The sequence below is a fragment of the Vibrio sinus genome (assembly GCF_023634645.1).
Taxonomy (GTDB): Bacteria; Pseudomonadota; Gammaproteobacteria; order Enterobacterales; family Vibrionaceae; genus Vibrio; species Vibrio sinus.
In genome coordinates, this window is record NZ_JAMKMR010000001.1 from 519,042 (window position 1) to 563,611 (window position 44,570).

Annotated in this window: 42 protein-coding genes and 1 pseudogene (1 of these 43 only partly in view); 19 read left to right on the forward strand and 24 right to left on the reverse strand. The window is 41.7% G+C overall.

Translation table 11 applies throughout. The features are described from left to right. From M9194_RS02260 to M9194_RS02275, 4 genes are all read right to left on the reverse strand, one after another. Positions 1–702, reverse strand: the 5' portion of a protein-coding gene (locus tag M9194_RS02260; RefSeq protein WP_250610713.1) for an ABC transporter ATP-binding protein. The gene continues 318 nt to the left of window position 1, outside the view; the window shows 702 of its 1,020 coding nt (coding positions 1–702); it begins with the start codon at positions 700–702; its stop codon lies beyond the left edge, outside the window. Continuing rightward, the gene (locus M9194_RS02265) at positions 699–1,487 is read right to left on the reverse strand and encodes an ABC transporter permease (RefSeq protein ID WP_250610714.1); all 789 of its coding nucleotides are present in this window, start codon (positions 1,485–1,487) and stop codon (positions 699–701) included. Before M9194_RS02265 ends, M9194_RS02260 begins: the two co-directional genes overlap by 4 nt. Beyond that, a complete protein-coding gene (locus M9194_RS02270) occupies positions 1,474–2,310 on the reverse strand; it encodes an ABC transporter permease (protein WP_250610715.1) in 837 nt (278 codons plus the stop codon). The genes M9194_RS02265 and M9194_RS02270 overlap by 14 nt, the downstream gene beginning before the upstream one ends. A gap of 77 nt (positions 2,311–2,387) precedes the next feature. Continuing rightward, on the reverse strand, positions 2,388–3,524 hold the full coding sequence (locus M9194_RS02275; protein WP_250610717.1) for an ABC transporter substrate-binding protein: 1,137 nt from the start codon (positions 3,522–3,524) through the stop codon (positions 2,388–2,390). A 323-nt stretch (positions 3,525–3,847) separates the two neighbouring features. On the opposite strand from M9194_RS02275, the gene M9194_RS02280 reads away from it, so the two are divergent. The 5 genes from M9194_RS02280 to M9194_RS02300 all read left to right on the forward strand — a co-directional run bounded on the left by M9194_RS02280 (position 3,848) and on the right by M9194_RS02300 (position 7,657). Continuing rightward, positions 3,848–4,507: an HAD family hydrolase gene (locus M9194_RS02280; RefSeq protein WP_250610719.1), complete on the forward strand. Its 660-nt coding sequence runs from the start codon at positions 3,848–3,850 to the stop codon at positions 4,505–4,507. Between the two features lie 103 nt (positions 4,508–4,610). After that, positions 4,611–5,417, forward strand: a complete 807-nt coding sequence (locus M9194_RS02285) for an alkaline phosphatase family protein (RefSeq protein WP_250610720.1) — start codon at positions 4,611–4,613, stop codon at positions 5,415–5,417. A gap of 150 nt (positions 5,418–5,567) precedes the next feature. Further along, the gene (locus M9194_RS02290; RefSeq protein ID WP_250610721.1) at positions 5,568–6,125 is read left to right on the forward strand and encodes an HD domain-containing protein; all 558 of its coding nucleotides are present in this window, start codon (positions 5,568–5,570) and stop codon (positions 6,123–6,125) included. Beyond that, entirely contained in the window at positions 6,122–6,985 is an 864-nt protein-coding gene (locus M9194_RS02295; protein WP_250610722.1) for a phytanoyl-CoA dioxygenase family protein, read from the forward strand. The genes M9194_RS02290 and M9194_RS02295 overlap by 4 nt, the downstream gene beginning before the upstream one ends. A gap of 279 nt (positions 6,986–7,264) precedes the next feature. Next, entirely contained in the window at positions 7,265–7,657 is a 393-nt protein-coding gene (locus tag M9194_RS02300; protein ID WP_250610723.1) for a hypothetical protein, read from the forward strand. Positions 7,658–7,734: 77 nt separating this feature from the next. Here M9194_RS02300 and M9194_RS02305 read toward each other — a convergent pair whose 3' ends face one another. Then, positions 7,735–8,349 (reverse strand): fumarylacetoacetate hydrolase family protein, encoded by a 615-nt coding sequence (locus M9194_RS02305; protein WP_250610724.1) that lies wholly within the window; start codon positions 8,347–8,349, stop codon positions 7,735–7,737. A 439-nt stretch (positions 8,350–8,788) separates the two neighbouring features. Between M9194_RS02305 and M9194_RS02310 the strand changes: the two genes are divergently transcribed. The 4 genes from M9194_RS02310 (at position 8,789) to M9194_RS02325 (ending at position 12,670) form a co-directional block, all read left to right on the forward strand. Further along, a complete protein-coding gene (locus M9194_RS02310; protein ID WP_250610726.1) occupies positions 8,789–9,682 on the forward strand; it encodes a DMT family transporter in 894 nt (297 codons plus the stop codon). A 43-nt stretch (positions 9,683–9,725) separates the two neighbouring features. Beyond that, positions 9,726–10,349 carry a glutaredoxin domain-containing protein gene (locus M9194_RS02315; protein WP_250610728.1) on the forward strand — a complete coding sequence of 208 codons (624 nt, stop codon included), beginning with the start codon at positions 9,726–9,728 and terminating at the stop codon, positions 10,347–10,349. Positions 10,350–10,608: 259 nt separating this feature from the next. After that, positions 10,609–11,280, forward strand: coding sequence for a response regulator transcription factor (locus M9194_RS02320; protein WP_250610730.1), 672 nt, complete (start codon positions 10,609–10,611; stop codon positions 11,278–11,280). After that, the gene (locus M9194_RS02325; protein WP_250610732.1) at positions 11,264–12,670 is read left to right on the forward strand and encodes a sensor histidine kinase; all 1,407 of its coding nucleotides are present in this window, start codon (positions 11,264–11,266) and stop codon (positions 12,668–12,670) included. The genes M9194_RS02320 and M9194_RS02325 overlap by 17 nt, the downstream gene beginning before the upstream one ends. 84 nt (positions 12,671–12,754) lie before the next feature. Here the strand turns inward: M9194_RS02325 and M9194_RS02330 are convergent, their stop codons facing one another. Continuing rightward, the gene (locus M9194_RS02330) at positions 12,755–12,934 is read right to left on the reverse strand and encodes a hypothetical protein (protein WP_250610734.1); all 180 of its coding nucleotides are present in this window, start codon (positions 12,932–12,934) and stop codon (positions 12,755–12,757) included. Positions 12,935–13,144: 210 nt separating this feature from the next. Here M9194_RS02330 and M9194_RS02335 point away from each other — a divergent pair, with 210 nt between their 5' ends. Beyond that, positions 13,145–13,537: a hypothetical protein gene (locus tag M9194_RS02335; RefSeq protein WP_250610737.1), complete on the forward strand. Its 393-nt coding sequence runs from the start codon at positions 13,145–13,147 to the stop codon at positions 13,535–13,537. 431 nt (positions 13,538–13,968) lie between these two features. Then, a complete protein-coding gene (locus tag M9194_RS02340; RefSeq protein ID WP_250610738.1) occupies positions 13,969–14,940 on the forward strand; it encodes a hypothetical protein in 972 nt (323 codons plus the stop codon). Between the two features lie 172 nt (positions 14,941–15,112). Here the strand turns inward: M9194_RS02340 and M9194_RS02345 are convergent, their stop codons facing one another. Both M9194_RS02345 and M9194_RS02350 read right to left on the reverse strand, forming a co-directional pair. Continuing rightward, positions 15,113–17,239 (reverse strand): hypothetical protein, encoded by a 2,127-nt coding sequence (locus tag M9194_RS02345; RefSeq protein ID WP_250610739.1) that lies wholly within the window; start codon positions 17,237–17,239, stop codon positions 15,113–15,115. A gap of 380 nt (positions 17,240–17,619) precedes the next feature. After that, positions 17,620–17,742 (reverse strand): annotated as a pseudogene (locus M9194_RS02350) (recombinase family protein); the annotation flags it as partial. 117 nt (positions 17,743–17,859) lie between these two features. On the opposite strand from M9194_RS02350, the gene M9194_RS21800 reads away from it, so the two are divergent. The 3 genes from M9194_RS21800 to M9194_RS21805 all read left to right on the forward strand — a co-directional run bounded on the left by M9194_RS21800 (position 17,860) and on the right by M9194_RS21805 (position 19,493). After that, the gene (locus M9194_RS21800) at positions 17,860–18,015 is read left to right on the forward strand and encodes an ATP-binding protein (RefSeq protein WP_431769389.1); all 156 of its coding nucleotides are present in this window, start codon (positions 17,860–17,862) and stop codon (positions 18,013–18,015) included. Positions 18,016–18,121: 106 nt separating this feature from the next. Further along, positions 18,122–19,093, forward strand: coding sequence for an alpha/beta hydrolase (locus tag M9194_RS02355; RefSeq protein ID WP_250610740.1), 972 nt, complete (start codon positions 18,122–18,124; stop codon positions 19,091–19,093). Positions 19,094–19,289: 196 nt separating this feature from the next. Beyond that, positions 19,290–19,493 (forward strand): transposase, encoded by a 204-nt coding sequence (locus M9194_RS21805; RefSeq protein WP_431769384.1) that lies wholly within the window; start codon positions 19,290–19,292, stop codon positions 19,491–19,493. Between the two features lie 122 nt (positions 19,494–19,615). Here the strand turns inward: M9194_RS21805 and tssB are convergent, their stop codons facing one another. Continuing rightward, positions 19,616–20,134, reverse strand: a complete 519-nt coding sequence (gene tssB / locus M9194_RS02360; protein ID WP_250610741.1) for a type VI secretion system contractile sheath small subunit — start codon at positions 20,132–20,134, stop codon at positions 19,616–19,618. A gap of 653 nt (positions 20,135–20,787) precedes the next feature. Between tssB and M9194_RS02365 the strand changes: the two genes are divergently transcribed. Next, a complete protein-coding gene (locus M9194_RS02365; protein WP_250610742.1) occupies positions 20,788–22,113 on the forward strand; it encodes a hypothetical protein in 1,326 nt (441 codons plus the stop codon). 489 nt (positions 22,114–22,602) lie between these two features. Here the strand turns inward: M9194_RS02365 and M9194_RS02370 are convergent, their stop codons facing one another. From M9194_RS02370 to M9194_RS02380, 3 genes are all read right to left on the reverse strand, one after another. Then, positions 22,603–22,953, reverse strand: coding sequence for a hypothetical protein (locus tag M9194_RS02370; RefSeq protein ID WP_250610744.1), 351 nt, complete (start codon positions 22,951–22,953; stop codon positions 22,603–22,605). Positions 22,954–23,043: 90 nt separating this feature from the next. Then, entirely contained in the window at positions 23,044–23,772 is a 729-nt protein-coding gene (locus M9194_RS02375) for a substrate-binding periplasmic protein (protein WP_250610745.1), read from the reverse strand. Between the two features lie 140 nt (positions 23,773–23,912). Then, positions 23,913–25,133: a multidrug effflux MFS transporter gene (locus M9194_RS02380; protein ID WP_250610746.1), complete on the reverse strand. Its 1,221-nt coding sequence runs from the start codon at positions 25,131–25,133 to the stop codon at positions 23,913–23,915. A gap of 114 nt (positions 25,134–25,247) precedes the next feature. Between M9194_RS02380 and M9194_RS02385 the strand changes: the two genes are divergently transcribed. Both M9194_RS02385 and M9194_RS02390 read left to right on the forward strand, forming a co-directional pair. After that, positions 25,248–26,135: a LysR family transcriptional regulator gene (locus M9194_RS02385; protein ID WP_250610747.1), complete on the forward strand. Its 888-nt coding sequence runs from the start codon at positions 25,248–25,250 to the stop codon at positions 26,133–26,135. 189 nt (positions 26,136–26,324) lie between these two features. Beyond that, entirely contained in the window at positions 26,325–28,172 is a 1,848-nt protein-coding gene (locus M9194_RS02390; RefSeq protein ID WP_250610748.1) for a putative bifunctional diguanylate cyclase/phosphodiesterase, read from the forward strand. Positions 28,173–28,197: 25 nt separating this feature from the next. Here M9194_RS02390 and shyA read toward each other — a convergent pair whose 3' ends face one another. The 8 genes from shyA to M9194_RS02430 form a co-directional block, all read right to left on the reverse strand. Further along, entirely contained in the window at positions 28,198–29,502 is a 1,305-nt protein-coding gene (gene shyA, locus M9194_RS02395) for a peptidoglycan DD-endopeptidase ShyA (protein ID WP_348772024.1), read from the reverse strand. 322 nt (positions 29,503–29,824) lie between these two features. After that, positions 29,825–30,124 (reverse strand): isoamylase early set domain-containing protein, encoded by a 300-nt coding sequence (locus M9194_RS02400; protein WP_250610749.1) that lies wholly within the window; start codon positions 30,122–30,124, stop codon positions 29,825–29,827. Positions 30,125–30,269: 145 nt separating this feature from the next. Next, the gene (locus tag M9194_RS02405) at positions 30,270–30,893 is read right to left on the reverse strand and encodes a hypothetical protein (protein WP_250610750.1); all 624 of its coding nucleotides are present in this window, start codon (positions 30,891–30,893) and stop codon (positions 30,270–30,272) included. 192 nt (positions 30,894–31,085) lie between these two features. Then, on the reverse strand, positions 31,086–32,831 hold the full coding sequence (locus M9194_RS02410) for an alpha-keto acid decarboxylase family protein (protein ID WP_250610751.1): 1,746 nt from the start codon (positions 32,829–32,831) through the stop codon (positions 31,086–31,088). 84 nt (positions 32,832–32,915) lie between these two features. Beyond that, complete coding sequence (locus tag M9194_RS02415; protein ID WP_250610752.1) at positions 32,916–33,980, reverse strand: MaoC/PaaZ C-terminal domain-containing protein; 1,065 nt, start codon at positions 33,978–33,980, stop codon at positions 32,916–32,918. 10 nt (positions 33,981–33,990) lie between these two features. After that, positions 33,991–35,355: an acetyl-CoA hydrolase/transferase family protein gene (locus tag M9194_RS02420; protein ID WP_250610753.1), complete on the reverse strand. Its 1,365-nt coding sequence runs from the start codon at positions 35,353–35,355 to the stop codon at positions 33,991–33,993. A gap of 6 nt (positions 35,356–35,361) precedes the next feature. Beyond that, positions 35,362–36,228, reverse strand: a complete 867-nt coding sequence (locus tag M9194_RS02425; protein WP_250610754.1) for an HpcH/HpaI aldolase/citrate lyase family protein — start codon at positions 36,226–36,228, stop codon at positions 35,362–35,364. A gap of 239 nt (positions 36,229–36,467) precedes the next feature. After that, positions 36,468–37,106, reverse strand: coding sequence for an outer membrane protein (locus M9194_RS02430; RefSeq protein ID WP_250610755.1), 639 nt, complete (start codon positions 37,104–37,106; stop codon positions 36,468–36,470). Positions 37,107–37,477: 371 nt separating this feature from the next. On the opposite strand from M9194_RS02430, the gene M9194_RS02435 reads away from it, so the two are divergent. Both M9194_RS02435 and M9194_RS02440 read left to right on the forward strand, forming a co-directional pair. Beyond that, on the forward strand, positions 37,478–38,383 hold the full coding sequence (locus tag M9194_RS02435; RefSeq protein ID WP_250610756.1) for a LysR family transcriptional regulator: 906 nt from the start codon (positions 37,478–37,480) through the stop codon (positions 38,381–38,383). A gap of 310 nt (positions 38,384–38,693) precedes the next feature. After that, positions 38,694–40,064, forward strand: coding sequence for a YjiH family protein (locus tag M9194_RS02440; RefSeq protein ID WP_250610757.1), 1,371 nt, complete (start codon positions 38,694–38,696; stop codon positions 40,062–40,064). 91 nt (positions 40,065–40,155) lie between these two features. Here M9194_RS02440 and M9194_RS02445 read toward each other — a convergent pair whose 3' ends face one another. The 4 genes from M9194_RS02445 to M9194_RS02460 all read right to left on the reverse strand — a co-directional run. After that, positions 40,156–41,526, reverse strand: a complete 1,371-nt coding sequence (locus M9194_RS02445; protein ID WP_250610758.1) for an NAD-dependent succinate-semialdehyde dehydrogenase — start codon at positions 41,524–41,526, stop codon at positions 40,156–40,158. A 63-nt stretch (positions 41,527–41,589) separates the two neighbouring features. After that, entirely contained in the window at positions 41,590–43,233 is a 1,644-nt protein-coding gene (locus tag M9194_RS02450; RefSeq protein ID WP_250610759.1) for an acetolactate synthase large subunit, read from the reverse strand. 220 nt (positions 43,234–43,453) lie between these two features. After that, the gene (locus M9194_RS02455) at positions 43,454–43,660 is read right to left on the reverse strand and encodes a hypothetical protein (protein ID WP_250610760.1); all 207 of its coding nucleotides are present in this window, start codon (positions 43,658–43,660) and stop codon (positions 43,454–43,456) included. Between the two features lie 152 nt (positions 43,661–43,812). Next, positions 43,813–44,570, reverse strand: a 758-nt coding sequence (locus M9194_RS02460; protein WP_250610762.1) for an AraC family transcriptional regulator, incomplete at its 5' end; no start/stop codon positions are given.

Below are 44,570 nucleotides of genomic sequence, written 5' to 3' on the forward strand. Positions count from 1 at the left end.
GATAAACTGAGCGATAGAGGTGCTAGCAGGTGCTGTGTAGATAGATTCGGCATTTCCGGATTGTATAATCTGCCCTTTTTCCATCAGCAAAATACGATCAGAAAGGGCCAATGCTTCTTCTTGATCATGGGTAACCAAAATAGTGGTAATATTCAGCTCTTTCTGAATCTCCAGCATTTGATCACGTAACTGACGACGAATTTTGGCATCAAGTGCCGAAAACGGCTCATCAAGCAATAGCAGTTTAGGGTGAACAACCAGTGTCCTCGCCAAGGCAACTCGCTGCTTTTGCCCTCCAGACAAGGAATGCGGATACGCGGACTCTTTTCCTTTTAATTCAACCAACTCAATAACTTGTTTCACTCGGCTTTGAATTTCATCTTTGCTTTTGCCATTCACTTTTAAACCGTAAGCGATATTTTGCCAAACCGTCATATTTGGAAAGAGCGCGTAAGATTGAAACATCATACCTATCTTGCGATCTTTTGGCGCAACCGTCGTCATATCTTGGCCTGCTAAAATCATCTGACCTCGGTCTAATGGCGTTAGCCCAGAAAGGCTGCGCAGCAACGTCGACTTACCACAACCACTTGCGCCGAGCAAACTAACAAACTCACCTTGGTTAATATCAAAGGAAATATCACGAAATACCGGATTCCCAGAAAATGATTTTGCTAAATTTTTAACTTGTAGATAGCTCATGATTTTTTCCTATTTGTTAGCAAGGTGGCAAAGAGTGTGATGAGTAAAGTGAAAGCAAAATAAGAAATCACGATAGCGCTTTGATAATGACCACTGGTACCCATTTTTTCGTTATAAATGAAGACCTGTAACGTTTCATAAGCACTACCTACCAGCATCTGAGCATAAACAAACTCACCAATTAAAATTGAAAACGAGAGAAACACTGAGATGAACAGCCCCTTTTTCAACATCGGCACCACGATTTCAAAAAACGCTCGAAACGTGCTGCTGCCCAACAGGTGCGCCGCATCCAACAACTCGTGAACATTAATCCCATGCAAGTTATTGATAATACTTCGGTATATGTAAGGCAAGGCAATGGTGACATAGATCAAAATGAGCATCCATGGTGATCCGACCAAAGTAAATGGGCCATTCGAATACAGGTTCAATAAGCCGATACTCGCCACCACAGGCGGCAAAGCAAAAGGAAGTAGTACAAGAATTTCCATGTACTTTTCAAATTTTGGGAAATAATAGTGAACAACGAAAATGGCTGGGGTCACAAACAATACGCTGAACACTATCGAAGCGATGCAGATCCAAATTGAATGTTCAAAAGCCGTGATAAACAACGGATTTGACCAAAGCACTTTATACCAATGTAAGGTAAAGCCACTAGGTAAAATGGTGGATGCCCATTCATTGACAAAGGAATAGACGGTAATTCCCAGTAACGGCAACAGAAGGAACAACATAACAATCGCGATGATCAAATAATGCTTCAATTTACTGCTTTTCATCAAACGACCCTTTTAACAAAAAATGATTAGCAATCGAGATCACCACCAACACCAAAATTAAGATCAAAGCCATCGCACTCGCCATATCTGGTTGCAAGAATATACTTCCACTAATCATGTCCGCGATTCGAATGGTTAATAAATTAAACTCACCCGAGGTCAGCGCGTATGCGGTCGCATAAGCGCCCATTGCATTTGCAAACAAGATAATAAATGTGCCAAGAATCGGTCTGGATAGCATGGGTAACAAAATCTTGCTGTTGTAATCGAACCCGCTTCCACCGAGCAAAGATGAGGCTTCTTTCCATTCACTTTGTATGTTGTCCATGCTCGGATAGATGAGTAACAAGCCTAAAGGAATCTGGAAGTAGCTATAAATCACGACAATGCCATCCAGTGAGAAGATATTGAAATTGGTGACACCGAAGTGTTTTAAAATGAGGGTAAATACACCACTTAGGCCGAATACAACGATAAAAGCAAAGGCGAGCGGCACGCCACAGAAGTTGCTGGTCAAATTCGAAAAAGACAAAGTTACGTCGCGTACTCGCCCACCCACCTGATGGACAGAATAGGCGCACAATGTCCCTAATATAATACCAATCAAGCTTGACCAAAATGACACTATCAAACTATTGGTGATGGCTTGATAGTAAAGTTTGTTCGTGAAAATCGTAATAAAATTGTGTAGCGAAAAACTGTCATTGTCCAAAAAGCCATGTATCACTACCCAAATCAACGGAGCAACCTGAAAGAGCAGAAATATTAGGATAAGTGGAACAAGACAAGTCAGCGCTTTTAAAGGGACGCGTTTATTGATCATAATTCGGTTAACTGCGAGTAAAAAGAATATTAACCGGGGTACATGCCCCGGTTAATCGTTAACACCGTATGTAAGACTTAGCTTAGATAAGGCATGACATATTGTTGCCAATTGGCAGGAATAGACTTAACTGTCTTAGTCCATGCCGAATAGTTTTTGATATGGAAGGTATTTTTATATTCTGACGCTGGTAGTAGTTTCTTCTTGATTGCTTCAGGTAACTTGACATCGCTACGAATTGGACGCGCGTTACCTTTAGCAAAGTTAATTTGCCCTTGATCACTGAGCATATATTCACGAGACAGTTTTGCCGCAGCTAACTGCTTACCGTTAATATTTAGCGCAGTAGAGTAGCCATTGGTGACCGCTCCATCACTTGGGATCAGCACTTCGAAGTTACTGTTATTTTTAAGTAACGCGTGCATGTTTAGCGCATTAAAGTCCCACATAATGGCAACACCGATACCACCTTTAGCAACGTTGGCCAACGTTGGTGTTTCTAAAGTAAGGCGGTGGTTTTTCGCTAATTTTTCAAAATAGGTGTATCCCGGTTTTAGGTTGTCTTCATTGCCACCCATAGCATGGGCCGCAGACAACAACGCCGCGTTAGCTTGACCCGCACTACCAACTCGACCGATAGAGATCTTGTAGTGTCCATTGACTAGATCATGCCAACTTGTAGGGACAGTCTTCACTAGGGATTTATCAACGAGAAAAGCGATAGTACCTGTATACGAGAGCATACAGGCACCGTCTGGCGTCTTCGCCCACTCAGGAATTGAGTTCCATGTTGTTGGCTTAAACTTGGCTAGTAAGCCCTTCTTATCCGCAATCTTACAATAACTAAAGCCCACATCACCGATGTCTGCGTTGGCGTGTTTACCTTGGGCGATAAAGGTCGCAATTTCTTGACCTGAGGTCATGTTGTTATCAGTGTGTTTGATGTGATACTTATTCTCAATATCTTTCCATGTCTCAGAATAATTCGCCCAATTATTAGGCATTCCGACACTGTGAATTTGACCTTGCTTCTTCGCTTCTTTTGCCAACTCTTTTAGCACAGAAGGCGTCGCAGTGACGGCACTTTGTGCTTTGGAAAACGCAGAAGATTGAGTGTTTGATGAGGAGGGTGATTTACTTTGGCTACAACCAGCTAGCGCAACCAATGCAATCGCACTAATAGCAATGGTTGACGCGATGGATTTCTTGTTCATAAACCTAATCTTTCATTAGTAATAATATGGCGATGGAGCCTAATTATTATTCTTGAAATATTTCAAATTAATTAAGATTACATTTCACAGCCATTAATAATTAAGGAGAAATACCAAATTTCATTGATTTTCAAAATGTTAAATCACATCCCATTTATTTACCGAACCTGTGATAATAAAAATAATCGAAGTTTTCATGACTGCATTCTCAATAAACTTCCATTTTATTTGGATTATTGTTAATTAATAGAATGATGAGTCTATAAACCGGTTATCACTTCTGTTAGGGTTAATTGGAGTATTTTAATTAGTGAGAAATCAACATGTCTAAACCTTTATACGTATTCGACATGGACGAAACGTTAATTAGCACCGACTGTGCGTCCTTATGGCACGAATTTTTAGTGGCAAAAGGTATAGCGATACGTCCAGATTTTATAGAAGAAGATAAGCGATTGATGACGCTGTACGCACAAGGAAGAATGGACATGGGCGACTATTTAAAGTTTGCCATTTCTCCCATTGCTAATATCCCTGTCGAAGAGGTGAAATCACTAGTCTCGGAGTGTGTGGAACAATACATATTACCGAAACAATACCCTCAATCCATTACCCTCATCGAGCAGCTTGCCCGCGATGGAATCGATATGGTCATTATCTCCGCGAGCGTTACCTTTCTCGTGGAGGCCGTTGGCAAACGCATCGGCATTCCCAATGCGCTAGGCATCGATTTGGTTGAAAACCAAGGCTGTTTCACCACCGAGATATCAGGCATACCAAGTTATCGCGAAGGTAAAGTCACTCGATTACAACAATGGCTAGCATCACAAACAACCGAGTACTCTGTGATTCATTTCTATACCGATTCAATCAATGACCAACCTTTGTGTGAGTTTGCAGACTTCGCGTACCTAGTCAATCCATGCCCTCGATTAAGAGCAATCGCAGACCAACCAAACTGGACCATTTTAAGCTGGGGTTGAAACCGACATTTCCGCGCAACGTCAAAATCCATATTTCACAACGGTGTTGGTCACTGGGTAGGTCCAACTTAATGAAAATATTTGAATCAAGAGAAATATCACTATGAGCAAGAAGGTCATTCTTGTGGTTTTGGATGGTCTGAACTTTCATGTCGCCCAAAACTGTATGGGCTACTTGAACGGATTAATCGAACTACAAAAAGCCAAACTTTATCAAGTGACAAGTGAGCTGCCTTCCATGTCACGACCACTATACGAATGCATCTTAACTGGCGTTCGCCCCGTCGAAAGCGGCATCGTCAACAACGATATTGCCCGGCTCTCTCACCATGAATCCATTTTTAGCCTCGCAAAAGCGCAAGGTAAAGTCACTGCCGCTGCGGCGTATCATTGGATCAGTGAGCTCTATAATCGCGCCCCATTTAATGCCAAACGCGATAGATTTACCAGCGATGAAACACTCAATATCCAACATGGCTGCTTCTATCACTGGGATCATTATCCAGATGAAGCCCTGTTCCTTGACGCCGAACACTTACGATGCAGCCACGAGCCAGATATCTTACTTATCCATCCGATGAATATTGACGACACTGGCCACAAACATGGCTTAGATTCACGCCAATATCGTAACAGTGCGCGCATGGCAGATATCATCCTTTCAAACTACCTTGAGACGTGGTTAGCTGATGGATACCAAATTATTGTTACGAGCGATCATGGTATGAACAATGATCTTTCTCATGGTGGGATTTTGCCAGAAGAGCGACAAGTGCCTTTCTTTGTCATTGGGGATGCTTTTACTCATCAAGATTGCGAAATACGTCAGACAGATATTTGTGGTATTGTCTGCCAACTGCTCAACTTAGATCACAACAAACCTTACATACCGGAGCTACTAGCCCTGTAAAACACCTGCTAGGCGTAGACTCATTTGCGTCTAGCTTAGTTAGCCTCATTCCTACTGTCATAAAAAGTTCAACCACTCGTCAACCTACTCTAATGTGGATTCCAGTATCCTGCGCATTCATATTGAAATACGCAAATCAGGTTGGCGGACATGACTACCGAATTATTGAATACTCTCACCAATCTTTATGACGAACTGGGGCACATGCGATATGGCGAAGATGTGTCTCAATCTCAGCATGCCATGCAATGCGCCGAGTTAGCAATAAAAGATGGCGCAAGCGAAGCGCTCATCATCGCCGCTTTACTTCACGATATTGGCCATCTACTGGAACAAACAAGTATTGCCTACGGAAACTACCGGCACGACAAACTGGGCGCTGAATACCTTAGCCATTGGCTCCCCCCAGAAGTAACAGAGCCAATCCGCTTGCATGCTCAAGCAAAACGATACCTATGCGCCACAGTGCCAAATTATTACGAAACACTGTCAGCGGCCTCCAAAGATTCCCTTGCTAATCAAGGTGGTGTGATGTCTAACTTGGAGTGTCTGTCCTTTGAAAAAGAAACCTATTTTAAGCAGGCTGTGCAGTTAAGGCGATGGGACGACGAAGGTAAGGACATCACGCTCAGCCACGAAAATTTCAGTGGATATTTGCAACACCTACAGAATGTAGTTCCAACCAATCAAAGAGATAACATTGTATGAGTAATAGTGAAGTGTTCAATTTATACGGTTACAAAGTCCTTGCTAAAGCGCTATCGCCTAGCGAAATCTCACAGCTTGATACCACGGACAGACAGCTCACCGCACAAGCCAAAGACATTTTACAACAAGTACAACGCAGCGGCTCTTCACTGGCTCAGTTTTATAAAACGTCACCAAAACAACTCATTGTGGTGCCAGAGAGAGACGATCCGACAAAAGTATGCCGAATAGAATATTTAACCGAAAGCCACGAATTCATTAAGCGCACATTGGTTCCTAAACTTGCCAAACTCATACAAGATGAAATTGGTCAGCCTGTAGCGTTATTTAAAGACAAGTGCAATGCCAAAAATCCTGGAGGCGGAGCATTTAGGCCACACCAAGATGTCGTCGCCTATCGTCATTTCGAGCCTAACTATCACGTCACTGCCGCCATATTTCTCGACGAAGCTACACAGGAAAATGGATGCCTGAATTTTGCAACCAATTACAAGCAGTTGGATAAGGCGTTATTTGAGTCAACCGAGCTTATCAACCAACAATATCTGCCTGTCTTCCCTCGTTATCAAGGAGGAGCCCTGCATGGAGATATTCAAGAAGAAGTTTGTAAACATTTAGATTGGCAGATGCTTGAAGCCAAGCCTGGTGACGTAGTCTTATTTGACTCTTACGTCCCACACTATTCCGAAGCAAACCGCTCACAACACTCAAGAAGAGCCATGTTTTTCACCTTTAACCTTGCCGGGCAAGGCCAGTACTACCTAGATTACTACCGGATGAAATATGAGCAATACGATAATCCCGTCTTTCACATTTCAACACCTTCGGAACATTTAGCATCTGAAGACGCTGGGCAATAGATTCCTTAATTTTATGCTTGCATCCCTCAAGTGCCCTATCGCACTTGAGGGTATAGGCTGGCTAATATTTAGTCAAACAACTAATTAAACCCCCAATTTAATATAATCCTTTCCGGAATTTAACCACAAGCTGATATTCGGTTAACTAGATGAACAAGGTTATTCATGTCTCGTTCACTCTAAAAAGAATAATATACGAATCAAAGGAAACATTAATTACAAACGTAATTTTAACACTGAATCCTAGGTTAATTATTAAGCTTATTTGGAGCGTATATTATGAAAAAATCAATTCTATCTCTCTTAGCCATTTCTGCTTTAGCTTCAGCCAGTGTTTTTGCCGCGACAAGCACGCCAACAAACGCTACAGCTGTAAATACCGTTTCTTCTACAGCAATAACCCAGAGTACAGGTGACGTCCAATTCAAGGTTACGCCAATGAGTAATTTGACTAATGTAACTGTATCGGAAAATGGCCATGCTCTTAGTAATTATCCAGTTCAGCTAAAAGGGGCAACGACAACGGAAACGTTTACTACAGATAAATCCGGCACGTTTTATATTCCTGCTGTAACACATGCAAATAAAAGTTATACATTGCTAGTAAAAAATCAAAATGGTCAAGTATTCAAGAAAACGGTATTTATTTCTGACCCTGCCTCAAACAACTAACGACGAATAAAAGTCTAGAACACGCAGAATAAAGGGGCTCGCCCCTTTATTCAAATTTAGCTCTGGTGACGTTCACGTTATTGGGCATGCCACTCAACTTCAACTAACGTTTCTTCTCCGCATTTAAGGCGACATACAAACACATCGCCTTGATGGACCTCACCCACACCTTCTGGTGTTCCAGTCATCACAATATCCCCATCACATAATGTGGTGTATGATCGAAGCTCATCTAAGATAACACTTGGCGGATACATCATCTGTTTAACATGACCGCACTGAACCCTAACACTATTAATGTACAACTCAATCTGAAGATCAGACATATCGATACCTTGTAAGGACACAAAGCGACTGAATACGGCGGAATTGTCGAAACTTTTTGCCCGCTCCCAAGGAAGCCCTTTTGCTTTTAGACTTGATTGCAACTCTCTTTTGGTTAAATCCAATCCAACGCCGACCCCATGGTAGTCACCATCTTGCACAAGAAAGCAAATCTCAGCTTCATAATGCAAAGGTTCATGATGAGAGGCGTAAAGCTGATGAGCGATGCTACTAGCAGGCTTGTTAAACACCACCATTTCATCAGGAACAGAGTTGTTTAGCTCTTGAATATGATCCAAATAATTTCTGCCAACGCAGACCACTTTAGTTGGAACAATCACTCTTTCACCCATTGTTACTGAATACATGTCACCTACCTTCGCCGCTTCATTTTTTCTCTTCAATTTTTGCTATTGTAGCCGAAATTATCATCACTATTCGAATTGTTATCAGTACGCGCTACTGTGTTGCCCTAAATTAGTGATAACTCACTAAATTGGGGCAACTTTTTGTTCCGAGCTGTTACTCAATGCCCATTTAATTAGGTATGTCGTTTTGGCACGTTGATTGCTCTGCTCTAAGTTGCGAATACTACGCACGTATTTGCACTTACATCTTGTTGTTCTGTACCTAAGCTCCCTCGTGGTGCTTTTAGCGTCGAAGACCTTGAAACGTCATTGCTTAGGTATTGGGATTGTTGTGACTTTCATGTCCTTTGCCTCCAATTTATTGGAGGCATTTTCTTTTTCCATTTCACTCACTATGCCATTATGCTAAACCAAACCATGACCGCTACTACAAAAATCAATGGAACATTCTCCTATTAAAGGGGCAATATGGATGCTCACTGCGGGCCTTTCCTTTGCCTTAGTCAACAGCTTGGTACAAGTTGCAAGCATCCACTATGGATTAACCTCAACCACTGTTGGGCTGATCCAGTACTTTATTGCCCTCTGCGCCATTTTGCCTTACTTGAATTCGTTAGGCATTCGAGAATCATTAAAAACTAACTTTCTCGGCATGCATATCTTTCGTGTGTTTTTGTCTGTTATTGGCATTCAACTTTGGCTGTGGGCACTCGCCTACCCTGTTCCCATTTGGCAAGGCATCGCCCTTCTCATGACCTCTCCTTTATTTGCAACCATAGGCTCAGGCTTGCTGTTGAAAGAAAACGTCGGTGTGGCGCGCTGGGGAGCAACACTGTTTGGCTTTATCGGAGCCATGATCATATTAGAGCCTTGGTCTGACGCTTTTAGCTGGGCATCCATGCTCCCCATTGGAGCCGCTTTCTTTTGGGCCTGTTACTCCCTAATGGTTAAGAAGCTGTCTGCAACCGACTCTCCCTCAACGATTGTCGTCTATTTGCTGCTACTGATTACCCCTTTTAACCTGCTACTTGCCTTTCCCGAGTGGACAACACCGAAAGGGGCCACCATCTGGATCATATTAGTAATCGCAGGGGTTATGACGGCGTTGGCACAGTGGGCCATTGTCAAAGCATACTCGGTGGCGGATGCATCGTTCGTGCAACCTTTCGATCATGCCAAATTACCGCTAAACGTTCTGGCAGGATGGCTGGTCTTTCATTGGGTGCCGCCAGGTAGATTGTGGCTAGGTGCAGCCATTATCATTGCATCGGTTGCATTTATTACCCATTGGGAAGCAAAAAAACAAAAATCAATGAAAGAAACAACTGAGTGACAAGTTCTACTAATACAGAGCAGACATTCAGGAGCAAACGCACATGACCACACCAATTAAAGTTACCTTATACCGCTGGGCAGGAAGCTGGGGGCCATTTAAAGTGAACATCCCCTGCGGTGAGTGCACACTAACTAAAGATATCTTATCGGACACGTTTGCCAATGAGCTGTCTGACGTGCCTATCGATTTGGAAGTGAAAGACTGGCTTTCTAATTGGTGGGAACCTTTAAAGGTTGGCGCTTGGCATGCGCCCATTATTATGGTGGAAGGAAAAGTCATCAGCCAAGGCGAAGCGCTGAACCGTGGTGTATTGGTTCAATCTGTCATTCAAGAGTGGACCAAACGAGATACCTTAAAAGGCAATATTGTTTACGGTAAAGCCACATGCCCATTCTGTGTCAAAGCCAAGAACTTGTTAGACGAAGCGGGTATCGACTACCAGTATTTTGATGTCGTCAAAGACAGCTCAGCGTTATATCGAATGATCCCTGAAGTTAAAGCCCATATTGGTCTAAAAACACCCGTTACCGTACCGCAAATTTGGTTAGACGGACAATACATCGGTGGTTCTGATAACCTCGAAGCCTGGTTAAAAGAAAAAGGCGTCACTGTGATTCCTGATAATGTTGTGGACATTGAATCGAATCAGAGCTCTGCAGGTTAGACCCAAATATCCATTTGAGCCAGACTGAGATATTCTGGCTCAAGATTTACCCTTACTACTCTCGGTGTAGAGTGAGTTTCACTCCTCTTTGCTCAAATTAGCACATGCTCAATTTTTAGTATGTAATACATTAAAACCGATAAGAAAACACGAAAATCACCATAGAGAATCTAACAAACTGGCTGCAATCGCACTAAACTTTACCGCAAATCGCCAACATTAAGTTCTTTGGGTAAAAAGCTGTGAGGGAGCACTGCAAATGAAGCTACTTTTAGTGGAAGACGACTTAGAGATTGCTGGGTTCATTACTAAAGGTTTTTTCGAGCAAGGTCATTCTATTTTTCATGAAACTGAAGCAAAAACAGGGCTTATTCGTGCCGCAAGTGAGCATTTCGATGTCATCATATTCGATCGCATGCTACCGGGTATGGATGGTATTGATGCTGTACGCGTGCTGCGGCAAAGCCAAGTGTATTCTCCTGTACTCATCCTCACCGCTAAAGACAGCATAGGAGATAGAGTAGCTGGCCTTGAAGCCGGTGCCGACGATTACATGGTCAAACCATTCGCTTTTGAAGAGCTCAATGCCAGAGTTAAGGCTTTAGCTCGCCGCCAGCCATTTAGCGAAAACTCAACCCAGTTAACAGCAGGTCCACTTACATTGGACAAACTTAGCCGAAAAGTAACGCACTCTGGTATCGAGTTAGAGTTGCTGCCTCGTGAATATCAAATACTTGAGTTGTTACTTTCCAATCAAGGGGAGCTCGTTACTAAAACTATGTTGCTTGAACAAGTATGGGGGTTTCAATTTGACCCTAATACCAGCCTCGTTCAAACTCATGTCAGCAGACTGAGAAACAAAGTAGACAAAGCTTTCAACACCGAGCTAATTAAAACTGTACGCGGGGCAGGCTATGTCCTCTCTTTCTGAGTTGAGCTCTGGTACGATTTGGCGATCCTCTACATTTAAATATACATTGATCTCCTCTGCACTTTTTTTCGTCTCAGCTTTAATCTTGCTGGGTATCGTTGGAGGGGCATTTCTTTATAAAACCAATCAAGCTGACAAACAGGAGCAAAGTGAAGCATTTATTTGGATAGCCGAAGAGATTGATAAGAAAGGAATTAGCTGGCTTAATGAAGAATTTAGCCTTGAAGCAAGTGATCTGAACGACCTATCATTCTGGAATAGTCGAATTCAGAATAATCAGTACGCCATATATCTTGATGTCAATAATCAAAGGTACGGATACTTACCTCTTGCTAAAGCCACGTCAGGTTGGAGCTGGCAACATATAGACATCAGCCAAACTGACGAACATGGTGAGATTCATATTGAACACCTCAACATCAGGGTTCTTCGTCGGAGCTTTGATAGTGGTGGAACACTGGTCATCGCGGCAAATGAAAGCTATGACTATCAGTCCACGCGCAGTGCTATTTTAAGTGGGCTAGTATGGGTGTGTCTGACCGCACTACCACTGTCTGTGTTAATCGCATACCAGCTAAGTCACAAAGTGTACCAAAGGCTAGATTTGCTTTCGGATAGCCTAGAATCTATTGGGGCATTAGACCTTGGAGAACGTTTGCCCACATCAGATAAAGCCGATGAATTTGACCGTCTATCGATGCACATTAATCAAATGTTGGCTAGAATCGAACACCTCAATACCAATATTGAAGACGTCACTATAGGTATTGCGCATGATTTAAAAACCCCACTAACTAGGTTAGCCAATCAGCTGCAGTTAATAGAAATGGATCCCAACAACTCAGGCGAGCACGCAGAAAAAGCACAACATCAAGTCGCTGCTATGCTAACCACATTCAATAGTCTTTTGCGCCTCAGTGAAATTGAGTCAGGCAAGAGAAAAGCTCACTTTACTCCAGTAGATTTGTCCGGGCTGATTGATAATCTCGTTGAAAGCTACAAGCCCGTTTTTGAAGATCATAAGCTGCAACTCTCAAGCGCAATTGTACCCGGAATCTCAGTTGCCGGAGATACCGAGCTACTCAATCAAATGGTCATCAACGTATTTGAAAACAATATAAAGTACACAAAAATCAATGGGCGGGTATGGGTGCACCTTCAACCTTCTGAGTCAGGGGTGATGCTGCAACTAGGAGATGACGGCCCCGGTATTGATGCAGAGCACAAGGAACGCATTTTCGAACGCTTCTATACAGCCGATGCAAGTAGAAGCGAATCCAGTAATGGTTTGGGGCTTAGTCTGGTTCAGAGCATTGCCCACTTACACAATGCCACGATCAATCTACTGCCGGAACAGAAAGGCGCAGTTTTTAACATTCATTTCAAATGATAAACCATACAAAATTGTAATATTTGTCATAGGATCATGTAAACATCTCTAAGGTTTTCTCTACATATACTCCTTTTAATACTTTTAAAAAGGCAAGGAAAACCAAGTGAAATTACAAAGAACAAACACAATTTCAGACATTTTATCAATGAAGCTTTTTTCAGTACTACTGGGGGTAATGACCGGGTAGCTGCGATAACCACCAACTTTTAATGTTGGTACATACTCGGCGCGGTTCATATTCCCAGGTACGGGTTGTGTCATGGAAGACTAGCTGTTACTGATTTAACGTATTGGTAAATAATATCCCTCTAAAACCTGAAAGTACTGTGCAGGGTGTTCAATGGTCAAACTTTGCAACGCACACAACGTTTTAGAGATGGCAATTAAAGCTTACTATTATACGTAAGACATAGTCGTCTACTAGGATGATAGTTGAATGTATCTTTTCATTAATGCAAAGGAAGTTAAAAAATGAGAATCACTTTAGTTATATCAGTACTTGCTCTGGCAGGGTGCTCGACTATGTTTAATAGTGGCAGCCAAACGATACTAGCAAAAACCTCAAATGATGCCAAACCTAAAGTTGACATTACAACCCCTAGTGGGACGTATCAAACTACCCTACCAACAACCATAGTAGCGGTTCCTTCTACAAATACTGAAGTATCAATCACTGTTGTAGATCCTTGTTATGACCATGCAACCGTGGTGGTCAAAAAGTCTGTGACGCCTTCATATTGGGTAAACATTTTAAATGGATGGGGGTTTCTTATTGATGCAGCAACCGGAGATATGTGGAAGTATGACAATAACGTGATGGTACCTCTTAAGAAAAAGCAGGGTAATGAAGGGCTTTGCAGTTGAATGAGCACAAGTTCGCTTATGCAGCTCAGCTAATAAATAGAGCTGCATAAACTGGGTGCAATGGAACGAATGATATGAACGCCTTCTCACACCCATAAAGTATTAATAAAATTAATCCATCTTCATATAAAGTAAATCTTACTAGATTGACTGGAATTATCATCAGATCTAACAATTAAAATATGAGTAGCCATCCATTAGGATGGTGGCTAATTCATATTCATCCGTTAACTTTATTTAAAAACTCGCAGATAGGGTTAATTTAAGATAAGTATCACATTGATTTTATTTGTAAGTTTTACTGTGATTTATGTTAAATTTAATAACTTATTTCAAAGGTATAATCCCTTGTAAGATAGACTGGTATCTTGATTTGGTAGCTACCTTATTATAATAAAGCCATATCTTTATCATGGATTAAAATATATATTATGGAAATAATACTAAACCTAAACAATCATTTCTCGGCGACAAAGAATTTAATTAACTGTAAGTTAGGTGGTATTTTTAGAGAAACGACAAACACTAGACAATTAAGAATGTTAACAAATCTAGAAGAAACAAACTCTTTTAGACATGGAGTGTTATATATAGATTTATTGATACAATTGTCTGATAGTAAAAAAATATTTCACAAGAATAAAAATAAAATACTAAGATGCAAAAATAGCACAATTTATTTTAAAAATAATCATGTACCTTTATTTAGTGATTATAAAAAAATAATCAGGATGACCAAAGAATACTTAGCCGCAAGAGTTTTTCTAAAAATTATAGCGAAGTCTAATGTTGTAGAGTGTCACACAGGTGAAAGTAGGTGGCTTGATCGATACGAAGGTATGATGCAAGAAGAGTGTAACGGGGCGGTTAATGGAGACTTGATGCTTTACTTTTTCGATCACTACCCCAAGAAAAAATTAGAGGAGTTAAAGAAAAGAATAATTAGTTATCAAAAAAGACAAAGATATTTATCATTAAAAAGAAAATCACTATATTCATTTGATAAATCGGATTATCTAAGTAAACTAGAATACTTAGTCAATTATTACCAATCTTTTAATACTATCTTGAGCGGTATAGATGTTAACAAAGCGAAGGGTTGTGAAGGATATTTAAGGAGAATGTTAATTGATCTAAATTCTGAGTATATATCTTCAAGGGAAACATCTAAAAATATAGCGTATCTACTTAAAAAATACAATAACGAAAAAACAGATAAAATAGAAATAATATTTAAACAGTCATGTAAAGACGTAACATATTTAAAAGACGTAGAGTCCTATATTAAAGAATTAATTAAAACATATAACGCTTACAATCGTAATCCAACATACAGAGTGAGTTATGAAGATAACGAAGAACTAGACAGTATTATAAGGTTTGGTGACAAAACAAGGCTATAAGAGTGCATTATACTTTATAATAACTATATGGGGTTTTGGTCATTGAACCCCAAATACTGAAGTATCAATCACTATTGTAGCTCCCTGTTATGACCATGCAACCGTTGCGGCTGAATGAGCACAAATTCACTTATGCAGCTCAGTTAAAAAATAAAGCTGCATAAGCTCTACGTTAGATTGCCTTCTGTTTCCCTGGTATGTAATTTTTTCTCGAGGTCTTAACCTGGCGAGGCTGTAACAGTTGTATCGACATAAAGGCTCTCATTAACTCGTTTAAGCAGGCTATTGGACTACGATCAAGAATTTTCTCTTCACCCGTATATTCCTTAAGGGCAGTCAACCTCAAACAGTTACTCACTTCTGTATGTTTAGATTCTCGATGAACCCTCAATCGCTCAATAATTTCTAATGCGATCGCTTCTTTAAGATGTTGTATACAAAACATACTGTCACACAAATTATCATAGGCTTTATGGACCGTTCTTTTCTTCTCAGACCCTTTAATGGGCGTTGTAGTCACCTCGGCAGCAGGTTTTAATGATAAGAAACCTAGTGAGCTCTCGCGAAAGAATTTTTGATTTTGAAAGGCTGTCAAGTCAGTCAACATCACCAGAGTTTCTCGAGGCATGTCCTTTACATCTAATAATACTCGATTTGAACCCAAAGAGCCTGACTTTATGCGAAATGATGTGTTTTTACCATGTTTTGGCTCGCATGATGAAAAAACAAAATCATCATTTGCAACCAAATCAATATCAAAGGCTGGTGTATTCTCCGTATTAAACCGAACACCTGCATCTTCCAGTGCAACGCGCGATAGTAAGGTGATAAAGTGGGCGTCTCCTTGTGACAAAGTCGTTAAGTTGGCATTGGTACAATGCACACCTTGATATTCTTGATCCAAGACATAGCGATGAAAGTAAATTTCTTCTCGACTAAACGGTTGCAAGCGCTGCTTCATTCTTACGATATTACATGCCGAGAGTTTTTGTATCGCCTCAAAGGGGTCTTGATTCATTTTATAAACGCGAAATCCAAACTCATTACGAGGAAATTGATTCCATTTATCTTTACTCAACAAATGGCGGTAAGTTTGAAAATACTTTCCCTTATACAATTTACGGTATGCTCGCTCTGCATCCCTACTAGCGGAGGCGATTTTAAATCCATGAAGTTCCAAGAACTGGTCCATATTATTTAAATAGTTGTACATGTTTGCATCCGATATATTTTCCTTCCTGACCCTATAATCTATTGTATCGGGCACTTCATTTGAGCTTAGTGGTTGGTCAGGAAGCAGCTCTGTTGTATGTATATCACGATGAAAAAATGATTGATACTTCCGTGTGCTTCCTGACTGATAATAGACATGCAGACTCTTTCGAAGGTCATCTTTATGATGGGTGAGTAGCTTTCCAGATTGGTAGTGATTATGCTGATATATTAATTCATCAATTATACTTTTGGTTTTATCTATAAATTTTAAATCCGCTCTATTTTTCTCCCTTGAAACTGTATAAAAACCCTCCCCTTTTTTATACCAGTAATCAAGTAAAATATCCATTCTTTTGTTGACTTGTTTTACTGAAATATACTCATTTCTTAATTCTGTTATTATTGTTTCTATATGATATTTCACCATATCTTCCTTAAGAAAATACGGCTCTTTATCATTGGATAATACCAGGATTGAGAACAATAATGACTCACAACTATCTTGAAGAAATTTCAATTTATTTAAGTACTCTGACCTCAAATTGCAGGTGCTAACTACAGGGTTTTTTCCTTTTTTTAAAATGACATTCTTTTCCTTTATGAACTCTAGCTTACTTTTAGAAAATACAGAAAAAAAGTCAACAAGGACTTTCCCGCTGATCTTTTCTTTCCATCTTTCATATGAAGACTTTATTCTTTCTGATTGACTTTTATTGATATAACTGTATATATCAAATACACGAGAGCGTTTTATTACGTCTTTTAAAAACCTTGCTGCCAAGTATTGTTGATGCAATTCAATCACGATTTTACTATTTGACTTTTTAAAACACAGAGTATCATCAATGCAGTAAATATAAGACTCACTATGTTTTCTATACGTTGAAATACTATTAGACAATGCAATCAGAAGATCTATTGCTGCTTCACTATCTACATTTTCTCCATTGACAAAAAAATATTCAACGGGATTAAATGAACTTCTTTTTATATGTCTTTCTATACCTGATGTTATAGTTTCCTCAACTAAAAGCCTAGAACCAATTAAGTATCCATTTAATTTTTTTACGACCACATCTTCCATGTTAAACCCCCTTAGAATTTTTAGTAAAATCAGATAACAACTTATTTTACTAAAAATATTAGGATTAAATAATCCAGTTAAATTAACACTATATAAAGTAAATCTTACTTATTTAAATTAAGATAACGATAAAACTATCATTTAATTTTGATTAGAAAGAACTCAAAGACAGAGTTACACAAAAAACTTTCAAATAAACATCATTTCTATTGTATTTGTAAGATTTACTATACTATATGTTATATTTAATAAATTACGTTAAGTAATTAATTCATTTAATATATCCTTTCTTTATTCAATGGACTATTTGTTATAATCCAGAAAAATAAGTCAAAACTTTTTATATTGGTTAAACATTATGGACATATTACTAAACCTAAACGACCACTTCGCTTTTCTTGATAAATGAGTTCACAACCATAAGCATTCAGCTTGGACAGTTGTACATCCAAACTTTGACCCGTCGAACTGACCCGAGCGTAACCAACATTAGATTTGGACATAATGCTATCAATTATTGTAAGAAGTTTTGATTTTATAGTTCTGATAGTATTTTTGATAGGTTATATATAGGCCCATCAAAAAGTATATGTTTTGATAACCAAAAGAACAAAGAGTGCATTTTCGAACGCTTCGATACAGCCGATGCAAGTAGGAGCGAATCCAGTTATGGTTTGGGGGTTAGTCTGGTTCAGAGCATTGCCCACTTACACAATGCCACGATAAGTCTACTGCCAGAGCAGAAAGGCGCAGTCTTTAACATTCATTTCAAATGATAAACCATACAAAATTGTAATATTTGTAATAGGATCATGTAAACATCTCCAAGGTTTTCTCTACATATACTCCTTTTAATACTTTAAAAAGGGCAAGGAAAACCAAATGAAAATACAAAGAGCAAACACAATTTCAGACATTTTATCAATGAAGCTTTTTGCAGTACTACTGATATGTTTTTTAGCTTTTCATTCATCCACAATTTTCGCACAAATAAACCATCCTTTTGACAACTATATATATGCCCCAAACGGTGATCATGAACGACAATCTCTACGCTTTTACTCTCAACCAGCTGCTATGGGAGTAAGACCTGTTCTGGTGTTCATTCATGGCGGATACTGGCGAGGTGGTAGCAACGAACCAAATCCCATAATCGGTGAAATAGCACAGCAAGGTGGAATGCATTTAGCCTCTATTACCTATCGGTTTGCAACGGATACGGCGCCTTGGCCAGCTCCGGTACAAGATGTGAAAACTGCGGTGTCATGGCTCAAAGCTAATGCCTCAATGTTACGAATTGACCCCAATGCCATAGTATTAGTCGGTGAATCCGCCGGAGGGCACTTAGCCGCACTAGCAGGACTTAGTGGTGACCGATTTGATACCAATATTTATCCTGGATTTAATGGCGATATTGCCGCAGTGATTTCCCTTTTCGGGGTATACAATATGAAATTTACGCTAGACTACATTGAAGGATTAAACAACACACTCCACACGTTAAATTGTGGCACAGAAGTAGATGTTTGGACAATCGGGGAGCTGGTTGATTGCCCACTAAATGATTACGACCCTAACTCGTTTGTTCAGTGCGAAGCCAAATTATTGGAAGCCAGTCCAATCAGTTACGTTCATCATAATAGCCCTCCGATTTTTACCGCTCACGGAGCTTTAGATTGCGCATCACCTGTTAGCCAAGCCATTGAGTTTAATTCTGAGCTGGTTAAAAAAGGGGTCGTCCACAAAACCGTTGTCCGCACTAAAGGAGAGCATAGTACTGACAGCTTACAACTGAATATCAAAGAGATCCTAAGCTTCTTATACAAGAGTAAAGTTCCAGTACTAGTACCTTAATTGTGGCTCCAGGTTTTGTGCTGTCGTCATTCAAGAGCATGTCGACCATAAAAACCAAATCAGAACTCAGCAAGCCAGTTTGAGCCAGCATTATAGTTGGCTCAAACTACTTACAACTGGTGAAGATTACGAGCGTTTTGGCTGCTTATATGTCTTCCCCGCCGCTTGATAGGTATGCTTCTGCCTGACTTTAACCATGCCTGATGTCTTCTGGCATGTCCATTTCGTCAGAAAGACTCAGCACCCTAAATCCACCATTAACTACCTCGGTCGCTATCTCAAATGTTCCCCGATTTCTGGGACAAAGCTAGCCCATTATCGCGGGGAAACCCCGCTCTCCTTTCGTTATCTCGACCATCATACTGGAAAATATGAAACGGAGCATCTCACCCAACAGTAGTTCAGGCAGTGATAGTTAGGAAGGTGAAGGAGACACAGCACTGTGTGATTGTACAAATAGAATTTTGTGAAAAAACCTCTCGAAGAGGTCTTTAGAAAAATAAATTGCTTCTAATTAAGAAGTTATTTATTTTGAAGACATATAATGAATTTTTCTAAGTTGGGAATGTTTTTTTTAAGCTTATCCAATGCTTCACTATCTGAAAAAATGCTGTCCATCAATCGTTTAATATCGCGACTATTTTCAATATCCTTCTCAAAGCTAGTTAACATAGACTTACACTTTAGCAAGTTATTAATCTTTGGAATGTTCTTCATTATGCTCTCTGGTTGAAAGCTCTTTATAGAGTCAACTTTAATGTTATAAGCCACTAACGCTCCCTCGTTATGATTCATTACATCTGGTATACGGATATTCAAACAAATATCCATGTCCTTAAGAACCATATCTATTCCAGATTTTAAACTCCTAATTTTTCTAACTTCCAATGCAACATTTTGATCATTCGAGAGTCCAGAAGAAAAATCCCCTAACACCAAGACCTTGAAGGGAAGCTCTTTACCTTTTTTAAGCTCACCATTTACTCTAGTGTCATAAGCTATCATAAATCTAGACTTCGGAATAATGCCATTAACGCTCATAAGCTCTCCACTCTATGAAAATTGACATCAAACATTAACCTTTCGATTTAATATATGCATTATTTGGTTTGGCAATGCGATTTTATTATAAAATAAGACCAAATAAAGAATAAGAATCGAACGTACACTATATTTTCATAGGATTTATCATAAGATTTATCATAGGAGGATATCTTACCGGACATATTATATAAAATACAATTTAATTAATCTAACAAATAATAAAGGAAAAATTACAAATGTTATAATTTCATTGAATAGAATTTTCTCACATGGATCATTATTATGTAGTATCAATTAAAATATAGCACTTACTGTTTGAATTTAAAGGAAAAATGAACGCTAACAATATATAAAGAAACTCTAAAAACACAAAAATATTATTTTTGTTATTTATAAAAAATTTACAAAAGTTAGGTCATAGGATAGAAGCCACTTAAATATCTATCTCAAATAGCTTGACGAATCACATTACTGACATTATTATTATATAAGTACCAACTATCCTCTTTGAAAAGTCTACTTCTAATCAATAAATGAAAATTCATTATTCTATATACATAAAAATCCTAATTAACTTTCAATAGAAAGTTCATAATCATATTAATTCTTCTAAAGTTAATCTATTCATGCCAATAGAGATAAGGTAAGTCATGTCAACTTTTACTATTTTTTTCCATGGAACAGGATCTAACTCAACAGACCTTAATAATACAGATGCTTATTTTCAAGGAGAACTAATATCCACCCTAGCCAGTTTAGCTGAAGGAAGGCTGTTTTTTGACTACTTAGAGGTGGATGGCGTAGGTAGTGGCAAGCAAGATGAGTGGCTCAAACCAACAAATAATAGCTATGGGAATGAACGTCTTGGTCGTGATAAATACCTCGGTAATGGAATTCAAAGCAATATGGAATATGCTAAAGGTATTGTGACTGCAAGGCAGGACTTCTCAAAATATGGACAAGAGCATTACATAGTTAGAGCTAAGCGGCTATTGCACGATATAAATGACCAAGCAGAAGTTAAATCATTAGCGGCTGATCTATACCATGCAGATAAAAGCCGCCTTGCATTACTGCAAAGACATCGATGGGAAAATCCGATCACGACAGTCAACTTAATTGGTTGGAGCCGAGGAGGGGTAAGCTGTTTTGAGTTTGCCAATTACCTTTATCGCGACCCAAAAACACGAGACATAAATATAAATATCTTTGCTTGTGATCCAGTTCCTGGAGGAAGAAATAAATTTAAAAATTACAAGCACTTAAATTCAAATGTTCGCCAAATAGTATGCTTATTTGCTGAACATGAACGTTCCACTGGCTTTAAAGCGAGAATGCCAACCTTACATGGAAGCACCAAATCATACGTTAGCTTTATTCCTGGTCGTCATGCGACATTAGTGGGTAATGCACATTCAGATGGGGCCAAAAGTGGTCTTGTTATAGCCAAAGGCCCATACTTTATCACCCGAGACTTCGCTGAAAAAGCCTTGACTGGCTGGGGAACTCGGCTCCGCCAAGTAACGTCTCTCACTCAATCAGAGCTAATGGCTATCTACAACAGAATCATAGCCAATGAAGATGTTTACAATAATATGGGCTCGAGCACTTATATTCCAAGTCTGGGTTCTATGAGCAACAAAAAGAAATGTCGAAATGCCTACAATGCATTAAGAGATACAAAAAACTCGATGAACCCATATGATGCCCATAGGAAAATGATGAGCAAGAAATCAGCAGATATCACATCACGAGTGAAATACGATACAAAATATCATCGTCCGATAAGTGCTGGAAAGATAGATATTGACGGACTAAATAATAGAAGTAAATTTAAGCCATATATTTCCAAACATCACAAAGATACGGTAGAAGGTCATCGATATGTGTTGACGGGTAATCCAAAGTTTATTGATGTAGATCCGTTTGAGACTAAAATGGATGAAAACATAAATATCCAAGAGTCGTATTGTTGAATACCCAACATACTGGGGAATAGTTTGAGTAGAACGGTCCAGTTACCTCGGCCGTTCTACTCACACAAAACCCCTATAGGCTCTTTGACATGTCCCCCAGCCTGGCCAATTATTTATCTCAACGATCCGAACAAGATGAGAGTGTTCAACAATAGCTTGTGTTATCAAGGGATAGTGCCAAATGAACGTATTGAGGGTAGCTACATAAAAAATACGGTCAAACTCCTGTCCCTGATTGGATGATGACCCAAGAGCTCAAGTTAAACAATACGCCCAATAACCCTAACGTTTTCTTAAGGCGAGAGCTGGTAAGACCCCAGAACTCTATACACTCTCAGCTTCTGAAAATACTGTTTTTCGCACTCATTTAGTGACAGCCCACCATTAGTACCTTAATTGTCGCTTCAGATTTTGTGCTGTCGTATTTAAGAGCCTATCGACCAGCTTCAGCATTAAAGCTGGCTCAAACTCACTTACAACTGGTGAAGATTACGAGCGTTTTGGCTGCTTATATGTCTTCCCCGCCGCTTGATAGGTTTGCTTCTGCTTGACGTCAAACTGACTATCGAAGAACCAAGCAACAAACTTAATGACATCATCGCCAACATTCATAATGTGCTCAACGTATTCCTGCTCGTTACCTTGTTCATCCGGTTGGGTGGTCACGTGGTAAATGCGCTGCTCTCCCTCAGCATCAGCTAATGCAAATTGACCAGACAGAGACTGGGCAGCGGTCGCGATTTCTTCATCTTGGTTTTCTTTCAATAATTCAAGCACTTGTGGCAAATCTTCTGCTTCACACAGAGTCACGACTAAAGATTCAAATTCGTTTTGTTGCATTACTTTTACTACCTTGATAATTTGCCGAGCATTGTAACCCTAAGTAGTAACAAAGTGCAGTAATAAGGCACGATTTAGCCACTTGCTCAGCTAATGAGCGCCGTACTTGGTTAACACTTCAATAAAAGTACCGTTTGACTTGATCTCAACCAGGCCCCGATTAAATATTTGTATTAATGCTGTGGAGCTTGGGTTAGCTTTGCTTGATGCGATATGGAGAGTTTTATAAGAAACAGGCAAACCAGAAAACTGATAGTTATCTCGGTTCAAACCGTATTTTTCTATTGTCGCTAGAATGGCTAACTTATCCCCAATAGTGAGATCGATTCGATCTCGCATCAGCTTCTTTAGGTTGGTAACCAGATCATTGACTTCAGCTTTATCAAAATTATCTGCTTTATCAAACGACTCACCATAGTTATACCCTCGAACGACTCCGACTGTCTTACCACTTAAACTCTCCAATCCAGAAAACTCAAAGTCATCCGTCGCCCGTTTGACAATGACCACCTCGTTGGTCAGGTATGGCTCACTAAATAGTAAATATTCCGAGCGTCCAGCCGTGTACCAAGCGGGTAATAATAGGTCGGCATTCCCATGCCTGACCATAAGTAACGCTCTCGCCCATGGAACAACCGTCATATCCAGGACACTACCTTGCGTCTTTAACGCTTCATCTACAATTTCTACGGCAATACCAGGTCTGTTTGGGTCTAATGTAATGAATGGCGGCCACGGGTCAGATACTGCCGTGACAACAGAGGCATGAAGAGTGGGTAATAAACCAAAACTCAGCACTAAGGCAACAAGCAATTTCATGTTGTTCGTTCCATAAACGCAATTCACTCCAATTATGCTCAACTGAGTGAGTATCTATATCTATCACTCACTTATTAACTAACTAAACTATAGTCGATAGGAAAAATTGCAGTATACGATACGATTTGGTGATATGTCGTCTATTTGGTCGCCACAACCGAATGATGTGCCTCGAATTGCTTTACGCCACCCAATGTTTTTAGCAGAACCGCAGCCATAACCACACTGATAAGCAGATAAAAAGAGCCGACACTTTGCTGGCTTGAAACCCACCATTTCACAATGTATCCACCTGCAATACCTGCAACCCCCATTTGAACTGCGCCGCTTAGTGCTGACACGGCCCCTGCTTGCTTCTTATGTGGCGCTAATAACATGCTAATCGACAAGGGAAATGACAGCCCTTGAGCAATCGTCATAACGGTCAATGCACCTATCAAGTTAACTAACGATAGTGGAGTAACGATAAGCCAAATTCCTGACAGCGCAATGAGGCTTATCGCGAACATTAACACTTGGCTGGTCGACAAATAGCGATTGAGAATATGCAGACTTGAACTCCCCATCATCAATCCGGCTGAGGGGATGATCATATATAAACCGTAAGATTCGACCGTCAAACCCAATTCCTTTTGCAGCAGGTAGGGGAACACAGATACCGAAACAACCGATGCCAAATAGGTAAGCCAGTTATAGCTTGCACTAGCAATGACCTGCGGCTCTCTCACTAAGTGCCAATAATTGGATAATACTGCAACGGTATCGAAGCGTTTTTTCGGATAAGGTAGGGTCTCTGGTAACAGCCAAGTCCCCAGCACAAACATAAACAGTAGGTAAATGAGTACAAAGCTAAATACCGCTTGCCAGCTGATATGAAATGCAAGCCAGCCACCCAATGCGGGTGAAATAACAGGGATTATCGAGGCTGTCATTGCTAGATAAGTCATAGAGCGAGTTAAGTGGGGCCCTTCATAACTGTCACTTAGCACACTTCTCCCTAATACAGAGGCACTACCCGCTCCCAAGCCTTGTAACACTCTCCCGACAATCAACCACTCAAAACTGTTGATAAACATCACACACATAACCGTGCCAAACAGGTACACGCCTTGGCCAAGGATGAATACGGGTTTGCGGCCGATAGCATCTGAAAGCGGGCCATAGAAGAGTTGAGAAACACCAAAACACACCAAAAATGCCGTCACCAATATTTGTGCGTCAGCCCTTGTTATTGACAAAGCTTCACTTATAAGTGGTAATGACGGTAAGTAAATGCTCACACCAACCTGCCCCGTCGCGATAATCATCAGGGCGAGTAACAACGGAGCTTTATCAAAGCTATTATCATGTGTGTTTTTCATAAAAACGATATTCTGTTCCCTTTCCATAGGAACAGTCTATATTCTTAACCTATAAATGATAATAAAGCATTCAGGAATTGAATTAATTCCAAATAAGAACTAATAAGGCAAGGTATGGATTGGATTCAAAGTGTTCAAACCTATTTAAAAGTAGTGGAAGAGAAAAGCTTTAACGGCGCAGCAAGAAAGCTAAATACCACCAGCTCAGCGGTAAGTAAAAGGATTCACTGGTTAGAAGAAAGAATTGGTGCCCAATTATTAAAACGTACCACACGCTCAGTCACTCAAACTGAGGCAGGCGCACTGTTTTACCTGCGGGCCAAAGACCAGCTCGATGGATGGCAATCGGTGGTGGATGAGACTCGCTCAGTTAACCAAACGCCTGTCGGTCTGTTAAAAATCGGGGCAACGTTGGCCGTAGGTTCCAAGTTCTTAGTCCAATATTTAAATGATTTTTTGCTGAAGTATCCAGATATTCGTATCCAGTTGACGACGACCACACCAGGCCAATTGCCGGAACTGAGTCTCGATGTCATCATCAGCCGAGAAGTCGAGCAAATCAACTCTCTGAGCTTTATCGCTACACCTTTGTACGATTACAAAGCAGGTTTCTATGTTTCACCAACGTATATTGACCGGTTTGGTTGTCCAGAAACGGTTGAAGAGTTGCAAAGCCATAATGTGCTTATCTGGGGGGAGAGGCCGCAACGTGAGATAAGGCTCTCACAAGGCAAGAGAATTATGCTTTCTGGGAATTTTTTTACCACTAACCCAGAAGCAATATTCTATGCCGCCAAACATGGACTAGGTATCTTGCTGTCTGGCGATATGATGATTCGTGATGAACTATCGCAAGGCATACTCACTCGAATTCTTCCCGACGTTACCGCCGATGAAGCTGTCGTCTATGCTTATTACCCCAAGTTGGACTACAAACACACGCGTACTCATTTGTTTCTCAACTACTTAAAAGAGCGGATGAAAGAAAACCCACCGCTATGACAAAAAAATCCTAGCAAAAAAGTGCTATAAAAACTTGCGCTCTAACTGCATGAATTTGGCTAACAATTCGCTGAAGGTAAGATGTAGTAAGGAATTTCAATTGATTTTTATGCAAATTGATCCATATTCATAAGGAGAATATAACTAAAATATTGTGAACTTGGTTCACAACAACGTGAGTTAACCAGTATGGCTAGTGAAATAAAGGTTAGCGGCGAAATTATCAATTTTGGAACGATTAATAATATCTTACTCTTAGAAGGAAATCAGTTACTGGATGAAGTGACTCAAGTACTACATCAGCATTTTAAAACTTTCAGTACCAGTATCGTAGAAATTGATAAGCTGCACTACAACGCTCGGACATTATCCCACTCTTCAATAAGAGAGACATTTTATGAAGAGTCTTACCAACTTCAAGGCACTCCCTGCGAGCATGTTGTTAAGTCCGAGCAACTTTTCTTTCTTTATCCATCTGATCTACAAGGAAACTTCCCTTCAGACACCAGCATTAGCCAACACAACATCATGGCTTATCTTGGCATCCCTTTACGGGCAAAATCAGGCGAAGTCTTGGGAATATTAGCATCGAAATTTCAGCATCAACTCATTGATGCTGAAATGGTTATCCATTACCACCAAATTTTGGCGAATGTCGTAGTACATGGGCTGAGAATCAAGTGGCTTACTGAACGATCTGATTATTTAGTCAACCAGCTCAGCTACGAAGTTTCTCACGACAACTTAACCGGATTAATGAACCGTAGCTGTCTATCTGACAAGTTAGAAACGCTAACAAACTCGACTTTAGAGTGCTTTACACTCGCTTATCTAGATATTGACAACTTCAAACATATTAACGATGCACACGGAAACTACATTGGCGATCAGATCATTAAGCATGTGGCAAAAGTCGTCGCACAAAATGTACCAGAGACTCATCTGGTATTTCGTATCGCCGGAGACGAATACGCCTTCATCACTTTTTCCAATGATCCCTTGGAAATATGTAAAAAAATCAACGAGCAATTACAATCTGGTTATTCAGATTCTTCACGTCATATAAAGTTAAGCGTCAGCTTTGGATTAGCCCGCAAAGCAGAGCAACACATCAATCCCGACCAGCTGATTCTCAACGCAAGCCTTGCTTTAAAATCGGCCAAGCAATCTTCCTCTCAACATACCTGCTGTTACGACACTCAGCTTAGCGTTCAGTACTACCGACGCAACATGATCATTGAAGCCTTAAGGTACGCGTTAGAAAGTACCGACGACACTAGCAATCAAATTTACGTTGTGCTGCAACCCATTGTGAAAAAGAACGTCAGTGATTGGAGCCACTTTGAAGTCTTAGCCCGTTGGAAAAATGACACGCTTGGAGATATTTCCCCGATTGAATTTATAGAGGCGGCGGAGGAGTCGGGGCTTATCAAAGAATTGGGCGAACGCATCGTAGAGCTGGCCTGTATGGCAAAGCAACAATTTGAAGCCAAATTAGGTTACAAGATGATGTTTAGCCTCAATTGCTCTGCACATCAACTGAGCGCTCCATCTCAATACCTTGAACATCTCACCAGCACCATCCGCCGGTTTGGTTTCTACCCTCATGAATTCACCATCGAGCTGACAGAAACCGTGCTGTTAACCAAAACCAATCAAGTGGAATCAATACTGGGGAAACTCCGTACTCTAGGGTTTAAAGTTGCGCTCGATGACTTTGGTACCGGTTACTCAAGCTTAAACTATATACACAGTTATCCTATTGACTGTATAAAAATAGACGCGACCTTCATTCGCAATATGCTTCATAATCAAACATCGGAAAGAGTGGTATGGTTAATCATCCAACTTGCTAAACAGCTAAACGTTGAATTGGTTGCCGAAGGGGTTGAAGATGAAAAAGCGCTAGAAAAATTGCACGCGATGGGCTGTGAACAAATACAAGGCTTTTATTATTCACAACCTAAAGCGACCCAAGAAATGATAGACATATTGTCTCAAAAGCCAAACAAAAAGCTTTGTGTCATCAATGGCTAAACTCGCCTAGCTCATCAAAACATGTTTAGCTATCTAGTCCCGGCGTACTGTTCGTCGCCAGCTGTAAATGTTTTTCATTCAAAATTGCGTCTAAGCGTTTGCGCTCAGCAATAAACTCTCGCATTTCACTTTTTGGCACCGAATGCGCCATAGGGATTTTCGCTGTCACGGCATTCACTGGACGGCCTTTCACAATCAACTCATAGTGAATATGCGGCCCAGTCACACGACCGGTGCTGCCAGAAAGCGCAATCTTTTGACCTCTGGACACTCGCTGACCTTTTTTGACCAACACCTTGCTCAAGTGGAGATAGCGTGTTTTGTAGTTATTACCATGTTGAACAACCACATATTTTCCGGCGTACGGGTGATTTCTAATTAAAGTCACGACCCCATCTCCGGTTGAGACAATTGGCGTTCCAGTCGGTGTCGCCCAATCTGTACCATTATGCGGTGCAATTCTCCCCGTCACTGGATGACGACGCGTGGGATCGAACGAAGAGCTCATTCGATAACGGCCAACAAAAGGCTTGCGCTGGAACGCTCTTTCTAAACTGTGGCCATCTTTGTCGTAGTACTGTCCGTCTTTATACAAATAGGCGGTGATGACTTGACCACGATTAAACAGCTTAATGGCTTGTATTTCTTTGCTACCTGTTGGCTTGCCAGCAACAAATTGACGCGCTTCTACTACTTCGAATCTATCACCTGCTCTAAAGTCACGGGCGAAGTTTATTTTGTCCCCAAGAATCGATACGATTTGGTCGATTTCATTGCTGCCAATACCTAATTTGTTGACCGATTGAGAGAAGCTTCCTTGAATCGTGCCAACTAAAGGGTATTGTTTCCAGGTGCCAGGGACAACGACATCTTTATAGTCATAACTACCATCGTCTAGTCGAGAATACACCGCGCGTTCAGCCAAACTGAACTCAAGCTCCATTTTTTGCAGATATTTATGATCGGCTGAACGCCAAAATCTCAAAGTATCACCAGGTTGCAATGTATCGAGCTTTAAGAAGTCCAGATCGGTTTCCATAATTTTCATCATCTCTTTGTATGAAAAACCGAGTTTGTTAAATATCACACTCAGACTGTCGCCAGATTTAATGACATACTCGTAATCTGGCATATCGACGGGTGGAGGAGTCACATCAAGAACTGGATTGCTGTCACTAAGCCGAGGCACGCTTACCGACACAGAGGCATTCGAGAGATCGTTGTTGAGAGAGGTCAATGCCACCGCTGCTGCTACTGGTAAGACGGTAAATAATATCTTTTTCTGCATAGGTAACGCAGAAAAACGCTCAACAATCAGCTTGGATACCACAAGATTCCTCGAAATAACGACTAAATAAGCTGCAAAGACTAAGGCTTTCTGAATAAAAAGTCACCCCCTAAAGGTCCCTTCCCCTCTAGAATCGAAGCACCTTAACACCTCGTTTTTGATATTTTACAGTATGATAGGCTAAACATTAATACGATAAGATTTCGATCAAACTAGGCGGGGCTTAGCGGCATCGGGCTTTTCAATTGTGCGACAAAAAAGACGCAACCGCGCCTTTTTAGTCTAATTTATCTAGCAAAAGACATGTTACAAATTGTTATGTCCTCCAAAGGCCTAAAGAGCTAGGCCTAGGTAATGGCTAACATTACTGATAGGTGGAGACTAACCCATTGTCCTCGCCATGCCCATTGGGTTTATATTGGTCAGCATGAGGATCGTTCAGCCACTTTTCATCGTCTATCAAATAACGAAATTCAAACTGCCCATCTTTAGGTAAGCGAGCTTTATATTTGTAGGTTTTCGTTTTGGCGACTTTCTTCATTTCGACTGGTTGCCAATCCAAAAAGTCGGCAACCAAAGAGATGGACTTGTTTGCCTGCTCTGCTGGTACTTCAAAAGTCACCTCTACTTCATTTTTAGTTTTAAAAAAACGTTTGCTGATCATCCTAATACTCCCTACGCCTACTAATATGTGAACCATGTCATATCAAAATCAAGATTAGATAATAGGCAATTTCACTGAGTTCTACAATAGACACTATACATGTCAGTAGGTTAGCCATATTGAGCGAGAGAAGTCCTGTTTCGCGTTAACGCTGATTTTTAAGTGTGCTCAACTGGTAATGGTCCGATACCGCAACAATGACAGATCGTACGCGGTTCATCGAATTAGACAGAGAGCTATCGTCTGCCACTTCCATGCGAATTAAATCGCCTTTTGACTCAATCGCATCCACGCTAATGCTATCTCCAATCCACTCACTGTCCACTAAAGTGACAACCTCGGTACTAGGATCAAAGGAAAACGTACTCAAATAATACCGCTGGGCGTTGCCGCCATCAGACAGAACAACAATAGCACTGTAAGCTTTTTCATCATGGTTACCCAACGGCAGTACCGTTTCGATATCGATTTGCACAAGTCCTATTGAGCTGCCATTGTTATATCGCCCCGATGCCATGTGCGTTGTATAGTCAACGCTCTCGATATTCGCCCGAGCTTTGGTTTTTGGAACGGTGATAATAAGAGGCCGGGTAGAGCTTATCCCAAACACCTGATAAAGGATGGGTTCACCGGGTTGTGGCCCACCACGGCTATTCATGTCGGCAATCTGACTCGATTGATATAGACGATAAATGACCAATATCACTGCCACAATGGCTATTAACGCACATAGCTTAGTGATAATCGAACCTGATGTCTGGGCCTTCATTGCTTTCCACTTTCAAACACACCTAACATGAGTGTATTCATTCTGTGAATATTTTGCTTATACGAAAAAAATTATCGATTCGTAAAATGTAGGGAAACTTAGAAATGAGTCAATGTAATTGGGCAACGATCTCGCAACACCACGCTGTTTCCGTGATGTAGCTCGACCGTTACGTCTGATGAAAAAGAACATCTATTGATGATGCTTGCTGCTTTTTCGAGTGTCCCAAGTGCGCTCGGCTTGTTCAAAGTGCTTGCCTGTCGCATTAAACAAGAAGTCACAACCTTTTGGTATCCTATCTGCTGGCACGACAACCTCAATGTATACGCCCGTATTGGCATTGCTCGCCTCACATAATGCAGATTCAAGCTCACCGAGTGTGGTGACCCGACGAGTTCGCCAGTGACAACCGAGATCATTGGGTAAGTTGGCAAAATTCCAAGTCGGAATATCATTGTAGTTTTCATCAGGGTAGCGATTAGTCACTCTTTCGGCTAAATAGCCGCCATTGTTCACCACAATAAAAATAGGTTTTGCGCCATAGCGTTCAAATGTGCCCAGCTCCGTTGCTGTCATTTGATGGCCGCCTTCTCCACAGATGATAACACAACGCTTGTTTGGCTCTGCAATACAGTTTCCTAATATGGCTGGCGTGCCCCAGCCAATTGCGCCCCACGATAGCTGCGCTTCATGCTCTACATCATCAGGTAGCTCCGCGCGAGCAGAGAAACACATTGACGCCATTGCCGTATCCGAAACAATAATATCGCCTTCTCTGATGAACTCTTGCAACCTTTCATACAACGGCTCGTAATCTATTACATCGTCTAGTTGACCACTGGGCAGTCCAATAGCCACGTCGCTCACATCCAAAGAAGGGCATGATTCAACGAGCTGAGTCGAGAACTTGCTGGTCAAAGCATTCAGTACATCGTTCATTTCTACATGGTGGTAGACCTGTTGTCCGATGGCCGTCGAGTGCGGATTGATTTTGATTAAGCTACTGCGATCGAAGCGCAAAGTATGGAGGCCGTTGTTAAAGTCATGGTTTTCGGTCGCGAGTGCGACGATGCAATCGCTTTGCTCCACCCATGTAGTGACCGCCGAATCTGCCCAGCCGGACCAATGCCCATTATAACTGCCTATGTAATTCGAATGCTGCATAGAGAACACGCCGCGATCTTGGTTGGTTTCAGCAAACGGCAGGCCCGTTTTTTCAACAAATTTAAGCGCTGATTCCACGGCGTTGTACCGACGCAGTGAATAACCTGGTAAAACGCAACTTTGCTTAGCAGTATTTAAGCGTGAATAGATTTCCTCAACCACTTTTTCTAGCGTTGCCAGATCGCTTTGTGGCTGCTCCAAAGGAATGTCGAGAGCATGTTCAGGAAACACCACTGGAGAATTAGGCACGTCACGTGGAAATGCCAAGTATACCGGTTTAGAGTAATACTTCATTGCCGCTAGTACGCGCCGAGTCTCGTAAACACAGTTTTCAGGGGTAATGACCACAGCGCTGTTCTCACCAGCAGTGAGAGGGCGAATCATATCAACAAACACATCATAGCGAGGTGATGGATCACCAACCATATGGTGATAACGTGTGGTGCCGTCTTGCTCGACTAGACTGGGCATACCCGCCAGTGCGATCACTTTTGAGTTCTCCGCGTGAGCACCAGCAATCCCGCCAAACGTGCACAGCTCCCCAGCGCCATAAGTGGTCACTAAAACGCTGGCTCCTCTAGTTCGCGCGTAACCATCTGCCGCATAACTCGCGTTGAGCTCATTTGAGCATCCAATCCAGCGTAGCTGCTTATCATCCATAATGGCATCACACACTGGGTAAACAAAATCACCTGGCACCCCAAAAGCATCGGTAATTCCAAGCTCTTTAATTTGACCAAGTACATATTCAATGACTGTCATTTCGTTATTCATAATCAGCAACCTTTTATCCAAGTGCCATTGGGACTGGCACTTGTATTATTACGAGAGATTCAAAAATCGATAGGATTTGCAGCCTTAGTAGCCTGCTTTGTCGTATGGACCTTTACCTTTGCGATAAACCAGTAGAGTGCGATTAAACGACAGCACCACATTGGCGTCTTGGTCATAAGCACGGGTGATGACCGTAACAATGCCTTGATCAGGTCGAGAGTTGGACTCTCTTTTATCAATGATTTCGGAAGTCACACTCAGCTTTTCACCCGGAAACAGTTCGCGATGTAACTTCATATCGGTCCAAGCCAAATTGGCGACCACTCTGCCAAGCGCCCTTGTGGTACAAGCGGTCATGGCTCCCATCCAATAGGCTTCGGTTACTGGGCAATGACCATTTTTACCTTGCTCTGGAAAGAATTCATTGTAGTAAATAGGGTCAACATATTTGGGGCTCCATTCCATTGAACGCTGCGCATGTTCAATGGCTTCCTCCGGACGCACAATTTTGTAAGCCGCGTGCTGGTAGACTTCACCAGGTAGCAAATCCTCATAATAAATACCTACCGTTTCTTTTAGCGCGCCATCTTCTTCAAGTTTGTAGGCAGAGAATTTTTCATCGGTGAGATCATAATTTAGCTCAGATTGACCATAGTATGGGTGACGGCCTTTTTTATAGATGCGGATGTTGTAATTGACCTTAGTGACCACCTCACCTCTTTGATTTACACCTCGAGTTTGCACCGTAACCAAACCACACTCAGAGTCTTCAAGGTTTTCCACCGCTAGCACTTCACTTTCGCCATACAAGGTGTCTCCACCAAACACGGGTTTGGTCATCGCGATATTAGTGAATTCCACAATACGGTCTTTACGGGCAAAGGTTTTCCAGCTACTTCCAATGATTTTTTGCAGCGTCATGGTGCTCACCCCCAAACAGTGTCCCCATTCGGTTTGTGACGCATAATGTTCATCATAGTGAAGCTGAGCAGAATTCATGGTATCTGTGGCTTCATCAACATTGTCTTGTTGACTAATAGTGATGCCTGGGCGATGACGAAATACCTGACCTTTTTCAAACTGTTCAAAGTCCAATCCAAAGGTTTCTCGGTAAGTGTTTTGATTAATTTTTGCGTATGCACTGAACATGATTGACCCCTTATTTAATTAAACCCATTGTTTTGGCTTGCTCGGTTAATTCTTCTCTGAAGCTTGGATGTGCAAGGCTAATAAGCGTCCTCGCCCGTTGGCTATTGGACATGCCGGCTAAATTGGCGCAGCCAAATTCTGTGACCACGTGTTGAACGTCGGTTCTTGCGGTAGTAACTATGTTGTTGAGCCTTGGCACAATTTTGGAGAGTTGACCGCCTTTTGCAGTAGACGCGGCGGCCAAGAAGCTTTTGCCTCCATTAGAGCCGCTTGCTCCACGAACAAAGTCAACTTGTCCTCCCGTTCCGGTGATTTGTTTCCAAGCCACCGATTCCGACGCAACTTGACCAAACAAATCAATTTCGACAAATGAGTTGATAGATATCATGTTGTCTATCTGCTCAATCACTGCCGCATCGTTCACATATGACGCGGGGTAACAGAGCATCGATGGGTTGTTATCGAGCACATCGTAATATTCTTGGCTCGGTAACATTGCCACATTGAATACCGTGTGGTGACGATGCAGCTTTTTGTATTTATTGGTCACATTGCCATTGTTAATCAGATCGATTTGAGAACTGCACAGAAGCTCGGTATGAATGCCGAGATCATTTTTCTCCAGCAAAAACTTACCTACCGCATCAGGCACGCCGCCGATACCTAACTGAATACAAGCCCCATCAGGAATATGGTTGATGATGTGCTCGGCAATAGCGTGGTCGGTTTCTCTTGCAGGTTTGTTCGGCAGAATCAACAAATTGCTGGTATGTTCAACGATGGCATCAACGTCACTGACATGGATAATGCCGTCGCCAAAGGTACGTGGCATTTTCTCATTGACTTCAATGATGATGCGCTTGGCACGTCTTGCTGCAGGAATGGAAAAACTGCCATCCAACCCAAAGCTAAAGTAACCATGTTCATCCATTGGCGAGACTTGTAACATATGCACATCTGGGTCACCTTCTTGAGTCAGAAAGCCAGACTCCATATGACTAAAGTGGCCCGGAATAAACTCTGGGTATTGCACTTTGCCAAGGTGGTTTCGCGCCGTTTTTAACAAGGTACCAATTTCACCACCCATAAAAGGAAGCTGTAGGTGAATGGTTTTTAGGACTTCTGGGTCGTTAAAAAAGCTCACCACTTCAGCTGAGCTACGGAATAAATAGGTCTCAATTGGGTGGGAGAATAAGCCATTTTTTGCCGCTTCAGCATACGCTTTACTGACCGCGACAGGGGTTCCGGCGTAACAACCAAAAGTGACAAAGTGAGCATCTGGCAAAAAGCGTTCGATCGCTTGTTCTGCAGACATGAGCTTAGATTGATATAGATCTTGAGCTCGGCTAGTGGGTGTCTTTTGTTGATTCATCATAAGCTCCTAATATTCACATCCGACTCTTTCAAGAATGTCTTGGCTTCGTTTTACCACCGGGATATCCAGCATTTTGCCTTTGTATTGGCAGGCTGAGCCGTTGGCTTGCTTGAAGGTAATGAGTATCTCTTTGGCTTCGTTGACCTCTTCTTCTGAAGGTAGAAACGTCTTGTTAATAGGCGCTAGTTGGGCTGGGTGGATAGCAATTTTGGCGTTAAAGCCCATCGCTTTAATTTGCTGGGTTTCTTTGATTAGCCCTGGCTCATCTCGAAAGTCTAAATAGGGAACATCCCACGCCACAATGCCAGCATATTTCGCCGCTTGAACGATACGTGCGCGATACACTTGCGTGTTGTCAAAGGTAAGGTCTACGCCTAAATCTGCCGCCAGATCCGCACCACCAAAACCAATCGCAACCACATCAGGATGAGCAGCAATTTGATGAGCGTTTTCAAGCCCTACAGCCGTTTCTATCGCCGCGATAAACTGAACGTTTTGCTTTTTGCCTTGGTTCAGTAGCTGCGCATACAACTCGATTTCTTGTACGTTTTGTACTTTTGGTAGAAACACAACATCGGGCACGACTTTGTCTCGAACTAAACACACAATATCTTTTAGCCCAGCATGGGTACTGATAGCGTTAATACGGACTGCTGTGATCATAGGGTGATCGGACGGAATAGATGGATTGTGTTGTAGATAGTCAATCAATATCTCTCTTGCTTGATCTTTGTAGCGTAGAGACACCGCATCTTCTAAATCTAGCACCACCATTTGTGCGCTTTTATTCGATCCTGATTTTTCAAATCGTTCGGGTCGATTGGCTGGCGTGAATAACAGTGAATTACATAATTCGGGTCTTACTTTTTTCATTGTGAACCCCACTTAGTAGAAAATAAATTAGGTCTTAACGGACGCCTTCCAATTTATTTCTGGTAGGGATGTTTAAACACAGAGGATTAAAAAAAATCGATTGCGCATTTTGCAACAATCGAATTATATATTTGTTATCAACCACTTAATAAAGGGGTGGAATTTATTGGATATAAAAGGCAGCAGAGTTTTAACAGCCACTGCCTTTTAGCATTAAAATATTAGGTAGGAACTTAACGTTATTTAAACTTGTATTGTACGCCGACCATAAATGTAGTGATTGAAGGGACTACTCTAGAATCTCCTAGAGCTTGACTATTACCAACCGAGCTTGCGGTATCGCCAAAGTAGTGTGTTGTCGATGCGTCGAAACTCAGCTGTTCATTAACGTTATAGCGAACGCCTGCTCCCAGCAGCGGGTTAAACTCTGATGAGTCATTATTGTGGCCGTTACCATCGTAATTGATGCTAGAGAACATAAGTGCCATGCCACCTTTACCAAATATCGACCACTGTTTATTAACGTGATACGCGGCAAAACCCGCGAAGTCCCAAGCTGCGGTACGCGCTTTCACGTTACCGGCGGTGGAGCTCACATTCGCGGTGCCAAAATAGGTATAGCCACCTTCTAAGCCCCCCGACCAATTATTCTGCACATCACTCTCATAGCCATAGGAAAAGCTGTAGGCGGGTTGTACATCTGATGACGTCGATACGCCTGTATTTGATAATACGGGCACACTTTGATATCCCATTCCCATTGAACCTGAAAAATAGCTGCTACCTGCAAACGCAGACGATACCCCTGCCACAGATAGTCCAGTTACTAGTAGGGTGGATGTTACAAGCTTTTTCATTGGTAGGTTTTTGCTTTTCATTGTTTGAATAACTCTTAAAAGTAGTATGTAAAAGTGACCAGAATCACATATCTGGTGAGGAGGCATACTATCAGCATTCAGTAGTGGTCGGATGAGAGAAATTGCAAAATTAACATCAAGATGGTCAGTGAAAAGCAAATTCGTGCCATAAGATCTAAGTCAATGATTAGCAGTGTTAATTTTATATCTCTTAATACAGATTCCGCACATCAAACCATAAAATAAAACTATTCAACATGACGTTCTGCCATCGTTTGAGCATGTATATTGACGTTGCCTTACTTATTTGCGCCTTACCTATCTCGCTGAAATTCGCATCTTGAGGTGAGTTAGGTATATAGTATTGCGGTACGCCATTAAGAGAGCAAAATATGTTATCTATAGAATCATTACCCTATCTTATTTCTGTTGTTGAGTGCGGAGGCTTCTCTGCGGCCGCAGACCAGTTAAATTGTGCTACCTCGACGGTCTCTAGGCACATTCAGCAACTGGAAAAAGATCTGGGCTCGGCTCTCTTTATTCGCCACACCCGTAAGCTCTCTTTAACTGAGGAAGGACGAATCGTATATGAAAGAGGGTTAGAAATATGCTCTCAAATCGACATGATGGAGAGCGCTGTTTTCAATCGACACCAAGAAATAAGCGGATTGGTCAAAATCAGTGCCCCGCACTGGATGTGCGATAACTACATCGCGCCTTGCTTGCCCAAGCTGCATCAAAAGTGGCCTAAGTTAAGTATTTCGACAACGATAGAAGCTGGCTATATTGACCCCTATTTAGCAGAGCATGATATCTATATTTGCGTCACTAAACCCAAAGACTCATCTTTGATTATGCGGCCGTTTCATTATCCAGAGTTTTGGCTTGTGGCAAGCCCTGAGTACCTGAAAAACAAAGCACCTCTAAATAGCGCAGAAGATCTACATCATCACGATATCCTGGGGCTCAAACGTTCTAATAAGCATGCGACTTGGAGTTTTAAACATAGGGATAAGGAAGACGTGGAAACGTTCGATACCTCAGGGGCGTGGTTCACCTATGTCAGCACTGGCATTGGATATAAAACATGCTTAAACGGAGGGGGACTGTGTGTTGTACCACGAGCTCAAGCCGAGCATGATGTAAGGCAAGGGTTATTACGAAGATTGTTGGTCCAATACAGCTGGAGTACCCTAGGCGAGGATCAGGATTCGTATATTGTCTACACCAAAGAAAGCGCGCAAAGCCCAAGAGTCAAAGCCGTCATTGAACATATCTTAGACAACATAAACAGCTAGTTAATACGTAGAATTTAGTCAATTATATGGCGAAAAATGCGTGCTACTCACCTAGTCGGTCCTTTCTAATTCATATAGCATACGCTATTCCCAAATCACACCAAGGTACCGAATGCAAGGCGGTTCATGTGACTTGGGAATAGGTCAAAATGAATGTGACACTCGTGCTATACCAATCATTTGATGAAAAATAAATAATCACAAAAAGTGAATAATATTGCATTTTATTTTTTAAATGGATATTATCCCTGCAATCCCATTTTCTAGAATTAGTCTGTAGACTTAACCGTCTTAATCATTAGGAAGTTTTATGGAAGAAAACGTTCAACACCTGGACAGTAACCTAAATAAAAATAGTCTTTGGTTGTTTTTAATCCCTTCTCTTATCGGCATTTTTCTATTTATGGTTCCTATCCACTATCAGGGTGAGTTAACCATTCCCGTAGCGGTATTAGCAAAATCCATCAGAAGCTTTTTTGGCGACAGCTTGGTTGCCATTAGCACAGCGATTATTGCCCTTATGTCCGTGGCCTCTGTTTTAGTCAAATTGCTACAGCCCAAGTTGATTACCAACAACCCATTTTTGAACAATTTGTTAAACCCTAGCATGACATGGTTGGCGGTACGTGTGATCGGTGGCATCTCGGTGGTGCTTAGTTTTTATCAATTCGGCCCAGAAATGATATGGAATGAAAACACAGGAGGCTTGGTGTTACACGACCTGCTGCCAACATTGTTTTCTGTATTTTTATTCGCTGGACTGCTTCTGCCACTATTACTCAACTTTGGATTGCTAGAGTTATTTGGTGCCTTACTGAGCAAAATCATGCGCCCAGTATTTAATTTACCTGGACGCAGCGCTATAGACTGTATGGCTTCATGGTTAGGCGATGGTAGCGTAGGTATTTTGCTCACCAGCAAACAATACGAAAACAAGTTCTACACTCAACGTGAAGCCGCCGTGGTAGGCACAACCTTCTCTGCGGTTTCCATCACATTCAGCCTAGTGGTGATTGCACAAGTTAACCTTGAGCACCTGTTTCTGCCTTTTTACGCAGCCGTATGTCTAGCTGGCATTGTCGCGGCGATCATCATTCCCCGCTTGCCACCATTGCGGAATAAAAAAGACACCTTTATTGATGGTACCACCCGAGACAAAGACATGGACGCACTACCAAAAGGCCATACTAGTTTCTCTTGGGGTATGGAGCTTGCGCTCAAGAAAGCCTCTCAAGTCAAATCCGTGAAACAAGTTGCCAAGGAAGGAGTTGAGAATGCGGTTGATATGATTTTTGGCGTGTTACCCGTTGTAATGGGCCTTGGTACCATTGCTCTGGTTATTGCAGAGAATACTTCGGTATTTAGTGTGTTAGGCCAGCCTTTCATTCCACTGCTCAAGATGATGGGTGTCCCTGAAGCCGTCGCGGCATCAAAAACTATTGTGGTCGGGTTTGCGGATATGTTTATTCCTTCCATCTTGGTAACGCCAATTAGCAACGATATGACAAGATTTATCGTCGCAGCAATGTCGGTGACCCAGTTGATCTACATGTCTGAAGTCGGCGCTTTGCTGCTTGGCAGCAAAATCCCAATCAATATCGTTGAGCTGTTTATTATTTTCATTTTCAGGACATTGATTACCTTGCCCGTCATTACGGCTATGGCGTATCTGGTTTTTTAATGAATATTTATGTGCTATACCCCGTCGCTGGGTATAGCAAAAGTGCCCTCATTACGAGGGCACTATCAAAACCAAGACAACAAAGTGCGCCCTAGTTGACAATCACCGTTTTCACATTCATAAATTCATGGATGCCTTCTGCCGACAACTCTCTACCAAACCCTGATTCTTTAATCCCACCAAATGGCAGACGTGGATCAGAAGCCACTTTGGTGTTCACCGCACACGCACCTACCTGTATTTTCTCCCGAGCAATACGCTCACCTTTCTCTAAATCTTGGGTAAATACAGCGCCAGCTAAACCAAATACTGAGTCGTTGGAGATACGGATCGCATCTTCTTCATCTTTTGCTTTCACCACGCACACAACGGGGCCAAATAGCTCCTCGTGATACGCTGGAATACCTTCTTTTACATCAACCAGTAATGTTGGTTGATAGAAATACCCTTCTCTTTGCAAAGGCTTACCACCTAATAAGCAGGTGGCGCCAGCGCTGATGCTACGTTGGACTTGGTTATCAAGTTCATGCATCAAGTCTTCACGCGCCATAGGGCCGATATTGGTCGATGGGTCCATTGGATCATTACACTGATACTCTTGGACTTTCGCTTTTACCTTTTCAACGAAGGTGTCGTAAATATCTTCTTCCACAATGAGGCGTTTAGCAGAAATACACACTTGACCGGCATTATCCAAGCGCGATTCAATGCATTGAGACACCGCATGATCCAAATCGGCGTCTTTTAAAATCACATATGGATCACTGCCACCTAGCTCTAGCACTACCTTCTTCAAGGCGGTTGCCGTTTCAGCTCCCACAATAGCACCAGCTTTACCACTTCCGGTCAACGTCACGCCTTGGATAAGTGGGTGCTCAATGATCGCCTGCACGACATCAACGTCAATCACTAGACTTCTGAACAAATGCTCTGGGAAACCCGCTTCCTGGAACAAGGCTTCAATTGCCAATGCCGCCCCCGTCGAGTTCGGCGCATGTTTTAGTAACGCTGCATTGCCACCCATGATGTTCGGTACAGCAAAACGCAGTACTTGCCAAAACGGAAAGTTCCAAGGCATGATGGCAAAGATGACACCAAGTGGCTGATAAGATACATAGGTTTTGCTATGTGCAGCTTGAATTTCTCTTGGCTGCAAGTGGCCTTGCGCCGTCTCCGCATAATACTCACATAGGAAGGCACACTTTTCGATTTCACGTAATGCTTGGGTAATGGGCTTACCCATTTCTTGCGTAATGATTTCAGCGTATTTCTGGCTATCTTTTCTCAGTAAAGCCGCAACATTTAAAATCAGCTTACGCCTTGTTTCCCAGCTGCTCTCTCGCCAATCTTTCTGCGCCTCTCCAACCTCTGCAATAACTGACATGACCTTTTCTTCGGACATGATTGGGTAACTATTTAGTTGAGTTCCAGTAGATGGGTTAATGACATCTAATGTTTTCATAGTGCATACCTTTCGTGTTCGATAGCGCTATTCGCGCGTATCAGTAATTCGCTATTGCCTGTGTTATTTCACTGTATCGTTTAAGTGATGGAATAACTTCATGTTCTCGCTGTAATCGACAGGAATGACGATCACCGTTGGTTTCGATGTCACCGAAAATGCTTCCTTAAGCGCTGGAATGAGCTGCTCTGTAGACTCTAATCGAATACTGTGGCAACCAAACGATTCAGCGACGCTTTTGAGATCCGGATTTTCCAAGCCCACATGTGGAGAATACTCGTTGAAATGCATTTCTTGCTTCCACTTTATCAGCCCGTAGTTGTGATCTTCCCAAACCAAAGTGACAAACGGTACCTGCAAATTCACCCCTGTCGTGAGCGCTTGAATACTCATCATAAAACCGCCATCACCACACACGGCAACCACATTTTTTTCTGGGTATAAACGCTTAGCTTCTAGTGCGCCTGGCATGCTACCACCCATCGAACAAAACCCGTTGCTGATAAAGCAGGTTTTTGGCAAACGCGCACCATATTGTCGGGCTACCCACATTTTGTGCGCGCCGACATCACTGACCACGATATCAGTATCAGACAACGTCGCACGGAGATCCTGCAAGATACGTTTTGGCTTCATTGGGAAGTGACTATCACATTTGTCGCTGTCCAAATCGTGTTTGATCGTTTGCTGAATCTGTTCGAAGTAAGGGGATGGCTTGCAATGCTGGTCTTTTAACGAGCTGTTAAGCTGCTGTAGTATGGTTGGGATATGGCCAACAATTTCTAAGCTTGGCATATACTTCATATCGACTTCTGCTGTCTCTGGACCGATATGAATAATTTTCTTCTCTTTTCCTATATTCCAGCGAGCAGGTGGGTACTCCACCAAATCATAGCCAACACAAATGACGAGATCCGATTGTTCAAAAGCTTCTATCACCAAATCTTTCATGCCCATACCAACGCAATGTAAAGAGCGTGGATATTGATGGGAAATCGCGCCCTTACCCATAAAAGTATGAGTGCTATAGATCGATGACTTTTCGGCAAAAGCGTTGAGCGGCTTGTCGCCTTCACTCACCACCGCGCCATGACCGACAAGTAGAATCGGCTTTTCACTTTGCTCCAACAACCCTAACGCTTGTTGAATGTGATGCTCTGAAGCGGAAATTTCGAGTTCGAAGTCCGCTGGTTTAAGTGGCAACGCATCAGTGTCATGGTGAGCTATGTCTTCAGGCAACTCAATCAGAACCGCACCTGGGTTACCCGAGGTTGCAATTTTAAACGCCTTGGCAACCACTTCAGGGATAACACTGGCATCTCTTATCGTTGTAGACCATTTGGTCACCGATTTAAACATCGATACCGAGTCCATATTCTGATGCGACTCTTTGTGTAAGCGAGCACTGTCCGCTTGACCAATAATGGCAATAAGTGGCGCATTATCCATGTTTGCTTGCGCGACACCTGTGATTAGGTTGGTCGCCCCTGGGCCTAAAGTGGCCAGACAGATCCCTGGGCTCCCCGTCAACTGACCATGCATAGTGGCCATAAAGGCAGCTGTTTGTTCGTGACGTGTAGTGATAAAGTCAATCTCAGAAGATTCGAGGGACATCATCACATCGGCATTTTCTTCACCAGGTACACCAAAAATACATTTGGCTCCCTGAGTTTCCAAACATTTCAAAAGGAGATCTGAAGCTTTCATATAGGTTCCTATCTGTTAGCGAGAACGCGGAATAGAGTTATACCCAAATTACTTCAAGATGCACAATGGGAGGCTGTGTGAATTCTCCACCTTGAAGTAACTTGGGTATATTATCTATAACACAATTGATTCACAGATACATGTATGGCACAGCTTAAGACGGCTGTTTCTGGTCAATTTAAGGTTACATAAATATTAACTGTATACCCTAGTTGACGATCTACATATTCACTTTCTCATCAATAGATCGCTGTTTTTTATGGTTAATCAGCGCCTCTGAGCTATCAATGGCTTTCACTAACTTTGATTCAATCGTAAAGCCATCACAAATCAGAGTGAAAATTACCTCCTTCGCTTCGGGAGATTCAATACATTGAGGCAACAAGAAATCACCTTTCTTTAGGACGGTATAGGACTTAATCATCATCTCGCTCCTTTAGTGAACTTTGTTCGTTTTCAATATTTTATCGTCAACATGAATGACCTAGTTGCACTTTTGAGCCGCATACTAATACTTGTTCGACAACAAGACATATTCCCAAGCTATCCCAAAGTTAAGAATGTAGGCAAGTAGACAAGCTAGCGAGAAAATTTGCTCCGGTACTCTCTTGGTGATATCCCTTTATAGGACTTAAATAACCGGTTGAAGTTCGACTGATTGTTGTAGCCAACACACTGACAAATATAGCTAATACTCAAATGAGTGGTTTCAAGCAGGTGTGCGGCTTGGCTCAGCCTGATTTTTTTTAACCTCTGACTAAAACTCTCACCAAAATGATGTTTAAATATTCGATTTGCCGTTCTGGGGCTGCAATAAATACATTCTGCGACACAACCCAAAGTGATATTTTTCGCATAGTTTTCATCGACAAATTTTGCTATTCGATCCACTTTATCTTGCTCGCACTCAAAGATATCACCTGTACACTGTGTCGGCGCACTTAACGTCACTGCCGTTTTACTGGTCGCCAGAACGGACAGGCACCTGAGTAGAACTGCAAGCTGTTCTAAACTGGAAGTTCCGTAATCAAGAGTTCTAATCACTTGGTAGGCACCCAGTGCCGTCTCCTGACAAAAATACATCCCTCCAAGCGCTTTAAGAAACAACTCTGAGAGTTTATGCATTTCACTACAATGAGTTAGCATGGAGGTAAGCCAGTCTTTATCTAACCATAATAAGTGCCTCTGAGAGCTTTCATCTATTTTATTCAGCCCTTGCAAGCTATGCGGTACATTGGGCGGGATAAGCAGCAAGCTCGCCTTTTCAATATTGATATCCATATTACCCACCCGAACCGTGCCGTTATATCCAATGAGCAACGCCAGCTCATATTCGT

Bases quoted from the DNA above. Each gene is read 5' to 3' on its own strand.
- M9194_RS02265 (WP_250610714.1), bottom strand. From the start codon at position 1,487: ATGAAAAGCAGTAAATTGAAGCATTATTTGATCATCGCGATTGTTATG.
- M9194_RS02270 (WP_250610715.1), bottom strand. From the start codon at position 2,310: ATGATCAATAAACGCGTCCCTTTAAAAGCGCTGACTTGTCTTGTTCCA.
- M9194_RS02275 (WP_250610717.1), bottom strand. From the start codon at position 3,524: ATGAACAAGAAATCCATCGCGTCAACCATTGCTATTAGTGCGATTGCA.
- M9194_RS02280 (WP_250610719.1), top strand. From the start codon at position 3,848: ATGTCTAAACCTTTATACGTATTCGACATGGACGAAACGTTAATTAGC.
- M9194_RS02285 (WP_250610720.1), top strand. From the start codon at position 4,611: ATGAGCAAGAAGGTCATTCTTGTGGTTTTGGATGGTCTGAACTTTCAT.
- M9194_RS02290 (WP_250610721.1), top strand. From the start codon at position 5,568: ATGACTACCGAATTATTGAATACTCTCACCAATCTTTATGACGAACTG.
- M9194_RS02295 (WP_250610722.1), top strand. From the start codon at position 6,122: ATGAGTAATAGTGAAGTGTTCAATTTATACGGTTACAAAGTCCTTGCT.
- M9194_RS02300 (WP_250610723.1), top strand. From the start codon at position 7,265: ATGAAAAAATCAATTCTATCTCTCTTAGCCATTTCTGCTTTAGCTTCA.
- M9194_RS02305 (WP_250610724.1), bottom strand. From the start codon at position 8,349: ATGTATTCAGTAACAATGGGTGAAAGAGTGATTGTTCCAACTAAAGTG.
- M9194_RS02310 (WP_250610726.1), top strand. From the start codon at position 8,789: ATGGAACATTCTCCTATTAAAGGGGCAATATGGATGCTCACTGCGGGC.
- M9194_RS02315 (WP_250610728.1), top strand. From the start codon at position 9,726: ATGACCACACCAATTAAAGTTACCTTATACCGCTGGGCAGGAAGCTGG.
- M9194_RS02320 (WP_250610730.1), top strand. From the start codon at position 10,609: ATGAAGCTACTTTTAGTGGAAGACGACTTAGAGATTGCTGGGTTCATT.
- M9194_RS02325 (WP_250610732.1), top strand. From the start codon at position 11,264: ATGTCCTCTCTTTCTGAGTTGAGCTCTGGTACGATTTGGCGATCCTCT.
- M9194_RS02330 (WP_250610734.1), bottom strand. From the start codon at position 12,934: ATGACACAACCCGTACCTGGGAATATGAACCGCGCCGAGTATGTACCA.
- M9194_RS02335 (WP_250610737.1), top strand. From the start codon at position 13,145: ATGAGAATCACTTTAGTTATATCAGTACTTGCTCTGGCAGGGTGCTCG.
- M9194_RS02340 (WP_250610738.1), top strand. From the start codon at position 13,969: ATGGAAATAATACTAAACCTAAACAATCATTTCTCGGCGACAAAGAAT.
- M9194_RS02345 (WP_250610739.1), bottom strand. From the start codon at position 17,239: ATGGAAGATGTGGTCGTAAAAAAATTAAATGGATACTTAATTGGTTCT.
- M9194_RS02355 (WP_250610740.1), top strand. From the start codon at position 18,122: ATGAAAATACAAAGAGCAAACACAATTTCAGACATTTTATCAATGAAG.
- M9194_RS21805 (WP_431769384.1), top strand. From the start codon at position 19,290: ATGCCTGATGTCTTCTGGCATGTCCATTTCGTCAGAAAGACTCAGCAC.
- tssB (WP_250610741.1), bottom strand. From the start codon at position 20,134: ATGAGCGTTAATGGCATTATTCCGAAGTCTAGATTTATGATAGCTTAT.
- M9194_RS02365 (WP_250610742.1), top strand. From the start codon at position 20,788: ATGTCAACTTTTACTATTTTTTTCCATGGAACAGGATCTAACTCAACA.
- M9194_RS02370 (WP_250610744.1), bottom strand. From the start codon at position 22,953: ATGCAACAAAACGAATTTGAATCTTTAGTCGTGACTCTGTGTGAAGCA.
- M9194_RS02375 (WP_250610745.1), bottom strand. From the start codon at position 23,772: ATGAAATTGCTTGTTGCCTTAGTGCTGAGTTTTGGTTTATTACCCACT.
- M9194_RS02380 (WP_250610746.1), bottom strand. From the start codon at position 25,133: ATGAAAAACACACATGATAATAGCTTTGATAAAGCTCCGTTGTTACTC.
- M9194_RS02385 (WP_250610747.1), top strand. From the start codon at position 25,248: ATGGATTGGATTCAAAGTGTTCAAACCTATTTAAAAGTAGTGGAAGAG.
- M9194_RS02390 (WP_250610748.1), top strand. From the start codon at position 26,325: ATGGCTAGTGAAATAAAGGTTAGCGGCGAAATTATCAATTTTGGAACG.
- M9194_RS02400 (WP_250610749.1), bottom strand. From the start codon at position 30,124: ATGATCAGCAAACGTTTTTTTAAAACTAAAAATGAAGTAGAGGTGACT.
- M9194_RS02405 (WP_250610750.1), bottom strand. From the start codon at position 30,893: ATGAAGGCCCAGACATCAGGTTCGATTATCACTAAGCTATGTGCGTTA.
- M9194_RS02410 (WP_250610751.1), bottom strand. From the start codon at position 32,831: ATGAATAACGAAATGACAGTCATTGAATATGTACTTGGTCAAATTAAA.
- M9194_RS02415 (WP_250610752.1), bottom strand. From the start codon at position 33,980: ATGTTCAGTGCATACGCAAAAATTAATCAAAACACTTACCGAGAAACC.
- M9194_RS02420 (WP_250610753.1), bottom strand. From the start codon at position 35,355: ATGATGAATCAACAAAAGACACCCACTAGCCGAGCTCAAGATCTATAT.
- M9194_RS02425 (WP_250610754.1), bottom strand. From the start codon at position 36,228: ATGAAAAAAGTAAGACCCGAATTATGTAATTCACTGTTATTCACGCCA.
- M9194_RS02430 (WP_250610755.1), bottom strand. From the start codon at position 37,106: ATGAAAAGCAAAAACCTACCAATGAAAAAGCTTGTAACATCCACCCTA.
- M9194_RS02435 (WP_250610756.1), top strand. From the start codon at position 37,478: ATGTTATCTATAGAATCATTACCCTATCTTATTTCTGTTGTTGAGTGC.
- M9194_RS02440 (WP_250610757.1), top strand. From the start codon at position 38,694: ATGGAAGAAAACGTTCAACACCTGGACAGTAACCTAAATAAAAATAGT.
- M9194_RS02445 (WP_250610758.1), bottom strand. From the start codon at position 41,526: ATGAAAACATTAGATGTCATTAACCCATCTACTGGAACTCAACTAAAT.
- M9194_RS02450 (WP_250610759.1), bottom strand. From the start codon at position 43,233: ATGAAAGCTTCAGATCTCCTTTTGAAATGTTTGGAAACTCAGGGAGCC.
- M9194_RS02455 (WP_250610760.1), bottom strand. From the start codon at position 43,660: ATGATGATTAAGTCCTATACCGTCCTAAAGAAAGGTGATTTCTTGTTG.